General features: G+C 42.2%; 52 protein-coding genes, 4 tRNA genes and 1 riboswitch (1 of these 57 running past the window's edge). Of the genes, 32 read left to right on the top strand and 24 right to left on the bottom strand.

Annotated features, from left to right (window positions below):
* The 9 genes from ACWQ4X_RS13305 to rfbC form a co-directional block, all read left to right on the top strand.
* Positions 1 to 269: the 3' portion of a branched-chain amino acid transaminase gene (locus tag ACWQ4X_RS13305; protein ID WP_457903975.1), read on the top strand. Its footprint begins 658 nt before the window's first position; only the last 269 of its 927 coding nucleotides appear in the window; its start codon lies off the left edge, out of view; the stop codon is at positions 267 to 269.
* A 74-nt stretch (positions 270 to 343) separates the two neighbouring features.
* Entirely contained in the window at positions 344 to 1234 is an 891-nt protein-coding gene (locus ACWQ4X_RS13300) for a mitochondrial fission ELM1 family protein (protein WP_457903974.1), read from the top strand.
* Positions 1235 to 1238: 4 nt separating this feature from the next.
* Complete coding sequence (locus ACWQ4X_RS13295) at positions 1239 to 2057, top strand: polysaccharide deacetylase family protein (RefSeq protein WP_457903973.1); 819 nt, start codon at positions 1239 to 1241, stop codon at positions 2055 to 2057.
* Positions 2058 to 2059: 2 nt separating this feature from the next.
* Positions 2060 to 3043: a glycosyltransferase gene (locus ACWQ4X_RS13290; protein ID WP_457903972.1), complete on the top strand. Its 984-nt coding sequence runs from the start codon at positions 2060 to 2062 to the stop codon at positions 3041 to 3043.
* A gap of 12 nt (positions 3044 to 3055) precedes the next feature.
* Positions 3056 to 4096, top strand: a complete 1041-nt coding sequence (locus ACWQ4X_RS13285; RefSeq protein ID WP_457903971.1) for an ELM1/GtrOC1 family putative glycosyltransferase — start codon at positions 3056 to 3058, stop codon at positions 4094 to 4096.
* Between the two features lie 129 nt (positions 4097 to 4225).
* Positions 4226 to 5293, top strand: a complete 1068-nt coding sequence (gene rfbB / locus ACWQ4X_RS13280; protein WP_457903970.1) for a dTDP-glucose 4,6-dehydratase — start codon at positions 4226 to 4228, stop codon at positions 5291 to 5293.
* A 2-nt stretch (positions 5294 to 5295) separates the two neighbouring features.
* On the top strand, positions 5296 to 6195 hold the full coding sequence (gene rfbD, locus ACWQ4X_RS13275) for a dTDP-4-dehydrorhamnose reductase (protein WP_457903969.1): 900 nt from the start codon (positions 5296 to 5298) through the stop codon (positions 6193 to 6195).
* Positions 6192 to 7082, top strand: a complete 891-nt coding sequence (gene rfbA, locus ACWQ4X_RS13270; RefSeq protein ID WP_457903968.1) for a glucose-1-phosphate thymidylyltransferase RfbA — start codon at positions 6192 to 6194, stop codon at positions 7080 to 7082. The genes rfbD and rfbA overlap by 4 nt, the downstream gene beginning before the upstream one ends.
* Positions 7072 to 7620: a dTDP-4-dehydrorhamnose 3,5-epimerase gene (gene rfbC / locus ACWQ4X_RS13265; RefSeq protein ID WP_457903967.1), complete on the top strand. Its 549-nt coding sequence runs from the start codon at positions 7072 to 7074 to the stop codon at positions 7618 to 7620. The genes rfbA and rfbC overlap by 11 nt, the downstream gene beginning before the upstream one ends.
* Positions 7621 to 7647: 27 nt before the next feature.
* On the opposite strand, the gene ACWQ4X_RS13260 is transcribed toward rfbC, so the two are convergent.
* The 6 genes from ACWQ4X_RS13260 to ACWQ4X_RS13235 all read right to left on the bottom strand — a co-directional run bounded on the left by ACWQ4X_RS13260 (position 7648) and on the right by ACWQ4X_RS13235 (position 13925).
* Positions 7648 to 8667: a glycosyltransferase gene (locus ACWQ4X_RS13260; RefSeq protein WP_457903966.1), complete on the bottom strand. Its 1020-nt coding sequence runs from the start codon at positions 8665 to 8667 to the stop codon at positions 7648 to 7650.
* A gap of 39 nt (positions 8668 to 8706) precedes the next feature.
* Positions 8707 to 9642: a CgeB family protein gene (locus ACWQ4X_RS13255; RefSeq protein ID WP_457903965.1), complete on the bottom strand. Its 936-nt coding sequence runs from the start codon at positions 9640 to 9642 to the stop codon at positions 8707 to 8709.
* A 2-nt stretch (positions 9643 to 9644) separates the two neighbouring features.
* Positions 9645 to 9860 carry a hypothetical protein gene (locus ACWQ4X_RS13250; protein WP_100240612.1) on the bottom strand — a complete coding sequence of 72 codons (216 nt, stop codon included), beginning with the start codon at positions 9858 to 9860 and terminating at the stop codon, positions 9645 to 9647.
* A gap of 154 nt (positions 9861 to 10014) precedes the next feature.
* Positions 10015 to 10899, bottom strand: coding sequence for a lysophospholipid acyltransferase family protein (locus tag ACWQ4X_RS13245; RefSeq protein WP_457903964.1), 885 nt, complete (start codon positions 10897 to 10899; stop codon positions 10015 to 10017).
* 312 nt (positions 10900 to 11211) lie between these two features.
* A complete protein-coding gene (gene aspS / locus ACWQ4X_RS13240) occupies positions 11212 to 12999 on the bottom strand; it encodes an aspartate--tRNA ligase (RefSeq protein ID WP_142769497.1) in 1788 nt (595 codons plus the stop codon).
* Between the two features lie 161 nt (positions 13000 to 13160).
* Positions 13161 to 13925, bottom strand: coding sequence for a DUF4184 family protein (locus tag ACWQ4X_RS13235; protein WP_457903963.1), 765 nt, complete (start codon positions 13923 to 13925; stop codon positions 13161 to 13163).
* Positions 13926 to 14081: 156 nt separating this feature from the next.
* Here ACWQ4X_RS13235 and znuD point away from each other — a divergent pair, with 156 nt between their 5' ends.
* Positions 14082 to 16133, top strand: coding sequence for a zinc piracy TonB-dependent receptor ZnuD (gene znuD, locus ACWQ4X_RS13230; RefSeq protein ID WP_457903962.1), 2052 nt, complete (start codon positions 14082 to 14084; stop codon positions 16131 to 16133).
* Between the two features lie 105 nt (positions 16134 to 16238).
* The gene (locus tag ACWQ4X_RS13225) at positions 16239 to 17702 is read left to right on the top strand and encodes a phospholipase D family protein (RefSeq protein WP_457903961.1); all 1464 of its coding nucleotides are present in this window, start codon (positions 16239 to 16241) and stop codon (positions 17700 to 17702) included.
* 80 nt (positions 17703 to 17782) lie between these two features.
* On the opposite strand, the gene ACWQ4X_RS13220 is transcribed toward ACWQ4X_RS13225, so the two are convergent.
* Positions 17783 to 18235: a hypothetical protein gene (locus ACWQ4X_RS13220; RefSeq protein WP_161933304.1), complete on the bottom strand. Its 453-nt coding sequence runs from the start codon at positions 18233 to 18235 to the stop codon at positions 17783 to 17785.
* A gap of 171 nt (positions 18236 to 18406) precedes the next feature.
* On the opposite strand from ACWQ4X_RS13220, the gene ACWQ4X_RS13215 reads away from it, so the two are divergent.
* The gene (locus tag ACWQ4X_RS13215; RefSeq protein ID WP_457903960.1) at positions 18407 to 18820 is read left to right on the top strand and encodes an RcnB family protein; all 414 of its coding nucleotides are present in this window, start codon (positions 18407 to 18409) and stop codon (positions 18818 to 18820) included.
* A 60-nt stretch (positions 18821 to 18880) separates the two neighbouring features.
* Here ACWQ4X_RS13215 and ACWQ4X_RS13210 read toward each other — a convergent pair whose 3' ends face one another.
* The 4 genes from ACWQ4X_RS13210 to ACWQ4X_RS13195 form a co-directional block, all read right to left on the bottom strand.
* Entirely contained in the window at positions 18881 to 19378 is a 498-nt protein-coding gene (locus ACWQ4X_RS13210) for a phosphate-starvation-inducible protein PsiE (protein WP_457903959.1), read from the bottom strand.
* 114 nt (positions 19379 to 19492) lie between these two features.
* Positions 19493 to 21274: an acyl-CoA dehydrogenase C-terminal domain-containing protein gene (locus ACWQ4X_RS13205; RefSeq protein WP_457903958.1), complete on the bottom strand. Its 1782-nt coding sequence runs from the start codon at positions 21272 to 21274 to the stop codon at positions 19493 to 19495.
* Positions 21275 to 21442: 168 nt separating this feature from the next.
* Complete coding sequence (locus ACWQ4X_RS13200; RefSeq protein WP_161933307.1) at positions 21443 to 23245, bottom strand: acyl-CoA dehydrogenase C-terminal domain-containing protein; 1803 nt, start codon at positions 23243 to 23245, stop codon at positions 21443 to 21445.
* Positions 23246 to 23554: 309 nt separating this feature from the next.
* A complete protein-coding gene (locus tag ACWQ4X_RS13195) occupies positions 23555 to 24175 on the bottom strand; it encodes a hypothetical protein (RefSeq protein WP_457903957.1) in 621 nt (206 codons plus the stop codon).
* A 133-nt stretch (positions 24176 to 24308) separates the two neighbouring features.
* Here ACWQ4X_RS13195 and baeS point away from each other — a divergent pair, with 133 nt between their 5' ends.
* Entirely contained in the window at positions 24309 to 25964 is a 1656-nt protein-coding gene (gene baeS, locus ACWQ4X_RS13190; RefSeq protein WP_457903956.1) for a sensor histidine kinase efflux regulator BaeS, read from the top strand.
* A gap of 11 nt (positions 25965 to 25975) precedes the next feature.
* Positions 25976 to 26662, top strand: coding sequence for a response regulator (locus ACWQ4X_RS13185; RefSeq protein WP_457903955.1), 687 nt, complete (start codon positions 25976 to 25978; stop codon positions 26660 to 26662).
* A gap of 87 nt (positions 26663 to 26749) precedes the next feature.
* Here the strand turns inward: ACWQ4X_RS13185 and ACWQ4X_RS13180 are convergent, their stop codons facing one another.
* From ACWQ4X_RS13180 to ACWQ4X_RS13160, 5 genes are all read right to left on the bottom strand, one after another.
* A complete protein-coding gene (locus ACWQ4X_RS13180; RefSeq protein ID WP_457903954.1) occupies positions 26750 to 28195 on the bottom strand; it encodes a protein adenylyltransferase SelO in 1446 nt (481 codons plus the stop codon).
* 107 nt (positions 28196 to 28302) lie between these two features.
* Positions 28303 to 29469 carry an acyl-CoA desaturase gene (locus ACWQ4X_RS13175; RefSeq protein ID WP_457903953.1) on the bottom strand — a complete coding sequence of 389 codons (1167 nt, stop codon included), beginning with the start codon at positions 29467 to 29469 and terminating at the stop codon, positions 28303 to 28305.
* Between the two features lie 292 nt (positions 29470 to 29761).
* On the bottom strand, positions 29762 to 30481 hold the full coding sequence (locus ACWQ4X_RS13170) for a glycerophosphodiester phosphodiesterase (protein ID WP_457903952.1): 720 nt from the start codon (positions 30479 to 30481) through the stop codon (positions 29762 to 29764).
* A gap of 214 nt (positions 30482 to 30695) precedes the next feature.
* Positions 30696 to 31274, bottom strand: a complete 579-nt coding sequence (locus tag ACWQ4X_RS13165; protein WP_457903951.1) for a cob(I)yrinic acid a,c-diamide adenosyltransferase — start codon at positions 31272 to 31274, stop codon at positions 30696 to 30698.
* A gap of 95 nt (positions 31275 to 31369) precedes the next feature.
* A complete protein-coding gene (locus tag ACWQ4X_RS13160) occupies positions 31370 to 33211 on the bottom strand; it encodes a TonB-dependent receptor plug domain-containing protein (RefSeq protein ID WP_457903950.1) in 1842 nt (613 codons plus the stop codon).
* Between the two features lie 35 nt (positions 33212 to 33246).
* Positions 33247 to 33451: riboswitch (cobalamin riboswitch) on the bottom strand.
* Positions 33452 to 33595: 144 nt separating this feature from the next.
* Between ACWQ4X_RS13160 and ACWQ4X_RS13155 the strand changes: the two genes are divergently transcribed.
* The 5 genes from ACWQ4X_RS13155 (at position 33596) to ACWQ4X_RS13135 (ending at position 38142) form a co-directional block, all read left to right on the top strand.
* Positions 33596 to 34237 (top strand): phosphoribosylanthranilate isomerase, encoded by a 642-nt coding sequence (locus tag ACWQ4X_RS13155; RefSeq protein WP_457903949.1) that lies wholly within the window; start codon positions 33596 to 33598, stop codon positions 34235 to 34237.
* Complete coding sequence (trpB, locus tag ACWQ4X_RS13150; protein ID WP_457903948.1) at positions 34221 to 35450, top strand: tryptophan synthase subunit beta; 1230 nt, start codon at positions 34221 to 34223, stop codon at positions 35448 to 35450. The genes ACWQ4X_RS13155 and trpB overlap by 17 nt, the downstream gene beginning before the upstream one ends.
* Before the next feature lie 83 nt (positions 35451 to 35533).
* On the top strand, positions 35534 to 36457 hold the full coding sequence (locus ACWQ4X_RS13145) for an FRG domain-containing protein (RefSeq protein WP_457903947.1): 924 nt from the start codon (positions 35534 to 35536) through the stop codon (positions 36455 to 36457).
* A gap of 8 nt (positions 36458 to 36465) precedes the next feature.
* Positions 36466 to 36981: a DUF1543 domain-containing protein gene (locus tag ACWQ4X_RS13140; protein ID WP_457903946.1), complete on the top strand. Its 516-nt coding sequence runs from the start codon at positions 36466 to 36468 to the stop codon at positions 36979 to 36981.
* A gap of 168 nt (positions 36982 to 37149) precedes the next feature.
* Positions 37150 to 38142 (top strand): DUF2804 domain-containing protein, encoded by a 993-nt coding sequence (locus ACWQ4X_RS13135; RefSeq protein WP_100240638.1) that lies wholly within the window; start codon positions 37150 to 37152, stop codon positions 38140 to 38142.
* A gap of 73 nt (positions 38143 to 38215) precedes the next feature.
* On the opposite strand, the gene ACWQ4X_RS13130 is transcribed toward ACWQ4X_RS13135, so the two are convergent.
* Positions 38216 to 39100, bottom strand: coding sequence for a metal-dependent hydrolase (locus ACWQ4X_RS13130; protein ID WP_161933317.1), 885 nt, complete (start codon positions 39098 to 39100; stop codon positions 38216 to 38218).
* Positions 39101 to 39236: 136 nt separating this feature from the next.
* Between ACWQ4X_RS13130 and ACWQ4X_RS13125 the strand changes: the two genes are divergently transcribed.
* Positions 39237 to 40271, top strand: coding sequence for an AraC family transcriptional regulator ligand-binding domain-containing protein (locus ACWQ4X_RS13125; RefSeq protein ID WP_457903945.1), 1035 nt, complete (start codon positions 39237 to 39239; stop codon positions 40269 to 40271).
* A 58-nt stretch (positions 40272 to 40329) separates the two neighbouring features.
* Here the strand turns inward: ACWQ4X_RS13125 and ACWQ4X_RS13120 are convergent, their stop codons facing one another.
* Positions 40330 to 41667 carry a Na+/H+ antiporter NhaC family protein gene (locus tag ACWQ4X_RS13120; protein WP_457903944.1) on the bottom strand — a complete coding sequence of 446 codons (1338 nt, stop codon included), beginning with the start codon at positions 41665 to 41667 and terminating at the stop codon, positions 40330 to 40332.
* A gap of 362 nt (positions 41668 to 42029) precedes the next feature.
* Between ACWQ4X_RS13120 and trpA the strand changes: the two genes are divergently transcribed.
* Genes trpA through ACWQ4X_RS13100 form a run of 4 tightly spaced genes read left to right on the top strand, consistent with a single transcriptional unit; the run spans position 42030 to position 46028 of the window.
* Positions 42030 to 42833: a tryptophan synthase subunit alpha gene (gene trpA / locus ACWQ4X_RS13115; protein WP_100240642.1), complete on the top strand. Its 804-nt coding sequence runs from the start codon at positions 42030 to 42032 to the stop codon at positions 42831 to 42833.
* Entirely contained in the window at positions 42830 to 43726 is an 897-nt protein-coding gene (gene accD, locus ACWQ4X_RS13110) for an acetyl-CoA carboxylase, carboxyltransferase subunit beta (protein WP_100240643.1), read from the top strand. Before trpA ends, accD begins: the two co-directional genes overlap by 4 nt.
* Positions 43723 to 45009, top strand: coding sequence for a bifunctional tetrahydrofolate synthase/dihydrofolate synthase (gene folC / locus ACWQ4X_RS13105; RefSeq protein WP_457903943.1), 1287 nt, complete (start codon positions 43723 to 43725; stop codon positions 45007 to 45009). Before accD ends, folC begins: the two co-directional genes overlap by 4 nt.
* Positions 45000 to 46028, top strand: coding sequence for an SPOR domain-containing protein (locus ACWQ4X_RS13100; protein WP_457903942.1), 1029 nt, complete (start codon positions 45000 to 45002; stop codon positions 46026 to 46028). Before folC ends, ACWQ4X_RS13100 begins: the two co-directional genes overlap by 10 nt.
* 17 nt (positions 46029 to 46045) lie before the next feature.
* Here the strand turns inward: ACWQ4X_RS13100 and ACWQ4X_RS13095 are convergent, their stop codons facing one another.
* The 3 genes from ACWQ4X_RS13095 to ACWQ4X_RS13085 all read right to left on the bottom strand — a co-directional run bounded on the left by ACWQ4X_RS13095 (position 46046) and on the right by ACWQ4X_RS13085 (position 48224).
* Complete coding sequence (locus ACWQ4X_RS13095) at positions 46046 to 46636, bottom strand: dual specificity protein phosphatase family protein (protein ID WP_457903941.1); 591 nt, start codon at positions 46634 to 46636, stop codon at positions 46046 to 46048.
* The gene (locus tag ACWQ4X_RS13090; protein ID WP_457903940.1) at positions 46633 to 47445 is read right to left on the bottom strand and encodes an MBL fold metallo-hydrolase; all 813 of its coding nucleotides are present in this window, start codon (positions 47443 to 47445) and stop codon (positions 46633 to 46635) included. The genes ACWQ4X_RS13095 and ACWQ4X_RS13090 overlap by 4 nt, the downstream gene beginning before the upstream one ends.
* A gap of 137 nt (positions 47446 to 47582) precedes the next feature.
* Entirely contained in the window at positions 47583 to 48224 is a 642-nt protein-coding gene (locus tag ACWQ4X_RS13085; protein WP_457903939.1) for a peroxiredoxin, read from the bottom strand.
* A 333-nt stretch (positions 48225 to 48557) separates the two neighbouring features.
* Here ACWQ4X_RS13085 and secA point away from each other — a divergent pair, with 333 nt between their 5' ends.
* The 8 genes from secA (at position 48558) to ACWQ4X_RS13045 (ending at position 55022) form a co-directional block, all read left to right on the top strand.
* A complete protein-coding gene (secA, locus tag ACWQ4X_RS13080) occupies positions 48558 to 51290 on the top strand; it encodes a preprotein translocase subunit SecA (protein WP_457903938.1) in 2733 nt (910 codons plus the stop codon).
* A gap of 176 nt (positions 51291 to 51466) precedes the next feature.
* Positions 51467 to 51823, top strand: a complete 357-nt coding sequence (locus tag ACWQ4X_RS13075; protein WP_457903937.1) for a hypothetical protein — start codon at positions 51467 to 51469, stop codon at positions 51821 to 51823.
* 219 nt (positions 51824 to 52042) lie between these two features.
* Positions 52043 to 53263 carry a bifunctional glutamate N-acetyltransferase/amino-acid acetyltransferase ArgJ gene (gene argJ, locus ACWQ4X_RS13070; RefSeq protein ID WP_457903936.1) on the top strand — a complete coding sequence of 407 codons (1221 nt, stop codon included), beginning with the start codon at positions 52043 to 52045 and terminating at the stop codon, positions 53261 to 53263.
* Positions 53264 to 53410: 147 nt separating this feature from the next.
* On the top strand, positions 53411 to 54478 hold the full coding sequence (gene nadA, locus ACWQ4X_RS13065; RefSeq protein ID WP_457903935.1) for a quinolinate synthase NadA: 1068 nt from the start codon (positions 53411 to 53413) through the stop codon (positions 54476 to 54478).
* Between the two features lie 154 nt (positions 54479 to 54632).
* Positions 54633 to 54709 (top strand) — tRNA-Pro (locus ACWQ4X_RS13060).
* A gap of 46 nt (positions 54710 to 54755) precedes the next feature.
* A tRNA-Arg gene (locus ACWQ4X_RS13055) sits at positions 54756 to 54832 on the top strand.
* A 33-nt stretch (positions 54833 to 54865) separates the two neighbouring features.
* Positions 54866 to 54941, top strand: a tRNA-His gene (locus ACWQ4X_RS13050).
* Between the two features lie 4 nt (positions 54942 to 54945).
* Positions 54946 to 55022, top strand: a tRNA-Pro gene (locus ACWQ4X_RS13045).
* Between the two features lie 271 nt (positions 55023 to 55293).
* Here ACWQ4X_RS13045 and ACWQ4X_RS13040 read toward each other — a convergent pair.
* From ACWQ4X_RS13040 to ACWQ4X_RS13030, 3 genes are read right to left on the bottom strand one after another with little or no spacing between them, the layout of a single operon-like run.
* Positions 55294 to 55779, bottom strand: coding sequence for an OmpA family protein (locus ACWQ4X_RS13040; protein WP_457903934.1), 486 nt, complete (start codon positions 55777 to 55779; stop codon positions 55294 to 55296).
* A 10-nt stretch (positions 55780 to 55789) separates the two neighbouring features.
* Positions 55790 to 57001: a sensor domain-containing diguanylate cyclase gene (locus ACWQ4X_RS13035; protein ID WP_457903933.1), complete on the bottom strand. Its 1212-nt coding sequence runs from the start codon at positions 56999 to 57001 to the stop codon at positions 55790 to 55792.
* Positions 57002 to 57003: 2 nt separating this feature from the next.
* Positions 57004 to 57456 carry a YfiR family protein gene (locus ACWQ4X_RS13030; protein ID WP_161933330.1) on the bottom strand — a complete coding sequence of 151 codons (453 nt, stop codon included), beginning with the start codon at positions 57454 to 57456 and terminating at the stop codon, positions 57004 to 57006.
* Positions 57457 to 57671 lie beyond the last annotated feature (215 nt).

Below are 57671 nucleotides of genomic sequence, written 5' to 3'. Positions count from 1 at the left end.
GTATTACGCGTCAAACTGTGATTACCATTGCCAAAGACTTGGGTTATGAAGTTGTAGAACGTCGTATTACTCGTGATGAGTTCTACATTGCTGATGAAGCATTCTTCACTGGTACTGCTGCTGAAGTTACACCAATTCGTGAATATGATGACCGTCAAATCGGTTGTGGTTCACGTGGTCCAATTACAACTGAAATTCAAAAGACTTATTTTGATGCAGTCCAAGGTCGTAACGATAAATATGCACACTGGTTGACTTACGTAAACTAAGTTGATCAGTTAAGATCAAAAGGCGAGACTTCGGTTTCGCCTTTTTTATTGAAATTTCAAAATGGTTAGAGCTTATGCATATTGTTTATGTGAGTGATGGAAAGGCGGGACACCGTTCACAAGCACTTGGCTTGTTCAAAGCCCTACAAAGACAATCTAAGGAAACTGTGAGCTTTGAAGAAATTTCGATAGAGGATTTAGCTTTATTCTCACTTGTTACTGGGCTGTTTCGTGGATCGATTTCACAGTTGAAAACACCCCTCGATTTGATTATTGGAGTCGGGAGTCACACGCAATTACGTGTACTGCTACTTGGGAAAATTTATGCACAAGCCAAAACAGTCATTTTAATGAAACCGAATTATCCATTGGCTTGGTTTGATTATAGTGTGATTCCAGAACATGATGGCATTCCTGCCTCTGATTGCGTGATTGTAACGCAAGGTGCATTGAATCCGATTGTGGATGAACAACGACATCAGTCAGGGCGGATTTTAATTGCATTGGGTGGTTCATCTAAACGCCATCAATGGAATGCGGATAAAGTCTTTACTTCGATTGAACAGATTGTGAAGCAACATCCGAATAATGAAATTATTATTACCACCTCGCGTCGAACACCTGAGCAGTTTGTTGAGCGTTTGAATGCTCATCCTTTTTTACCGCATGTGCATTTTTTTCCAGTTGAACATACTCCACAAGGCTGGATTTTTGAAGAGATGCAAAAGGCGGAAGCAGTGTGGGTCACTGAAGACAGTGTCTCGATGATTTATGAGGCGCTCACTGCAGGTTGTCGAGTTGGTGTGATTGCTATGGATCGCATGAAACAGGATCGCATTACCGCTTCGGTAGATGCTTTGTTGGCAAAAGGTATTGTGACTGAAACTGCTGACTTGGTTCAGTTACCGCCACCGAATGCTTTTAAAGAAGCGGAGCGTGTGGCAACATATCTTTTAGCTCATTAAGCAGATGTTGCCTGTGATTTACTTATTTCTTGTCGTATTGCTGATAATCGTGGTGTTTAGTTACAAGTTTGCATGGTGGAAACCGGCAGTGGATTGGAAACGACCACGTGTACTGATGTATCACATGGTGCGTGAACATATTGATGGGGCAAAATTTAATAAACTCAGAGTCACACCAGCCCAATTTGAGCAGCAAGTCGCGTGGATGAAGGCGCAAGGTTTTCATTTTGTGACCATGCAAGAATTACAGCAAAATTGGGGAAAACACCCTGAAAAAACCGTTGCGATTACCTTTGATGACGGTTATTTGGATAACTTGGAAAATGCCTATCCGATTCTAGAGAAGTATCGAGCCAAAGCCACAATTTATGTGGTGGTAGACCGCCATGATCGGGACTGGTCGACCTATAAAAAAGCCCATCATAACAGTGGTGAATTGGCACGTGAGCCAAAGCTTAATGATAAGCAAGTGAAGTTCTTGGCGAATAGTGGTTTAGTGGAAATCGGATCGCATACTATGACCCATGCCAATCTAGCGAAACTGGATGATGCACAATGTCTGGCGGAACTAACCGAGTCTAAACAGCAGCTTGAACAGTTGATTCAGCAACCCGTGACCAGTTTTGCCTATCCTTTTGGGATTTATTCAGCGCGTGATGTACAGTTGGCAAAGCAGGCGGGTTATCAGAATGCGGTGACCACCATTGAAGGGATTGATGGGACACAACCTGATTTTATGCAGTTACAGCGAATAAAGATTAGTGGTAAGGATTCACTTTTTGCGGTGAAATTAAGATTAAAATTAGGCAAGCGTGAGGGCTAAACATGAACATTACGCTTGTAATGGCCAGTGATGAAGAAGGTGGTTTAGAAAAGCATGTGCTTGAACTGGCGGAGGGACTTGCTGAGTTTTATCCAGTTTCATTAATTGCGCACCAGAAATACCAGACTCAACTTTCTCATAAAGTAAACTTTATCGCTTTTGATATGAGTGGCAGTCGTTATAATCCGTGGACTAAATATCAATTAAAAAAAGTCATACTGGCAACTCAGCCCGATATTTTACATGCGCATGCTTCTAAAACCGCGAAGCTATTACAAGGGATGCTTCAACAATTCAGTTTTCCCAGTGTAGTGACTGTTCACGGTAAAAAGAAAAGTAATCAGGCGTATTTTGCTTTTGATCATATAATTGCTGTGAGCCGTTCAGTTGCCGAGATTTTAAATCAACCGAATAAAACCACAGTGGTGTATAACGGGACTAAAATTACGGTATCACCGACACCTTTACAGAAGAACCGAGAATTTATTGCGATTGGGCGTTTGAATTCTGTGAAAGGCTTTGATCTGTTATTAGAGGCTTGGAAAGACATTCCGCACTTGCTCTCAATCGTAGGAGATGGTGAGGAAAGAGAAAAGCTTGAACAGCTTATTCTACAATATCAACTCTCAGATCGAGTGAGCTTGCTGGGTTATCGTCATGATATTCATACACTCATTCTTGAACATGAGGCATTAATTGTTTCTTCACTTCGAGAGGGTGGACCATATACCTTGGCAGAGAGTCTATTATTGAATCGACCTGTGTTTGGTACAGATGTTGGAATGATGGCAGAATTTGTACCAGCAGAATTCTTATGTGAAGCAGGGAGCGGTCATGCTTTGAATGCTTTGATTCGACATTATTTGCAAATCCCTGATCCATTTATGGATTTTACCTCTGCGTATAAAATGGCGCAGGAACAGCTTACGTTTCAGAAAATGATTGAACATACCCTACAAACTTATCAATCTTTGCTTGTGTCATAAATGAGATTCAATATGAGCCAATCGCCAATTATTCTTGCCCTTACCGATGGTAAAGCAGGTCATGAAACTCAGACACAGGGCATTGTACAGCTTTTAAATCAACAGCAGCAATATCAGGTTGAATGGCTGAAACTAAAGTTTCCGAGTAAATGGCAATACCGAATACTGAAATGGCTAATGAAATTTAGTGCCAATACTGCATGGTTAAATGCTTTTTTGACTGCTGAACAATTGGATCATTTAAAGCATAAAAATGTGGCCTACATTGTTTCTGCAGGTGGAAATACTTTATTAGCCAATGCATTACTCAAAAAAGAACTTGTGAAATCGAATCCTGTGCAGAATATCGTAGCAAGTTCATTACGTGGGATAAAACCAGATTATTTTGATGTGGTGTTTACCATTCAAGCGGAACAAGCAAATTTAACCCCGTATCTTTATTATCCAATTGCACCAAATAAAATGTGTGCCTTGTCTTTAACTCACATACAAGCTAAAACCAATTTAGGTATACCGCATTTAGATCAAGTCATTACCATTTTAATTGGAGCAGATACTAAAACAGTCAGCATAGGCACTGTGGAGGAGTGGGGAGCTGTTTTACAAAAAGTCCGTAGTGAATATCCGGAGGCACGTCTTATGTTGACGACTTCTCGGAGAACCTCGATTGAGTTTGAACATGCCTTAGCTAATTACTGCACACAACATAATTTAATACGAAGTTTTGATCAGATGACTTGGGTTGCGCAAGGTCAACAGTGTGATATTAAAAATTATATCTTAGCTGCAGATTGGGTGTTGTCGAGTGCTGATTCAACCTCTATGGTGGCTGAAGTGGTCATGTCGGGTCAGCCATTAATCGTGTTTTCAGATGCCAGTAAAATGCATGATGCTGCAATTCAGCAACAGTTCAGTTTTTTAGAAAGACAAAAATGGATCAGTTGTTATGATTTATCCAATACTGTTCAGTTTAAACAAGCTTTACAATTTTTAGAGCCAGACAATCATTCAGAAGCAATGGCGAATGAATTAAAAAAGAGATTGGCGTCGTGATGAGCGAGGTTGTATTTCTTTTTGTAATTTAACAATCAGAATGCGGCATATTTGCAAATCAACCAGTAAATTTAACTTTAAATAAATGATAAAATTTCCCACTAAGAATGTGGAGTCAAATAATTCATTATGAAATTCTTAGTTACCGGCGGTGCTGGTTTTATTGGTTCGGCGGTTATTCGTCATATTATTCAAAATACTGAACATGAAGTATTAAATGTAGATAAACTTACTTATGCTGGAAATTTAGAATCTTTAATTTCCGTAGCAGATAATCCCCGTTATCATTTTTCTCAAACAGACATTTGTGATCGAGCTGCACTAGATCAATTGTTTGCAGACTTCCAACCTGATTTGGTCATGCATTTGGCTGCAGAGTCTCACGTTGACCGCTCAATATCAGGCCCGTTTGCATTTATTGAAACGAATATTATTGGAACTTATCAATTATTAGAAGCGAGCCGTACTTATTGGATGGGGCTTGTAGCAGAAAAAAAATCAGTGTTCCGTTTTCATCATATTTCGACAGATGAAGTTTATGGAGATTTGGAAGGTACAACAGATTTATTCACCGAAACAACTTCTTATTCACCGAGTTCGCCATATTCAGCAAGTAAAGCCAGTTCGGATCACTTGGTTCGTGCTTGGAATCGTACCTATGGCTTACCTGTGGTCGTCACGAACTGCTCAAATAATTATGGACCTTTCCATTTTCCTGAAAAACTCATTCCGTTAATGATCTTAAATGCCTTACAAGGCAAAGCATTGCCTGTTTATGGTAACGGTCAGCAAATTCGTGATTGGCTTTTTGTCGAAGATCATGCACGTGCCTTATATGTTGTAGCCACTCAGGGTAAGGATGGGGAAACGTATAATATTGGTGGACACAATGAAAAAGCCAACATTGAAGTTGTGCATGCAATCTGCCAATTATTGGAAGAGCTAGCGCCAAATAAACCTGAAGGAATTCAGTCTTATCAAGATCTGATTACGTATGTAAAAGATCGCCCTGGTCATGATGTACGTTATGCCATTGATGCTTCAAAAATTAAAGCTGATCTTGGTTGGGTACCTCAAGAATCATTTGAAACTGGACTTAGAAAAACAGTTGAATGGTATTTAAATAATACAGATTGGGTGAGCCATGTTCAAAGTGGTGAATATCAATCATGGTTAAACACACAGTACCAAGGTTAAGTATGAAAATATTATTGCTTGGTAAAAATGGTCAAGTGGGTTGGGAGTTGCAACGAGCACTCGCTCCACTGGCGGAAGTCATTGCATTAGACCGTTTAGGATTGGGTGATTTTTCTGGAGATATGTCTCAGCCACAGGCAATTCGAGAGACCATATTAAAATTAAAGCCCAATGTTGTAGTGAATGCTTCAGCCTATACCGCTGTAGATTTAGCAGAATCAGAATCTGAATCTGAATTGGCTGACTTAATTAATCATCAAGCCGTGAAAGTGATCGCTGATGTGTGTCATCAGGAACAGATTTTATTTGTTCACTATTCCACAGATTATGTTTTTTCAGGGCTTGGCACACAGCCTTTTACAGAAACGGATGTGGTTGCTCCGTTAAATATTTATGGCAAAACCAAGGCCTTGGGTGAACAAGCAATTATTGAGAGTGGCTGTGATCATCTTATCTTTAGAACATCATGGGTCTATGCTGCAAAAGGTAAGAATTTCTTGAAAACGATGCTGAATCTAGCGCAACAAAGACAAGAACTTTCTATTATTAATGATCAGGTGGGGGCACCAACTTCTGCCGAATTAATTGCAGATATTACCGCACATGCTATCCCTCAGGTCTTGGCAAATCAGCAAAAGGCAGGCATCTATCATTTGGTCGCAAGTGGTGAAACCACTTGGTTTGATTATGCGAATTTTATTTTCAAACAAGCACGTATTTTAGGGCAAACTTTACAAGTTGAAAAAGTCAATGCGATTGCTACATCAGCATATCCGACTCCAGCTGTTCGCCCTCATAATTCTCTACTGCATAATGCAAAATTACAAAACACTTTCGAACTTATCCTCCCACAGTGGCAAAAAGGTGTAGAACGAACACTAGCGGAGCTAATCAATCAATGAGCTTAAAACGTAAAGGTATTATTTTGGCGGGTGGTTCAGGTACCCGTTTGCATCCAATTACTAAAGGGGTGTCTAAACAACTCCTCCCAATTTATGATAAACCGATGGTCTATTATCCACTTTCGGTTTTAATGCTGGCAGGCATCCGTGAAATTCTAGTGATTTCGACACCAGAAGATCTGCCTCAATATCAGAAGCTGTTAGGCGATGGTTCTCAATTTGGTATTGAGTTGAGCTATAAAGTCCAACCATCTCCAGATGGTCTTGCTCAGGCATTTTTGATTGGTGAAGAATTTATTGGTCAAGACAATGTTTGCTTAATCTTGGGTGACAATATTTATTATGGACAAAGTTTCGGTAAACAATTAGAAGCTGCGAGTGCGAGAGAGCAGGGTGCCACTGTCTTTGGCTATCATGTGACTGATCCTGAAAGATTTGGTGTGGTTGAATTTGATGCTACAGGCAAGGTTCTGAGTATTGAAGAAAAGCCTTCGAAACCAAAGTCACCATATGCGGTAACGGGATTATATTTCTATGACAACAGAGTGATTGAGTTTGCCAAGCAAGTAAAACCTTCGGCACGTGGTGAGCTAGAAATTACGGATATTAATAATGCTTACCTGAAAGATGGTTCATTGAATGTTGAACTTTTAGGTCGTGGTTTCGCTTGGTTAGATACAGGTACACACGAGTCTTTACTCGAAGCAGGTCACTTTATTTATACCATTGAAAAGCGCCAATCACTGAAGGTTGCATGCTTGGAAGAAATTGGGTTTCATCAAGGCTGGATTAGTGCTGAACAACTTTTAGAGAGTGCGACAGCATTACAAAAAACTGAATATGGTCAGTATTTGAAAAAGATTTGGGAAGAAGCAAATGCAGGTTGAAACCACGAAAATTGAAGGTTTACTTATTCTTCAGCCGAATGTCTTTGGTGATGACCGTGGCTGGTTTATGGAAAGTTTTAATCAGCAAAGATTTGCACAAGCACTAGAGCAGTTGAATCAGCCTGTCCCGACATTTGTACAAGATAACCATTCTTTGTCTCAAAAAGGGGTATTACGTGGCTTGCATTATCAAAAGGCACCTTATGGTCAGGGAAAACTGGTTCGTGTAGTACAAGGACGGGCTTGGGATGTTGCTGTCGATATTCGCTCTGAATCGGCAACCTATGGTCAGTGGGTTGGAGTGGAGTTGAGTGCCGAAAATAAAACCATGTTTTGGATTCCTGAAGGCTTTGCACATGGCTTTTTAGCTTTGGAAGACAACACTCAATTTCTATATAAGACCACCAATTATTATCATAAAGAGAGTGAAGGGGCGATTATTTGGAATGACCCGACGCTTGCAATCGCATGGCCTTTACATGAAATTGAAGAAGTGCTGGTGAGTGATAAAGATAATTTAGCCAGTTCATTCAAATAAAAAAGAGGAGCAATCGCTCCTCTTTTTTTATTTTGGTTGATTCAACATGATTTTATAAGGTGCGACGAAAGCAACCGAAAGAATAAACTGGATGCTCAACTTTAGAATATAAAAAGGAACAACATAAAAAGGGATTGTGCGTAAAGCAAGCATACTGGTAGGGATAATCCGGTCATAATAGCGACGTCGTATCGCTAATGAAGCATTCTTACGTAACTCTTTAGATAATGCCTTTTTATTCTTAAAATAAACTGTATTGGCTAAGGGTTGGGTCTTCCGATAATCATTAAGGAAAGTGTTCATACTTTCTCGGAATAGAATGACTTGTCGACGTACTTCAAAATGATCTTTCTTTTTCTTGGCTTGAGCAATGACACTGGTATCGTGATAACGGAAATAATTTAAACATTCAGCCGTATAAAAAAGATCACCTTGGGAGATGATTTTTGCCCAAATTTCCCAGTCTCCGATAAATCTTAGACTTGGATTTGCACCACCAACGTCAAGATAGGTTTGTTTTTTAAAGAGCATACCGCTTGCATTAGGGACTGTATTCTGACGATTCAAAAAGCGATTGATGTATTCAAGTCCTGACATTGCAAAGTCGTTTGCAAACAAGATTGGATCAACAGCATCGGTAAAATCCTTCCATGAACCAGTCACTTCACCTTGGGCATTCATACGATGTGATTGACTATAAGCCAAAACCAAATTCGGATTTTGGATAAAATGAGTAACCAGCTTCTCTAGAAAAGTAGCATCAGCAACATCATCTGATTCAGCAATCCAAATTAATTCACCTTTGGCAAGGCTCATCCCTTTATTCCATTGATAAAAGGTTGAGCCCGAGTTTTTATCATTGATAATACAGTGCGACACCTTTGGGTGATTTTTGTATTTATTTAAAATCTCGGCACTATGATCAGGTGATAAATCATCTAAAAGAATCAGTTCAAACTCTGTATAAGTTTGCTGCAAAATACTTTCAATTCTTTCTTCAAGATATTGTGCATGGTTATAACTCGGGACAATGACGCTCACAAACACGGAGAGAAAAACCTTATAATCAAATGGGAGAATAAATAGCTAGAGTAAGGTATCAATAATCGTTTCTAACCTATTTTTATAAGTATGATGTTGTTGAACCTTATTCATTGCTTCTAAAGGATTAATGATGGTCTCATTAAGTTTCCTCTGCAGTTCGGATGGATCCATAAAGCAGATAATTTCTTTTTGAACATCAAAGGCAAATTCCAAATCTTTGACATATTCGCTGACCAGAATACACCCACAAGCAGGTGCTTCAAAGCATCGCATATTCATGCCTTGACGAATGTTACTTTTGTTGATGACATTTAAGACATAACGATGCTGACGATAAAGTTCGGCAACTTTTTCTAAGCTAATATTTTGTGGGTAAATGCTACTATTGGGTTTGTTCAGCTTATCCCAACCTTTGCCATAGATGGACATAGGTAAAGGAATTTGTTCCAACAGTTGTTGGCGATCTGGCGACCAAGCACCTACAAATAGCAAACGATCATTTTTTTCTGTTGTCTCGTTAAAGAATATATCCGGATTATATGCAAGGGGCAGATAGGTTGTTTGGGTAAGTCCTAAATTTGCTGCATCATCAAGGAAACTAGAATCGGTAAAGCAGTACAGATCAATAATATCTTTGGATTTGAGGAGACGGTGATCAAAAAAATCACCGATCCAGTGTGCGATTTTTCCTGAATATTCAGAGAAAACCTGCAATAAATAGTCATTAAAATAGAATAAATCAGCAATCAGAATTAAATCAGGCTGAAATTGTTGAATCTTTTTTTTGAGTAAATTGGCGGTATAGCGATCTTTATTTGGAAGGAATTTTTTTAAGAAACGTTCCTGACTATTATTATGATTAAGCGCAAATCCTTGAATTTGATAAGGTGAGTGTGGCTTTTGAATTGCAAGAAGATTTTCATACCATTGTAGAATGCCACCACGTTTTCCAATCACAAGGATTTTATGCTTAGACATGATTAACGATCCGGATTGCCTTTCAGCACCATATAAATCAAACCGACAAAGATGGCAAAGGCACCACCTAAGCTACTCACACAGAAATACAGAATACGGTCAGAGGTATCGAGGTTAAACAGTCCATTGGCAAGAATATAGCGCATGAACAACCACTGGACGATTGCAAAAACAATTACCACTAGACCACGACGGCGGACTTCAGGACGCATAGCCATACGCTTGCTCATCTATCAACATAAAAACTGCGGGCTATTATGCCACTACTGAGAATTGATCTCAAATGAATAAAAATAATCTACTGTAAGCTGATATAAAATCACGCAAATATTTAATTTTGTATGTCCCATCACTGGATGTACTTGCTGAAAATTAGATTGTTGGTTGCTTGCGATAAACATTTACATTGCCATAACAATTTCTAAACCGCTTATATGACCAGATGTACTGTTCTGGTTTGAGTTGAATCATTTCTTGCATTGCGAGATTCAAACCGTCGACAGACTCCTGTAAATCTTTGGAAAGAATGGTTGGAGATAATTCGGTGCAATGTACATCGAAACTCGATAATTCAGGATTACGGATACAGCTTAATCCAATCACATTACATTGAGTTTTGGCTGCCATTTTAGAGACTAGTGTTGCAGATAAGGTGTTTTGTTGAAAAAAATGAGAGTAAATGCCGCCTGATGCTTTGGGTAAGTGGTCAGGCAAAACCACGGTAAGTCCACCTTGCTTATGATGTTTAAAAATTTGGCGAATCCCTGTTTCATTTGTAGGGACCAAGCTGGCATTACCCTTTTGGCGTGCATCCAGAATATAGCGATTTACGCCTTTGATTTTGTCAGGTTTGTACATGATCATCGGTTGCGAATAAAGATTTAGCCATGCATTTAATAGTTCCCAACAGCCGAAATGAGGAACGACTACAATGACGCCTTTTTGATTGGCCAAAGCTTTTTCTAACAATTCTGCACCGTGAATATTTTTGAGTAAGTCGAGGCTATATTGGGGAGGCATTCCCCAGCATTTCACAAATTCGATATAGGTCATACATTGGCTTTGAATGCTTCGGCGAATGAGCTTTTGTAACTCTTGTTCATTTAATTCTGGATAGGCCAATTTAAGATTAATGGTTGTAATTCGTTTGATGGAGGAATTTGTATGAAAGAAGAAATGGGCAATCCAAAGCGCAATTCTTTGTAAAAATGACAATGGAAAAATTGCGATAAATTTAAGTAATAAATAAATAGCCATATTTTGACTCAAGAATCTTTCTGAAAAGATATGGTGAGAGAAAATTTTGCAAAGAGACTTAAAAATCTAAGATAGATAAAATCAAAAAAAGATGAGCATCTTAAGAACAAAATGGATGATTGAATAGAATAATTAGGGCAAGAACTGCTGCAACAGAATATAGGCTATCGATGCGTACTCTAAGCGCGATGACGTAAAAATTCAAAAGGAAATTTTAAAAAATGCTTGGTAAAAGTGTAATTTTCAAACATGGAATTCATTTGAAAATAAAAAAACCCTGCACTAATGCAGGGTTTTTAGTGAAGTCAAAGCTTATGCTTCTTTCGCTTCAGCTTTTTGCTTTTCACGTAAACGAATACCCAAGTCACGCAATTGGTTGGCTTCAACTGGCGCTGGCGCTTGAGTCAATGGACATTCAGCAGTTTTGGTTTTCGGGAACGCAATCACATCACGAATAGAAGATGCACCCGTCATCAACATGATTAAACGGTCAAGACCGAATGCCAAACCACCGTGTGGAGGCGCGCCATAACGTAGAGCATTCAATAAGAAGCTGAATTTCTCTTCTGCTTCTTCTTCACCAATACCTAAAGCTTCAAAAATGGCTTTTTGCATTTCTAAAGTATAAATACGCAGTGAACCGCCACCAATTTCAGTACCGTTTAACACCATGTCGTAAGCAACTGAAAGCGCAGCACCTGGGTTGTTCTTCACGTCTTCAACACTTGATTTTGGTAGTGTGAAAGGGTGATGCACAGAGGTCCATTTGCCATCATCAGTTTCTTCGAACATTGGGAAGTCAACCACCCAAAGCGGTGCCCACTCGCAAGTTGCAAGGTTCATGTCATGACCAATCTTCACACGAAGCGCGCCCATGGCATCATTTACAACTTTGGCTTTGTCTGCACCGAAGAATACGATGTCGCCATTTTCAGCACCAACACGTTTCAATAGATCCAGTACGATTGGCTCAATGAATTTCACGATTGGTGATTGCAGACCTTCAATGCCTTTTTCAAGTTCGTTGACTTTGATGTAAGCCAAACCTTTCGCACCGTAGATGCCTACGAATTTCGTGTATTCGTCGATTGCACTACGTGGAAGAGAACCTGCACCTGGTACGCGAAGCGCAACGATACGGCCTTTAGGATCTTTTGCAGGACCAGCAAAGACTTTGAACTCAACGTCTTGCATCAAGTCTGCAACGTCAACCAATTTCAACGGAATACGCATATCTGGTTTGTCAGAGGCATAATCACGCATCGCATCGGCATAAGTCATACGTTCAAATTTATCGAATTTAACATTCAATAATTCGTTGAACATTTTAACCGTTAAGCCTTCCATTAAATCCATGATGTCATCGTCACTCATGAACGATGTTTCAACGTCGATTTGGGTAAATTCAGGCTGACGATCCGCACGTAAATCTTCGTCACGGAAACATTTTGCAATTTGGTAATAACGATCGATACCACCCACCATTAACAACTGTTTGAACAATTGTGGTGATTGCGGTAATGCATAGAAGCTACCATTTGAAACACGGCTTGGGACTAAATAGTCACGCGCACCTTCTGGGGTTGCACGAGTCAAGATTGGTGTTTCAACGTCCAAGAAACCATGATCTTCAAAATAGTTACGGATCAAGTTGGTTACTTTAGAACGGAAGCGTAAACGATCTAACATTTCTGGACGACGGATGTCCAAGAAACGATATTTCAAACGAATTTCTTCAGAAATATTGGTGTTTTCGTCATTGAGTGGGAATGGAGGTGTTTCAGAAGCGGCAAGAACTTCGATTTCTTTACCTAAAACTTCAATTTGACCACTCACCATATTGGCATTTTCAGTACCCGCATAACGACGACGGACACGACCAGTAATTTTTAATACGAATTCAGAACGTGCTTTGTCGGCTGTTTCAAACGCTTCTGGAGTATCTGGGTCAATGACCACTTGTACAAGACCATCACGGTCACGCATATCAAGGAAGATCACACCACCGTGGTCACGACGACGGTGTACCCAGCCACAGAGAGTGACTGTTTCATCAATTTGAGCTTCGGTTAAAGAACCGCAGTAATGAGTTCGCATCATAGCGTATAAAATCCAACTATATGGGTTAAGGAAGCGCATACGTAAACAGCGTACCGCCTGTAAAGGGAGGATTATGCCTCGTTGAGGATTTTGTCACAAGGACTAGATCCAAATTCCTCAGGAATTCAGCACTTTTCGATGCAACATTCAGGTATCAAAACTTATTTGAAATGCCGTTGGTGATCTAAAAACATAAACAGCACACAACCGAAACTAAAGGTGATGAGGGCAGCTTGGCTGAATTCATTGATACTTCGCGCTGTAAAATAATACAGGTTGGACATCCACAGCTCTGGGGTGAAATAGCGCGCATAATCCCAAACGGAATAACAACCCAAAAGTAAGGTTAACGTAAGCAAGCTCCATGCATAAATTTTAATGCTCGGAGCGACAGTTTGGCTTTGTCTAAATTTTTGATAATAGTGTGCGCACATCCAAAATAAGAAGGGCAAAGCCGCGGCTGAAGTTCCGATTTGTAGAACTAAATGCACGGGGAAACTGTGCCCGAAGAGCATGATGTTTCGACTCAGGAAGTCATGAAAAGCGAAGGTACGAAAGTCGACATGCGTCAGTCCATCCCAAATCAGATGAGTGCTCACACCCAACAGAATGGCGAGCACAACACCGACAGCAAAGCCCAATATGCTACGCAGTCGATTGAGCCTTAATGGATCTTTTAGCCCGAAGAAACGGTACAACACAGGGCGATACAGCGCATACCAGAACAGGCAGAAAATCAGCCCAATCCATAAATTCGGTTCAATCAAGGCGCGCCAAAGGTGAGTTTTTCCGCCATCATGTTGCGTAAACAAACGGATCAAATCAGGTGTCATACAGCCAATCGCAAGTGCGGCAATCGGTAAACGACCTTGAGTCAGTTTGGAGAGTGGCGGGGCAAGAACCGCATGGGATAGGGTAAATGGCATGGCATCTGGTATTTAATAAATTTTTATGAAGTATTGGGTATAGTTCATCTTTTTTCAGTGTAAAGCAGCCAATGGGTAATTTCTGTTTTTTATTGCAAATTTGTTGTAATGTTATATTATAGCAATTAATAAATTCCACCAGACCTTATCTGACTCATGCTATTTCATAAGAATTTACTTTCAGTTGCAATTCTCGCCGTGATTGCACCTTCTGTTTTTGCTCAAGATGATGAATCTGCACACACCTTATCGACCATTCAGTTACAGGCACATCCCCTCGTACAAAGTGCCGCCGATTTTGCGGTAGCAGATCATGTGGTGGATCACAAACAATTGGCTGAACGTGGTGCAACCATTGGTGATGCACTGGCAGATGAGTTAGGGGTGCATTCAAGTCAGTTTGGATCAGGTTCAAGCCGTCCTGTGATTCGTGGGCAAGAAGGCGCGCGCGTGAAAGTGCTGGAACAGGCTTCTGAAACAGCCGATGTCTCGACTTTATCACCAGACCATGCGGTCACGGTTGATCCGATTTTAGCCAAGCAAGTGGAACTGATTCGTGGACCGTCGACCTTGCTCTACAGTGCCGGTACGGTCGGTGGCTTGGTCAATGTCACAGATAACAAGATCCCTACCCAAATGCCTGCAAAGGGTTATGAGGGGCAAGTCGGTTTACGCTACAACTCGGGTAATGACGAAAAGCTTGCGAGTGCAGGAGCAACCGTGGCATTGGGTGATCAGGTGGCGTTACGTGTGGAAGGTTTAAAGCGTAAAGCCAATAGTTATATTGCCCCAGATTATGTACATGAACATGAGGGCGAACTTGAAAAAGAACGCCGTGTTGACAATACCTTTGCCGATGGGCAAACCGTGAATGTTGGATTATCGTGGATTCATGATCGAGGCTTTACGGGAGTTTCTTATAGTAACCGTCAAGACCAGTATGGCTTGCCGGGGCATAGCCATGAATATGAAAGCTGCCATCCACATGATGACGAGTTGCACTGCGGTTCACATGATGGACATGACCATGACGAGGAAGAAGATGAGCATGGCGGACCATGGGTCGATTTAAAATCTGAACGTTATGATTTCCGTACTGAACTCAATCAGCCTTTCCAAGGGTTTGAGAAACTGCGTGCGCATGCCAGTTATACGGACTACAAGCATGATGAGATTGAAGAAGGCGTAGCGGCGACCACATTTAAAAGTCAGGGTTACGATGCCCGTTTAGAATTACTGCATAACCCACTGGGCGCGTGGGAAGGGGTGATTGGTACTCAGGTTGCGCGTCAAAAGCTGGATATCATAGGTGAAGAGGCGCTCTTTTCAGGTCCGAGTACTACCGATAAATGGAGTCTGTTTGCTTTAGAACATACACAGTGGAAAGATGTGCATTTTGAGCTGGCAGCTCGTTTTGACCAGCAAAACATTGATATTGATTCACCGCAAAAAGATTATGATGATCATGCCATTTCATATTCAGGCGCAGCAAATTGGGCATTTGCACCTGACTATAAATTGTCATTGGTGGCATCGCATCAAGAACGCTTACCTTTGGCGCAAGAGCTATATGCCGACGGCAAACATTTGGCGACCAATACCTATGAACGCGGCAATGAAAATCTAGACGTCGAAAAATCCAATAACCTTGAGTTGGGCTTGCACTACGAAACCGATCGTTTTGATTATCATGTGCATGTTTATCATAACTGGTTCGACTCTTATATTTATGCACAAACCACAGACCAGTATGAAAACTTCCGTTTAGTGGATTATACCCAAGACAAAGCCAAGTTTTACGGCACTGAAGCACAAGCGTCTTATCAACTGAATGACCTGTATAAGCTCAGTGTATTTGGGGATTATGTTCGCGGAAAAATTGACAATGAAAATGCGCCACGTGTACCTGCAGGACGTTTGGGCAGTAAAGTGGATGTTGATTTTGCCGATGGCTGGTCGGGTTTAGCCGAATATTATCATGTGTTTAAGCAAGACAAGATCACGGCGTATGAGCAAGAAACCGCAGGCTATAATATGGTTAATCTTGGGATTGCCTATGCAGCGCCAGCCATTGCAGACACCAATTATCGCGTGTATTTCAAAGCCAATAACTTGCTAGATGAACAGGTGTATCAGCATGCATCATTCTTGGCCAATATTCCGCAAATGGGACGTAACTTCACGGTGGGCTTAGAGTTTGGTTTCTAAATTTTGCTAGGCTTTTGGAATTGAATCAAGACCTTGTCACAGAAAGCCACTTGAAAATCATGCGCAGAAAACCTAGCCTGAGACGATTGGGTTAGGTTTTTTGTTATGCGTATTCTCCGAAAAGTTCAACATAAATTAAATTGGTCACCGCGACGCTATGTGGCGGTGTTTGTGGGTTTATTGGCTCTAGGCTATTTGGCTTCAGGCATTTATCACACTGTAAAACCCTTACCCGAAGGTTTGAATTACACGGGTAAACTACGCCATGCCCAAGTCAAATTCCTCGCTGATCTGACCTATTTAACGCCTGAGGGCAAACAGCAGCAACAGCATGTGATTTTCAATGAAATGCTGAAAATGATTGATGAGGCGAAAACCACCATTGTGCTGGATATGTTTCTGTTTAACAAAGAAGTGGGGGAGTCTAAAGTTCAGCAACAGGCTTTAACACAGCAGTTAACCGATGCGCTGATTTCTAAACGCCGTCAATATCCAGAGATGGACATCAAATTCATTACTGATCCGATCAATTCAGTGTATGGCGGATTGGCACCTGAACACTATCGTCAATTGCGTCAGGCTGGAATCGATGTGATTGAAACGGATTTACGTCCACTACGTGCTTCAAATCCGACTTGGTCGGGTTTCTGGTATTTGTGCTGTCAAGATGCAGGCAATAACCCAGAAAAAGGCTGGCTACCAAACCCATTTGGCAAAGACCCAATTACCTTACGCAGTTATTTTAATTTATTTAATTTTAAAGCCAATCATCGTAAAACCTTGGTGGTGGATACCGCTGAAGGCTGGAAGACGTTAGTGACGTCCATGAATCCGCATGATGGCAGTTCGCGTCATTCCAATGTGGCTTTGGTGGTCACAGGCAATACTGCCGTGGACGTCTTAAAGACAGAGCAAACAGTTGCGAAAATGTCGGGTACTGAACTCCCAACAGTGATTTTGGGGGAATACGAAGCAGCAAAAACCGAGCCGCAGGTACAAGTTTTGACCGAGCAAGCGATTCTGGATGCCACCTTAAAGTTAATAGAATCTGCGAAAAAACAGGATCAGATTGATTTGGCCATGTTCTATTTGTCTGAACGACAGACGATTCAAGCCCTCATTGCAGCACAAGAGCGTGGTGTAAAACTGCGGGTTTTACTTGATCCGAATAAGGATGCGTTTGGACGCCAGAAGAATGGGATTCCTAACCGTCAGGTCGCTTCTGAACTACATCAGGCAGGTATCCCTGTACGCTGGTGTAATACGCAAGGTGAGCAATGCCACAGTAAGATGATCATTAAACGCAGTGGAAATGCGAGCGAGCTGATTTTAGGCTCAGCCAATTTCACTGCGCGCAATATCAAAAATTATAATTTGGAAACAGATTTACGCGTGGTCGGTTCGACTCAAGCGCAGGTGTTCCAAGATGCAGATCAGTATTTTAATACTGCATGGTCGAATTTAGAGGGCAAGCAGATGAGTGTCGACTATGCGCAATATGCAGATGAGTCTAAATTGAAATATGCCTTATATCGCTTTATGGAATGGAGTGGCTTGTCGACGTTTTAATTGTTAGTCCCTCCTGACCTCCCTTTGCGAAAGGGAGGAAATTCCTTTTGGAGATAGGAAATAGGAGGGGAAAATATAGTTTATACCTGAGGATTTGGCGGAATGATTTGATCCAAATCTTTATCGCTCATGTTATCCAGTTCGTGCAGATCAGTTTTGATTTTCCATTTTTCAGCGTCTTCCACAGGGCTCGGGAGGCGCGCTTCAAGCCAATCACAGACCACATCGGGTGGAAAGTCTGCGTGATTACATTGAATGACCCAAGAGAGAAACTGTTTTGCTTCACCATTCATATATGGAGGAGGCGAAACGGGGAGAAATTGCGTCGGTAAACGTTCATTGGTCGAAATATAATTTAAGACATGTCCCAGTTCTTGTACCGTTTGCCACGCTAGTGGGTGGTCGATATTAATCTGGAATTTAAACCACCACGCATGTTGACCATCCGTTCCATAAGAATCGATAAATTTTGCTTGTACACTTGGAACTTTAGAGAAAAATTGATGCAGTCGTTCAAAACTTAATTCCGCCACAATGTTCAGCCTAATCCATGAAAAAGCTTATATTAGCATAAAGCGTGACAAGCAAAATTGAGAATAGCTGGATGTCTGGTGGCTACAAATCTTTGCGTAGCCTGCTGGTTTTATCCATGCTTGAATCCAAAAAACGGTTAAAATATACATAAAGACAGTTGGGAGAAGCAGATGACGGCCAAATACTATGTTGCATGCGCTATCGCGATCCTCATGTTGAGTTCAAGCTATGCTTCGGCGGATGCCAATCAATGGTCAAACTATCAAGATAGTAGTACCAAACGCCCGAATTATCGACCTTATCCACCACAACCGCCTTATCCAAACCGACCATATCCACCGCATGATCATCGTCCTCCCCATTGGGACCGACCACAAGCCAATGTCAGCATCAATATGCAGGCACCCACATATACCCAATATAACCATCAAAGTACCAGCTATGTTTTTGGGGATGCAAATTCCCGCATAGAAAGTTCGAATTATCGGATTATCAATGATTGGCAACGTTTAGGACTGCCTGAACCACCGCAAAACATGTACTGGATTTTTGAAAATGGTCGCTATGTGTTAGTCCCAAGATAAGATTCCCTTCTCCGATGCTTGGATGAGAGATCGCTAGGTGCATCAAAGAAGGAAGCATACTTAAGCCAGTTCATCATCTTCTGGGCGTGGGGTTTTACCTAGCGGTAAGGGTTTATCATGATGTTTATCGCGGATGACGGAAGGAAACGTCCATGATGCATAGCGCACAATTAAAATGGCTAGCGCAAGAATCAGAATTGAACCCGTAATAATCATCAGATCCATATCGGCTTTATGGTCGTGTTGAATATCCGAAATGAGCAGACGGGTAAGGGCGGTGATTGCCACATAAATCAAGAAGCGCACGGGCATGTGGTTGGTTTTAAAATAAATGCCCACCATGGCACCCAATTCCAAATAGATAAATAACAACAGAATATCGTCAATGGTAGCGTATTGTTTGACTGTGAGGATTTCAATCACGGTATGTACCGCAGACCATGCCACCATACAGCCAATAATGAACAGGGCAATGTAATGGAAGCTTTCTACCGCTAGATTGCCTAGACGGTCGAGGAGGGTTTCAAGTTTGGCAACTTTAGGTTTATGTTCTGACATTTTGACCTCCTATGCTTTAAATAATATGGTATTCAAGCATAAGCAAATTTCATGCACATGAACGTTATGAAAAAAAAACGCCTGACAATGCAGGCGTTTTTTTATTTTTAAGGCTTATGCTTGGCTAGTGAAGTAGTCTTCGCTGAAGTTCATAATCAAGTCAGAACCTGCTTTGACTTTAGCAATACGCATGTCTAATTCTGGAAGAATGCGTTGTGCGAAGTATTGAGCAAGCGCCAATTTGTTTTGGAAGAATTCACCATCTTTGTCTTTTGCAGCATTGGCAATGCGCGCAAACATGTAAGCGAAGCTTAACAAACCAACTGCGTGTAAGTAATCCACCGCTGCTGCATTCGGGAATTCAACATTTTCAGCCGCTTGCGCAAGAACGAATTGAGTCAGGTCTGCAACTTCTGTAGCAGCATCTAATGTTGCATCTTTAATGAAGTTTAAGTCAGCATCTAAACCGTTGGCGAAATCACGAATTTCTTCGATGTATTCAGCTACGTAGGCACCGTTACACTTAATGGTTTTACGACCGATCAAGTCTTGAGACTGAACACCGTTGGTGCCTTCGTAAATCTGTGCAATACGTAGGTCACGTACACATTGCTCCATGCCCCATTCACGAATATAACCATGACCACCGAAGCACATTTGTGCATCAAGCGTTGCTTGGAATGCAGTATCAGTTAAGTAAGCTTTTGCAATTGGTGTCAAAAGTGCAACGCGATTGTTGGCTTTTTTCACTGCTTCAGCATCAGTCGAGAATTTGGTGATGTCTAACTGTTGACCCACATACACTGCAAATGCACGCGATGCTTCATTGTTCGCACGTACGTTTAACAACATACGACGTACATCACCATGCACTAAAATGCTGTCTGCTGGCTTGTTTGGAGATTTCACACCAGACGCGCTACGACCTTGTAAACGATCCGTCGCATATTGTGCCGCATTTTGATAAGCAAATTCAGACGCACCGAGACCTTGAATACCCATAGACAAACGTTCGTAGTTCATCATGACGAACATAGCTGCAAGACCTTCGTTTTCTTTGCCCACGAGGTAGCCTTTTGCACCGTCAAAGTTCATGACGCAAGTTGCAGAAGCTTTGATCCCCATTTTGTGTTCGATTGAACCAGGACCTGCGGCATTACGCTCGCCCACTGAACCATCTTCGTTTACAAGGAATTTCGGTACGATGAATAAAGAAATACCACGTGAACCTGCAGGCGCATCTGGAGTTTTCGCTAAGACCAAGTGAATGATGTTTTCAGCTAAGTCGTGGTCACCGCCTGTAATGAAGATTTTCGTACCCGTAATGTTGTAAGTACCATCTTGGTTAGGTTCAGCTTTGGTTTTGATAATCCCTAAATCTGTTCCTGAGTGTGGTTCAGTTAAGCACATGGTGCCTGACCATTCACCAGAGTAGATTTTAGGTAAATACGTTTCTTTTTGCTCTTGAGATGCATAGCTGTTTAATGCCATACCTGCACCCACTGAAAGTAATGGGTAAAGCATGAAAGACGGGTTGGTTGCGAACAGCATTTCGTCAGAAAGTACAGTCAGCATTTTAGGCATGCCTTGGCCGCCCCATTCTTCTTCTGCACCTAAACCAATCCAGCCACCTTGAGCATATTGTTGGAAAGCTTCTTTGAAACCAGCAGGTGTCGTCACTGCGCCATTGTTATAAGTTGCACCTTCTTCATCACCTGTACGGTTCAGCGGAAGCGTTACATTTTGCGCAAATTTCGCCATCTCTTCCAAAATAGCTTCTGCAGTCGCTGCATCTAAATGTGCTAGATTTTCGTTAGACTGCCAGAATTGTTCTGCGTTAAAAACATCATTTAAGATGAATTTCATATCTGCAAGCGGTGCATTATAAATTGGCATAGTTAGTTCACCTTTGTTGTATACATCATGTGCCGAGTGTGGAATAACACGCGATCACACGTATTATTGATAGAATTAAATTTAGCATTGATTACATAAAAAAAGGACCGTCAAAACCGACCAGTCCTTTTTTCTTAAATTAACATTGCAAGCAACATTAAAGTGTGATTAGAACGCGAAGTGTTCCGCATCTAATGACATTAATGGCTCTACACCACCAGAAATTACTTCAACGTGTGAACGAACACGCGGCAAGATTTTCTTGAAGTAGAAGCGAGCAGTGGTCACTTTGGCATTGTAGAAGTCTACATCGGTAGTGCCCGCAGCAAGCGTTTGCTGTGCAACCAATGCCATTTGAGCCCATAGGTAAGCCAGCGTGACATAACCAGAGAAGTACAGGTAATCTACCGCAGCAGCACCAACTTCATCTGGGTTTTGCATTGCGCGCATACCAATTTGCATGGTGAGGTCGCCCCATTCTTTGTTGAGTGCAGCCAATGGCTCAACAAACTCTTTCATTGCCGCATCGTCTTTGTTGGCTTCGCAGAATTTGTGAATCATCTTGGTGAAGTCTTTCAACATTGCACCTTGAGTACCCAACACTTTACGACCTAATAAGTCCAACGCTTGAATTTCTGTTGTACCTTCATATAAGCACGAGATACGGGTATCACGAACAATTTGTTCCATACCATGTTCAGAAATAAAGCCGTGACCACCAAACACTTGTACGCCGTGTTTTGCAGATTCAGAACCTGTTTCAGTCAAGAAGGCTTTTGCAATCGGGGTAAGCAACGACAAAATGTTGTCAGAGTTTTTACGCTCTTCTTCAGTTGCACCTTGTTCTACAATATCTGCATGGAAAGATAACAAGTAAACCAATGCACGACCAGCTTCAGCAAAAGATTTTTGCGTTAACAGCATGTTACGTACAGCTGGGTGCACAATAATTGGATCTGCTTCTTTTTCAGGTGCTTTAGGACCAGAAAGTGAACGCATCGCCAAACGGTCTTTCGCGTATGCAAGCGCACCTTGGAAAGAACCTTCCGATGCAGCAAGACCTTGAACTGCTGTACCGATACGTGCCGTGTTCATGAAGGTAAACATACAGTTTAGACCACGGTTTTCAGGTCCAATTAAGTAACCTTTTGCATTGTCAAAGTTGATCACACAGGTCGCGTTACCATGAATACCCATTTTGTGTTCAATTGAACCACAACGCACCGCATTACGCTCACCCACAGTACCATCAGCATTTAAGTTAAATTTTGGTACGATGAATAATGAAATACCTTTAGTGCCTTTTGGTGCACCTGGCAGGCGTGCAAGAACGATGTGAATAATGTTCTCTGCCATGTCGTGCTCACCAGCAGAGATAAAGATTTTCTCGCCAGTAATTGCATAGCTACCATCCGCATTTGGTTCAGCTTTGGTACGGATAATACCAAGGTCAGAACCTGCATGAGATTCTGTTAAGCACATGGTACCTGTCCAAACACCTGATACAAGGTTTGGCAAGTAAGCATCTTTTTGTTCTGGTGAACCGTGGTGTTCTAAAGTACGCACTGCACCATGAGATAGACCAGGGTACATACCCCAAGCCCAGTTCGCAGTACCAACCATTTCAGAAATCACGTTACCTAAAGAAACTGGTAAACCTTGACCGCCATATTGCTCTTCAGCAGAAAGAGAAGGGAAGCCGAGTTCGATATATTTTTGATACGCTTCTTTAAAGCCAGTCGGTGTTGTCACCACACCATCATTCCAAGTACAACCTTCTTGGTCGCCGCTTTGGTTGATTGGAGACAACTCATTTTCACAGAAATCTGCAGCAGCTTCTAAATATTGGTCAACCAATTCACGGCTTACGGTTTCTTGGAAAGCAGGCAGTTTTGCATAATGTTGTTCAGCATTTAGTAATTCATGCAAAACGAACTGCATATCACGTAAGGGCGCTTTGTATTGTGGCATGTCGGTTTTCCTCAATACTGGTTTCAACCAGCGTTATAATCCTAATAAACATGGTGACGTGCCTTCAATGACACGTTTTTAAGTACAAGTTAATCGTGCAACATCTTGTTATAAGGTACAAGCTCTTGCCCCCCATTTCTTAGTGACTGTAAAGTCAAAAAAAGGTGGCTTGAATTTTCTAAGTACATTGAGTGTAAACGTTTTTATGTTTTTTTAGATGATACAAATAGTCAAAAAACGTAAAAAGTTATGTCCCTCATTTAGGCATAAAAAAAGACGCTTGCGGCGTCTTTTTTGTTGTAAATCTGCTTATGCTGCTGGAGGCGGAGCCATATTTGCTGTTGGTGCAGCATTCGGCTGTGGTTGATTTGGGAAGAAACGTACTGAACATTTGCCTGAAAGTGTTTGTTCACCAGCTTTAATCTGAACAACTTTACCATCGGCTTGACCTTTACATGCAGTTTCAACCGCTTGTTGGAAGGCTTGCTTTTCTTTTAAACGTTGATCGAACTGTTGCACCATTTGTTGACGCTGAGCATCTGTCAGTTTTTCGCCGCGTTGTGGGCGCATCATGCCTTCATCACCTTGCATTGGCGGTTGACCCATATGCATGCCATGACCGCGTTTCTGATCGGGTTGGAACACGATATTACATTGACCATCAATCGTTTGCGTGCCTGCTTTTACTTGAACAGTTTGTCCCGCAGTTTTGCCGTCACAGGCTTGTTTCATCTGTTTGAACATTTCTTTGTGTTCAGCGCGCATTTGTTCACGTTCAGCACGCTGTTCAGGAGAGAGGCGCTCACCATGGCGACCATCCATCATACGATGTGGTTGATCTTGTGGCTCAGGTGTTGATTGGCAAGCGGTTAAAGCACCGACACTTAAAACACCGCAAGTGGCTAATACAATTTTTTTCGTCAAGTTCATTACAAGTTACCCCAGCACGCTATTTTTCATTTGTGCTTAAAGATTAAATAATAAAGATGAAGAAACAATGGAGGGTTTTTTGAAAATAGGTTGGTTACAATAGCCTTAACAAAATAACAATTGAGCACCGCTGTTGAATATCCGACGTGTCCCGATTGCACTACGCCTCTTCTTGACTGTATTGCTTACCACCTTGGTGATTATTACGCTAAGTCTGGGGGTATTGCATTGGACCATGCAAAAAAACTTCACCCGCTATGTGGCTGATGTTGAAATGCAAAAGCTGGATCATCTGATCAGTAATTTGGCAAGCGTGTACTCGGTTTATCATGACTGGGGCAATGCCATTCAGGCACAAATTCTACAGATTGAAGGGCAGGCAGACCCTGATGATTATGACCGTTTGTCGCATTGGTGGTTACGCCGACAGTATGATATTGCCTTGCAGCAGCGTTATTTTGAAGAACATACCTTTGTCAATTTGCCGCCCACTTTGGCACGTGCAGATCAGGGTAAGCCCTTATTAGATCAAGAGGAATTACGCTGGTTAGAGTTGAACCTGCCTTCGGAATATCAGCCTTTTGAGGGGCTGAAATTTCCATTGAAATCCAATGAAAATGCCTTCCGTCCGCCCGATCGTAAAGAGGGGCAAAATAAATTAAAAGAGACGAATCAGAAGAAACAATTTATCTCAATGCCTGACCGACTCGGACTCAGTTCACGTTTATCTTTATATGATGCCAAACGCCAATTTGTGGTGGGAGAGCCTGCTTCAGATCAGATTTCGTATCGCCCGATTATCGTTGATGACAAAGTGGTGGGTTATTTGGGCTTAAAACCTGTGCTAGATCAGGATGATGCCTTAAGTATCAACTTCTTTAGTAATCAAAAGCGTTATTTGTTCTTGGTGTATGGCTTGACCATTTTGGCGAGTTTGATTGCTGCATTATTGTTGGCGACCTATTTCAAGAAACCAATTCAGCGCTTGTTGAATGGTACGCGTGAACTGACCCAAGGCAATTACCAACATCAGGTGAAAATTAACCGTAATGATGAGTTGGGTGATTTATCCAATGAGTTAAATCGACTGGCAGAAATTCTGGATCAACACGAAACTTCGCGTCGTCAGTGGGTCGCAGATACCTCACACGAATTAAAAACCCCATTGGCTGTTCTGCAAGCGCAGATTGAAGCCATGCAGGATGGGATTCGTAAAGCTACCCCAGAGCATTTGGATGCCATGATGCGTCAAGTCAGCAGCCTGAAAAAATTAACTCAGGATTTGGCGGATCTGGCGCAGGCAGATGCACAACAGTTGAAGTGTTATTTTAATGCCATCAATCCTTGGGACGTGGTGGTGCAAGAAATTGAAAACTTCAAGCCAAAGTTTGAACAGGCTAATCTGAAAGTTAGCGTGCAGGGCGATGCGCCTGTCTTACAATTAGATACAGACCGATTCAAACAAATTGTGGTCAACTTACTCAGCAACAGTATTCGCTATACCGAGCAAGGCGGAGAAATCCAGATTCATACTGAACAAACGGCTACAGAGTGGAGTTTGTATGTGGATGACAGTCCTTACGGTTTAAGCGACGAACAATTACGGCATTTGGGTGAACGTTTTTATCGTGTCGATGATTCGCGTACCCGAAGCACAGGTGGTACAGGACTGGGACTGGCTCTTTCCTGTAAGATTGCGCAGGCACTCGGTGGACGTTTGAGTTTTGAACATTCGCCTTTGGGTGGGTTGCGTTGCAAACTCACTTTTCCCAAACAAATGAAAGCATAAAGGAACTATTCATGAAGCATATTATGCTGGTTGAAGATGAAGTTGAACTGGCTCAATTGGTCCGTGATTATCTAGAAGCAGCAGGCTTTGAAGTCAGTCTATTCCATGATGGGCAAGAAGCTTATGACAGCTTTATGCAGCGTAAACCGAGTCTAATGATTTTGGACTTGATGGTACCGCGTATGGATGGTCTGACCATCTGCCGTAAAGTGCGGGAACAGTCGGATTTGCCGATTATTATGGTGACTGCACGTACCGAAGAAATTGATCGTGTATTGGGGTTGAACATGGGTGCAGATGATTATGTCTGTAAACCGTTTAGCCCGAAAGAATTGGTGGCTCGTGTGCAGGCCGTGTTACGTCGTTTAGACCGTAAAGCCGAGCCTGAAGAAAATAGCTTGTTCCGTATAGATAAAGCACAACAACGCATCTTGTATCAACAAAAGACCCTCAACTTAACCCCAACCGAGTTTCGCTTGCTGGAGTTGTTCTTGGAGCATGTTGGTCAGGTCTATTCGCGCGTGCAACTACTGGATCATATTAACCCAGACAGTTTTGATGTCGCTGACCGTGTTATTGATAGTCATATCAAAAACTTACGCCGTAAGATTTCGGATGCCGCAGAGACTGGAAATCGCCATGAATGGATTCAAGCCGTGTATGGTGTGGGCTACCGTTTTGAGTATCCAGAAGATTAACACTTCTAGATAAAACAAGTTTTCCTGTGGATAACCACAATGTTATCCACAGAAAATGTGGATAAACGCGTTGAGGAAATCGACAATTTAAGAAGAACAACTGACCATCACTTCGGGCACATCGTTTGGTAATGGGCCTAAATCTTCAGCGCGCTCAACATCAGGCTGTTTTGTAAATGGCTGGCTGAGCAAGCTGAACAAGCGGTCTACCTCTGAAAAATCATTGCACTCTGCCAACTCAATTGCCCGCTGTGCCATATGATTACGCAAAATATAGTGCGGGTTGGCATGCTGCATGGCTTGATCTAATGCAGCTTGATCTTGATGTTCTCGAATCGATTGATATTGCTGCAAGAACTGCTCGAACTGACGCCGATCAAGACAGTCATCCAAGAGCAGTTGAAATTCTTTATTTTGCAGACGAATAAAGCTTTGGGTGTAGTCCAGTTGTTCAGATTGCAAAATTCTTAAGAAGAGCATGCCACAATCAAAGCTCTCTTGATGAAAATCAGGCAAGCCCATTTTTTGACAAAGCCCTAAACGGTAATGTTCGAGAAAGGTCGGTTCATAATGGCTTAAGCAGGCGGTCAAATCTTCTTTCCATTGCTCTTTTTCATAACCTTCAGGGATCAAAGGCATTAAATTGTTGAGCCAGATCCATAAGTTCCAATGCCCGACACTCGGTTGCTGCTGATAGGTATAGCGACCCTGATAATCGGAATGGTTGTTGATCCAATTCGGGCGGAAACGCTCCATAAAGCCGTATGGACCGAAATCCAGAGTAGAACCTGTGATATTCAAGTTATCAGTGTTCATAACGCCATGTGCAAAACCGACCAACTGCCATTTGGCAATCATGATTGCAGTCCGTTGCACGACTTGTGTTGCAAAAGCCAAGATCGGCTGTTCAGCATGTAGACATTCAGGATAGTGCCATTCAATACATTTTTGGGTAAAGTCAGCCAACAGGTCAGATTGGTACTGATTAATCCACTCAAAATGCCCCAAACGGATATGGCAGTCGGATGTCCTGAGTAGCATCGCACCGAGTTCTAATTTTTCACGTTGGACACCTTGGGTTGATGAGGTGAATCCAACAGCATTACTGGAAGGGATGCCGAGTGCATTTAAGGCATGTCCTGCCAAATACTCTCGAATGACTGAGCGTAGAACTGCACGTCCATCTCCCATGCGTGAATACGGGGTTTGACCTGCACCTTTTAAGTGTAAATCAATGGTTTGTTGCTTTTTATCTAAGATTTGTGCAATCAGTAAGCCACGACCATCGCCAAGTTGTCCTGCCCATTGTCCAAATTGATGCCCAGCATAGACCATGGCAAGTGGCGGAAATTCAGAAAAAGTTCGTTGTCCACTACAGATTTCCACCCAAGCGGCTTGTTCTTCAGCACTCCATTGCAGTTCTTCAGCCAATGCTTGATTGAAATGCCCAGCTTTCGCGCCAACAAGAGGAAGTGGCATTTGCTGATGGTAAAGTTTCGGACTGAGGGTGGGGTAGCGTGAATTGAACAACATAAGATGGGATCTGGCGATTGGACTCAGCCCACTATAACAAAACCATCAGCTAAAAATGAATAAAGCTTCCATTTGGAAGCTTTATTCATGACATACAGTGCTGAGGGTTATTCAGAAACTGCATTCTTTTTGATGTTGCGCATCAAGGTTTTTAAAGTTTCACGATGCTGACCTAAACGTTGTTCCACCAAGTGGAAGTCCGCTTTTAATTTATGGTCCATCTGATGAATTTTTTCAGCCACTGATGCTTTTTTAGCTTGAATTTCCTGTTCTTTCAATTTTGCCCAGTCATTCAATGTATGGGTAAATGCTTCATATTCTTGCGCAATACGCTGTTTTGCATGGGCAATATCTTCATTGACATTTAGACCATATACAGCCAAATCTTGCTCAGCATATTTGAACTTCATCGCAAGTTCAGCTTTCTTAATATTAAAGCTTGGAATACGACGTAAGTTCTTCGCTAAACCGAGTTTTGAACATGACCAAATTAACCATTTGGTTGGGTCATATTGCCACCATTTCACGCCGTTACGGTAGTCGTATTGGAAAATATGGTGATAGTTGTGATAACCCTCGCCCCAAGTCGCAATTGCAAGCAAGAAGTTGTCACGCGCGGTATTTTCGTCAGTATAAGGACGTTTACCCCACATATGGCACAGCGAGTTAATAAAGAAAGTCACGTGATGGCTAAGGATTAAACGAACCAATCCACCCAATAACACCACGCCCCACATATCACCGACAGCCCAGCCAATCGGTAACAAAATACCGGTATGCACCAAAATCACCAATGGTATATAGTACTTGTGCTGGAACATGACCAGTTTGTCATTTAACAAGTCTGGTGCATTTTTATAATTTGGTTCTGCTGCTGGATAATCACGTAACATCCACCCGATGTGGGCAAACCAAAAGCCTTTATTAATTGAATATGGGTCTTTTTCTACATCATCCACATGGCGGTGATGGGTGCGGTGACCAGAAGACCAGAATAAAATACTGTTCTGAACAGCAAAAGTACCCATAATCATTAAAATGATTTTTAAAGGTAAAGTCGCTTCATAGGCACGGTGCGCCCATAAACGATGATAACCCGCAGTAATACCTAAACTACTTACACCCAATAACACAATCATGCTGACCCAAGCGCTAGCGCTAAAATCATGATTCATGGCATACAGGGGAAGAGCGATAACCGCAACAATAGGTAAAAAAACTAGGGCAAAAACTGCAACCCAGTTAATTGGGGCTTGAGGTAGGGGAGGATTCATCTCCAACAGCACTCCTAGAAACCTTGGACAGGTTAAAATTGAGAACTTAAATCAATACAAATTGTAAGGATTAAGATTCTGGCATATTAGCATGAGCAACATTTGTACTCTAGCATTATTATACAGATGTATTGTACTAAACAGTAACAGAATAAGACTATGCCAAGATTGAATTTATCGTAATCAATCGGCTATTTTTATTGGTTGCTCGGTATATTTCTATTGTACTTTAGGTCAACCGCCATACTCGTCTCAAGTTTATACAAACTGTATTCTATGCAAGAGTGTATTTTTAGCCCAGATCAAGCTGTTGCAGCATCATGGTCGGGAAATCGGTAATCAAACCGTCAATCCCACAGGCTTGTAAATGTTTGGCACGTTCGAAATCATTTACGGTCCAGACACTGACTTTTAATCCTGCTGCTTGCGTGGCTTGTATCATGGCATCCGTTGCCAATTGATTCATCCATCCGATACGGCTACAGCCCAATGATAAAGCTTGTTCAATGGCGTGTTCTTGAATATCGTCCTCAATTAAAAGTCCACGTTTAAATTGGGAATTGGATTGCTGTAAGGCTTGGTGAATTTTCAAATCGAAACTGGTGATGACCGCATTGTGTTCAAATCCTGTTAAAGCGTGCTGTAAACTTTGAATCAGTCTTTCTGCCGCTGCCAGATCCTTTACCGCTTTAACTTCAACTTCAAGATGCGAAAACTCACGGAGAAGGTTAAGACTTTGTTCTAAGGTGGGCGTGACTTGAGGTTGCCAATCCATCCAGATTGCCGCTTGGTTATAGTGAGCTAAATCATCAACTGTACAGCTATACAGTTCAAGGTCAATCGATGTTGTACGCAAAAAGTTATCGTCATGCATGACCACCAAGGTATCATCGTCGAGTTGGCGGACATCAAATTCGATGGCACGAATGCCTAAGTCATGAAGATATTGGAAGCCTCCTAAAGTATTTTCAGGAGCTTCACCACGTGCGCCACGATGTCCGATAATCTGCATGTTTATCTGCCTTTATTTTTCAGTTTTGATGATGGAGTTGTGGATCTTTTCACAATCTTTGATCTTAAGATTCAAGGATGATTTTAATCATTTCATCTGAAAATAGTTTTAAAAAAAAGAAAAGCAGAGTAATAAAAATGCGTGCAAAGTTTTGGGTGCTTGGTTTCATCGAGGCTCAATCACTAAAATTCAGCCTCGATCATCTATACGCGTCTTAAATAGTATCGTTGATATTCTTTTGCCAAAGCACTTCGCTTCCGCCTTCAGCATGTTGCAATGTACGTGAAGCCACAAATAGCCAGTCAGAAAGTCGGTTTAATAATTGCAACGAGCTTGGCTGAATATTTTGGTCACGGTGATGAACAGACATTAAGCTGCGTTCAGCGCGACGGCAAACAGCACGTGCTTGATGGGCAAAACTGCAGGCTAATGTGCCTGAAGGCAAAATAAAGTCTTTGAGCATGGGTAAAGCTTCATTCATGCGATCAATTTCTTGTTCGAGGTATTCAACAGAAATGGGTTGTACCAAGTGATAGTTGGGAATACACACTTCACCGCCTAAGTCGAATAACCAGTGTTGAATCAGACTTAAGCTTTTATCCCATGTGGATTGTTCAGCAATATCACTTTGACTAATCTGCGCACGTAGAATACCAATGCATGCATTCAGTTCATCAACATCGCCTAATGCGATAATGCGTAAATCATCTTTAGCGACACGTGAACCATCGCCAAGACCAGTCGTGCCTGAATCGCCTGTACGGGTATAAATTTTACTTAAACGGTGGCCCATAACTTTTCCTTAGGTTGAAATGAAAAAAAGGATAATGCCGGTCAAAACATTATCCATAAACTGCGCTGTTTTATATATTTTTTTAAAGCTGAGAATTAATAACGGAAAGTTACCCCAGCTGAAGCAAGGCGACCGCCATTGATATAGTAACTACCACTGCCATAAGCTGTACGATAGTTGCTATCGCCTACATTCTGGATATTGGCAAATACTTTGATAGCGTTACTAAGATTATAATAGCCATTCATATCAACTCTTAAGTGTCCAGGAACAGTAATATCATCATAGGCACTATTATCGTATGAACTACTCGCCATCAAGGTGGTTGAGAAGCCAAATTTACTGTCTTGCCATCCTGTGGTCAGGGTCGCATTTTGACGTGGGCGACGACTTAAATCTTCATCAGTTTTATCATTTTTGGCACGGACATAGTTATAACCTACATTCACATACAGATTCTCACCTTGCCATTTTAGATAAATTTCGCTGCCTTCAAATGTCGCTTGGTCAATATTTTGGAAGATATACCCTGTAACGCTAGTTGCATCAATTAAGTTTTCAACTTCGGTACGATACAAAGAAATACCTGTGCTAAAACCATGGTTGAGGTTCTGATCTAAACCAATTTCATAAGATGTGCTTTCCTCGGGTTTTAAATCAGGATTTCCGTAAGCACTATATAGTTCGTTCAATGTTGGTGAGCGGAAAGCTGTGCCAATATTGGTGTAAATGCTGGTTAAAGGAAATAGCTGATAACGAGCAGCAATTTGTCCAATGGTGTGCGTGCCATATTTCTCATTATCTTCTACACGAATGCCAGCTTGAGTATTTAAACCATTAGCATTGTATTGATGTTGTAGATAATAACCTTGCGAATCTACATCTGCAGCATATGGACTACCCCAAGAAATCACATCGCCATCAATATTTTGATAAGTAGTACCTAATAAAATATTTTGTGAAGGTGTGAACTGCCATTTACCATAGAGTTCAGCTTCTTGTGTAGTGCTATGGACGAAGTCATATGTCCCGAGATAATTTAGATCATTTTGATCAATATCATCTTTAAATTGTGATACGCGGGCATTCACTTCAACACTAGGAGCAAGATTGACACGCCCTTTGATGTTTACAATTTCATTTTTGAAATCTTGATTAGCAACTGCACCATAATTGTCGTATTGGGAATTCCCTTCGTTCTCACTGTAGTCGAGTGAGAGCGCATATTTTTCTTTTTCTACACCAAATTTTGCCGAATAACCAGTTTGATCAAAAGCTGCATCAGGTGCATTTTTACTGTCTTTTACAGGCGTACCATCGGTTTCCAAATGTTGACCACGGATTTGTGCGTAGAAACCATTTTCAGCGAGATCAGCACCAACAAGTGTTTTATAAGTTGAATTTTCACCAATCTCACCTGTCACGAATGCGCTATTCTTTTCTGGCGTTTTTGAGACAAGTTGGACTACGCCACCAATTGCATCAGTGCCATAAAGCACAGATGCTGGACCTTTGAGGACTTCAATTTGTTGAATATCGGTAGTGTCGATAAATGGTAGTGAAGCCGTGCCTGTAGTGGCAGAATTTAGTCTTACACCATCACGTAGAATCAATGTTTGATTTGAGTTAGTACCACGTAGAAAAATTGATGCAGTTTGACCATAACCACCGCTTTGTACCATATTAATGGCTGCATCAGTCATTAATAGATCGGGTAAAGCGGCAATCGGAGATTGTTCAATAATTTGCGGTTCAATAATGGATATACGTGCAGGAATATCTTTAATTTTTTCTTCAGAACGTGTTGCTGTCACCACCAAAGTGTCTAAAGATGCATTAACAACATTGGAACTATCTTGTGCAGATACAGACGTAGAGAAACCCATCGCAATCGCGATTGCGCCCACTAAAGCAGTAGGCTGAAATAAATTTGACATGTTTGCTCCATACATTCACCCCCCGTGAATGATTGAGTTAAACGGCACAATAAGCAGGTCTCCGGACTCAAATATAAATATTGCGAACAATATTGGTATACCCATCTTCCCACACGAGTGCAGTGATGTAAGTGCAAACTTATAAAGGTATACGTTTCGTTTTACCGTTGCGGGGGCAGTGTTGGATTCGCACCAACTTCCCTAAAGCATATCGCTATGACTTATTGCATTTGGGCGCAGTATAAGGTTTGTACGCGAATTAAACAATCTATGTAAAGAATATTCGGGATGAACTTTACTCAAGAGAAAAGAATTGCATTACAATGATTCGCCCCGATATTCATAGACAGGCTATGAATTTGGTCAAGTAAGAGCTGAAATTGTATGCGAACCCGTGCCAAAATTTGTGGAATTACCCGTGTTGAAGATGTCCAGTCTGTAGTACAGTCAGGGGCGGATGCAATTGGCTTGGTTTTTTATCCTCCAAGTCCACGCCATGTCAGCATTGAGCAAGCACAAATTTTGGTAAAAAACATTCCTGCTTATGTACAGGTGGTCGGTTTATTTGTAAATGCGACAGCGGATGAGATAGCAGAGGTGTTAAAGCTGGTGCCTTTGGATATGCTGCAATTTCATGGTGATGAAACGCCTGAACAATGTCAGGCCATTGCTCAGCATACGGCACGTCGCTGGTATAAAGCGATTCAGGTCAAACCTGATTTGGATGTAATCGCCTGCATCAAAAAATATCAAGACGCAGGTGCAAGCGCAGTATTATTGGATGCTTGGCATCCTGAACTGAAAGGTGGGACGGGTCACAGTTTTGACTGGACACAGTTTCCACAACTCGATATTCCTTTAATTTTGGCGGGTGGTTTAAAACCTGACAATATTGAAGAAGCAATACAAACAGCACAGCCTTTTGCTGTAGATGTTAGTGGCGGTGTAGAGTCCGCAAAAGGTATTAAAGACCAACAACTCATACAACGATTTATGCAAGGAGTCCAACGTGGATCAGCAAAATAATGTGATTGACTATACCCAATTCCCTGATGCAAAAGGGCATTTCGGTATCCATGGCGGACGTTTTGTGTCAGAAACTCTAATGGCTGCATTAGAGGATTTAGAAAAGCTCTATTTCCGTATGAAAAACGATGAGCAATTTCTGGCAGAATTCGACCGTGATCTCGCCTACTATGTAGGTCGTCCTAGTCCTTTATATTATGCTGAGCGATGGTCGAAAGAGTTGGGTGGTGCGCAAATTTATTTAAAACGTGAAGATCTGAATCATACAGGTTCACATAAAGTAAATAACACCATTGGTCAGGCGTTGCTGGCTAAGCTTTCAGGTAAAAAACGTATTATTGCCGAAACGGGTGCGGGTCAGCATGGTGTTGCAACAGCAACCATCGCGGCACGTTTAGGTCTTGAGTGCGTGGTGTTTATGGGTGCAGAAGACGTGAAACGTCAAGCCATGAACGTGTATCGTATGCGTTTATTGGGTGCAACTGTTGTCCCTGTAGAAAGCGGCTCAAAAACCCTGAAAGATGCTATGAACGAAGCGATGCGTGACTGGGTGACGAACGTCGATTCAACTTACTACGTGATTGGTACAGTGGCAGGTCCACATCCATATCCACAATTGGTCCGCGACTTCCAATCGATTATTGGTCGTGAAGCACGCCGTCAAATTCAAGAGCAAGCGGGACGCTTACCAGATGCCTTGGTTGCGTGTGTCGGTGGTGGTTCCAATGCAATGGGCTTGTTCTACCCATTCTTGAACGATGCTGAAGTGAAAATGTATGGTGTAGAAGCCGCGGGTTATGGCATTGAAACTGGCAAGCACTCTGCACCTTTAAATGCAGGTCATGTCGGTGTGCTACATGGTAACCGTACCTACTTGATGTCGGATGAACAAGGTCAGATTATTGAAACGCATTCAATTTCTGCGGGTCTGGATTATCCAGGTGTGGGTCCTGAGCATAGCTTCTTGAAAGATATGCACCGTGTCAATTATGTGCCAATCAATGACCAAGAGGCGTTGCAAGGCTTCCGTGATTTGACCAAAATTGAAGGGATTATTCCTGCGCTGGAAAGCTCACATGCGATGGCGTATGTCACGAAATTGGCGCCAACCATGGACAAAGATCAAATCATTATTGCGACCGTTTCTGGTCGTGGTGATAAAGATTTGATGACAGTTGCGCGTATTGATGGTGTGGAAATGGTCGAGATGTAAGCTCAATCATCTAATAAAGCTCCTGATTTAGGAGCTTTATTTTTATATATAGTTTGAGAAAAATGGAGAATGGAAGAATACTGATGGAGATACAAGAAGGTTTGGGGTTTAAAGAATTAATAGTTGATACAGCAGAAGAGTTTATTGAATTAATTCGACCAGATAAAAAGAATGTTAAAGAATATTTGGGCAGTGCAAATGATCAATATATTTATAGAGGGCAAGCAGATTCAAGTTGGGAGTTGACTCCAAGTTTATATAGAAATATATCAAGAAAGGAAATCCTCTCAGATACGTATGATGGTATCTGTTTTATGCATTGGGTTCACTTGAAAAATTTTGTGTATGGATGTGATCTAAACTCATCAATTGTGCCTTTTGATTCATTTGAATTTCGTTCTGAATGGTTAGAAGATTTCGATGATAGAGTTGTTAAAGATAGTACAAAATGGCCTGATGCTAAATTATATGAATTAATTGCTTATGCTCAGCATTATGGAGTTTATACAGAATTTTTAGATTGGACTAAAAATCCTTTAATTGCTTGCTATTTTGCGGCATCTCAAGTTGTAAAAATGAGAAAGTTAGATGGGTTCATGTCGATATGGGTTTTTGATACAGAGAAGAAGAACTTACTAAATAAATATAATGACAAAGTATTTGAAATCATTGAAGTTCCTAAAAGTATAAATCAGAATATTTCTTCCCAGCAAGGGTGCTTTACTTTAGTCCGTCAAAAAATAATGAGAGGGGTTAGATTAACTTTTAATGAGAGTTTAAGTAAATATGAACAAATTCAAAACTTAAATGAATTGATAGCTGAGAAAAAGATTAACTCTCTGATTAAAATTTCTGTTCCATGTAAATGGGCTATTGATATCTTAAAATATTGTGATGCCTATACTGTTAATGCTGCTACTGTTTTTAGAGGAATTAGTGGAGGGGCAATGTATGTACAGGAAGGTTTAGAAATTATTGAATATAAAAAGTTAATAGATGCTAAGTAGGTAAATTAATGTCCCATTTATTTTTGGTGATGCTCGGTGGTCGCCATGCACGTGCCAATACCGAAGTACATGATGTCGTGGCGGTATGTGGTGATTGCTTAGAAGATACATATCCACAATTAAGACAGGCATGGTTTGCTGAGCAAAAGGGCTTACATATTGATGCTTGGATGAAAATTAATAGTGTTGAATCCGAAGGGCAGTTTTATCAAGTCAGTTTTAGTTCGACTGCTCCAGAAGTGGATGCTCCCAAGTTGTTTTTGATTAATTTAGGGGGCTATGACGCCCGCGAATTTGGCGAATTGCATCGTTATTTATTGGTTGTCGCTCATGATGCCACACAAGCTAAACAACGCGGTAAACAGTACTTTGATCACAACTGGCAAAAACCACATACGGACCGTGTGCTTGAAGTGGATGATTGTATTGCCTTAGAACAAGTCGAAAATCGTTATATTCATCTGACATTAACCACGCGTCAAGAGAATGAGTGGAAAAACACCTATCTGTTATTAAATGATTAATAATTAACATTTTGCGTTGGCTATGCGATGCTGCCACATTTTTATGCTAACATGGCATGCATAAGAAATGATCGACAAATGCTGCCGAGAACATTGAGGGAAAGTCTGGGCGAAATGCGCTTTGTTGATTGCAACAGATCTTGCGATATCTGAAATGGAATTGAATAAATGGATTTAATTCAGTCGAATGGTCAGCCCCATTATGGTCGGTTTGATGCATTGCCGCGAAATATTGACGTTCAAAAATACCAATATAAAACGCCTTATGGTGACGTGCTGGATGGTTGGCGTAAACGCTTAAAATATAAAAAGTTTAAATTCTGTTCCATTCAACATGAGCATTACACCATAGGCGTAGCAATTGCCGATATTGCATGGGCGGGGCATGGCTTTGTCTATTTGTATAATCATCTGACACAGGAAGTACAAGAATGGAATGCAATTAACTTTCTGGCACGCAACACTTTGCTGGATGAACAGCCCTTATATAACCAAAGTTTTTTTCATAAATCGCCTTTTCAAATTGAAATGCAGCATGCCAATGGGGTGCGCTATATTCGCGTTACCAAGTATGGTGAAATTAAACTGAATGCCCGTATTTTCTGTGCGGGGACCCAACCACTCAGCATGTGCAGTCCGACAGGCATTAATGGCTGGACCTATACCCAAAAGCTGACCACCCTTGGTTGCGAAGGCTATTTTGTCAATAAGCAGGGTGAAGTGGTGCAATTTCACGAGAAAACCTTTGCTTCTTTAGACGATACTTGCGGATTTTTACGCCCTGAAACAGCGTGGTTCTGGTTATCCTGCAATTTTTGGGATGCGCATAATCAACGCATCGGACTGAATTTGGCTTCTGGCGTCAATGAAAGCTTTGGCAATGAGAACTGCTTGTGGGTGAATGGACAGCTGTTTCCATTGAGTGACATTTTATTTGAACATCTGGAAGATGAGCGTTGGAGTATTCGTTCTCTAGATCAGCGCTTAAATTTAACCGTCACCACGGGTTGGCGTCGTTATGAAAATCTGAATTTAAGATTGGTGGGTAGTCAGTTTAGCCAGTGGCAGGCGCGTATTAGCGGAAGCATTCAATTGGATGATCAAGAAATTGTACTGCTTGATGAGTATGGCTTGTTAGAACAGCACTATGCGAAATGGTAATGAGATCGTCTCTTAGTCATGTCTAGGTTTGAGTTGAATACTCAACCTAGACATCAAACGCAGTATAGTACTTTTATTTTTGACGTTGTGCTGCCTGCCAAAAAGCTTCACCAGCTTGAATCGGGTCATTGGTCTCGGCAAGCGTATTTACCCAGACATCATATTGACGAATAATCGGTTGCTGCGTGGGGTGGAAGTCTTTTTTAAACCAATCCATATATTGTTTGCGAATGCTGGTTAAGGTGCCTTTCCGACCAAAGAACCATGGCAGCCCTTTTAAAATCATCTTCATGCGTTGCCAGCGACCAAAGCCATCATGAATTAGCATCACATTGGCACGGTACAGGGTAAAGCCGATCATCATCAGTGTGGTGAGAATAAGCGCCCAACGTCGCATCAGTTCTGAAACTTCGCCAACTTGCTGCATCACATCATAAGCAACATCACGATGCTCCATTTCTTCAATGGCGTGCCAAGCCAGGAGTGCACGGACATAAGGATGGGCATGTTCTAGAGTTTCTTTTTTGCCATAAAATGTTTCTGCCATCAGCGCCGTCAAATGCTCTGCCGCCGCAGTCATGGCAATATTGTATTGCGGTGAACGTTCTTCCAGCTCAAATTTAAAGACACGATTAATTCGTTGAATAAACTGATCTACAGGCATGCCTTGTTTACGCATAACTTGGTTCATTTTTTCATGGGCAATACCATGTTGCGCTTCTTGACGAATGAAGGCGGCAACACGTTGTTCTAAGTCAGGATCTGTAATTTTGTCTCGAAATAAGCGTACCGATTGAATAAAGTAACGCTCGCCATCAGGAAAAGTCAGGCTGAGGGCGTCAAAGACTCGGGTTAAAAACGGATCATTGTTCATCCAGAAGCGTGGCACCTGATCCAATTTAAAATCGAACTCGGTACGAACGACGGGTTGAACCTGATTTCGGACGATTGTATTCATCTTTATTTGACTAATAGAACCTTTAATAAGTGCAAGTATGTCGGTGTTTGTCGGATAAGTTTTGACAGTACTTGCCATTTTTTATACATTTTATGCCATATCGAAAATAAAAAATGTCAAATAGACAGGTAGAGCCATGTATACCCTACAAATCCCCAATGGCTTTTTTCACTTATGGCATAGCTATCTTAAATCACGTGATATAGATGGTTTTGCATTCCCATTCTCAGCTGTGCAAAAACAACAGCTTAATTATATTTTAGCACAACCGATTGATGCGCAATCATCTTACGTTTTATTTATAGATTTAATACAACAAACCGAACAACAACTCAACTGTCCACATCTGATTTTCGATATGGTGCAGCATGTTCAGCCTGAACATTTCGGAATCTTGGGCTATATCGCATCGAAAAGTACCAGTGTTGCGGAAGCCTTGCATTTTGTTCTGCGCTTTAACCGTCTGGTGATTGATGGACAGGAAAGTGTGCCGATGCATCTGTCGCAAAAAGATCAAGTGATTCATCTGCATTGGGGATTTTCCCACAGTGGACATGTCTTGATTAATGAGATGACGGTGGCTGCAATGGTGCAACTGGCCCGGCAAATTTTTTCTTTCGAGCAGTTTTCATTAAAGAGTTTGTCTCTTGCCCATGAACCACGTTGTGCGCTGTATCATTATCAGCGCTTTTATGGATGTCAGGTGTATTTTCATCAACCACGCTACGCCTTAGAGTTGAACCGCGAAAGTCTGTTATTGAAGTCGCAGCAGCCAGATCCATCTCTGAATCATCTGTTGTTGAAACATGCCGAAGAAGTCATTGCCACGAAATCGGAACATATGACTTTAATGACGCATTTACATACGCTGGTGGCAGAATATTTGCTCTTTCATCAGGAGGTGCCCAAGCTGGAGTGGGTGGCACAGGAATTACATTTATCAGTAAGGACTTTGCAACGGCAGTTGAGTGAATTTGACAGCTCGTTCAAAAAAGTGATTGAGACTGAGCGGATCAAGCGCTGCAATATTTTGCTGCAACAAAAAATTACGCTCAGCGAGATTGCCTTGGCACTCGGATATTCGGATCAATCTGCTTTGGCACGTGCCTATAAGGCTGCGACAGGGCAGACTTTGTTGGCACGTCACCAACAATACAAATTAAAAGCATAGCGCAGGAATCTACAATAAAAAAAGCGGCTGATTCAGCCGCTATAAAAATGACATGAATTTAGGATAGCTTTTGATTCAAGCGTGGATAGCGCAATGTGATGGCTAAAAGGGCAAAAATCGCCAAGACCCAACAATAATAAATATGACCAATCAATTCGACAGGAGAGAGTTTGGCAATAGAGCACGCCAATAACAGTTGAGCGCCGTAAGGGATGAGCCCTTGCACCACACAAGAGAAGATATCCATGAGTGCGGCTACACGCTTCGGATCTAAGCCGTATTCTTGAGCCACTTCACGTGCCATATCGCCAGATAAAATAATCGCTACGGTATTATTGGCAACAAACAGGTTGGAGAAGACGACTAAGAAACTGACGCCAATTTCGCCTGCGCGCTGTTGTCCGACTTTGAGCAGGCGAGTTAGGCTATAAATCCGCTGAATCAGCCACTCTAAACCACCTTCACGCTGCATGATGGCAGATAAGCCACCGAGTAGCATGGAGAGTAATGCCACCTCAAACATGCCGACAAATCCATCATAAATAGAGGTGTTCAGCTTCAGTAAAGTGAAGTCAGCATGTTGAAGGAGTCCAATCACGCCAGAAATCACAATGCCTATAGTTAAAACTGAAAGTACATGCAGACGACTAAAGGCCAAGCAAAATACCGTCACATAAGGCAGAATCAGCCACAAGTCATAGTCATGATATTGAATGGCTTGTGAGTCTTTGCTCATCAAAATATAGACCAAAATGGTGATGATGGATGCAGGTCCCGCAATCCAGATATTGACCCGAAACTTATCTCTTAACTGGACTTTCTGACTGCTGGTTGCGGCAATGGTGGTATCCGAAATCATGGAGAGATTATCACCAAACATCGCGCCACTGACCACAGCACCAATCGCCATCACGGTTTCAATATCCGTCACCTGCGCAAAGCCAAAGGCAATTGGGGCACAAGCGGCAATGGTACCCATCGAGGTGCCCATAGCGGTGGCAATAAAGGCTGAAATCACAAACAGCATTGGTAAAACAAAAGTAGGCGGAATCAGCGATAGCCCAAGTTGCACCGTTGCATCGACACTGCCAATGGCACTGCTGGTACTGGCAAATGCCCCTGCCAACATAAACACCATAAACATTAAGATGAGATTGGGATGGCTTGCCCCTTTGAGGAAGGTCTCAATCGCTTGGTTTAAGTGCCCTTTAAAGATCAGTACAGCAAGAATAACCGCAGGCAGAGCAGCCACAGGGGCTTTAATTTGATAAAAGGCAAACTCGGTGCCAATCAGGGAGTGATAAATTCCGCTACCCAGAAAGATAGCCAAAAAAACAATAAGAGGAAGTAGCGCAAGCGCTCGGGCTTGCACTTTGCCCTGTGGGTCGGAGGTCATAAAGTAAAGAAAACAGCGAATAAGTGAGCATAGTATAATGTAGCTTTTGCAAATTCTTAAAATTTAAAATGTAAAACCCGACCGAGGCATTGTCGTTCTAAAGAGGGAAGAAGCTTTATTTTTCTGAATAGAAGTAGATCTGCATAAAAGCCAAAATTAGGCATCTTTGATCATTGAGAAAACTCGCCAAATATTAGTAAATGTAGCTTTCGGGTTGTTCTGAATCATGTGATGTCGTATGAAATTCAAAGGAAGTGCATGAACTCTATTCAATGTGTAAAAAATAGCGTTACAATGCGTTGTCTTGTATTTCTACAAAACCAACTCCTCAGTTTTAAATAATTCAAGGAATGTACAACCCTATGTCACGTTTAGCCACTCGTTTTGGACAACTTAAATCTCAACAGCGTAAAGCGCTGGTTTCCTATGTGATGGCTGGAGATCCTCATCCACAAGTAACAGTACCTTTGTTGCATCAAATGGTTGAGGCGGGCGTAGATGTTATTGAGCTTGGACTACCATTTTCAGACCCTATGGCGGATGGTCCTGTCATCGCTTTAGCCGCAGAGCGTGCTTTAGCGGGTGGAACCAATACCCTAGATGCGTTGAACATGGTGAAAGAGTTCCGTCAAAAAGATCAGGAAACACCAGTGGTATTAATGGGATATTTAAATCCTGTTGAAGTGATTGGCTATGAAAAATTTGTAGCCTATGCCAATGAATGTGGTGTGGATGGCATCTTACTGGTCGATTTACCTCCAGAAGAAGCTCAAGCTCTAGATGATGTCCTGAAAAAGTACGAAATGGATCAAATTTTCTTACTTGCACCAACCTCTACCGACGAACGTATTCGTCACGTGGTGAAGCAAGCCAGCGGATTTATCTATTATGTATCTTTGAAAGGGGTAACTGGTGCAGCAACCTTAGATACGTCTGAAGCTGCAGCACGTATCCAAAAAATTAAAGCAGAGACGGATATCCCTGTTGGTGTCGGTTTTGGTATTAGCGATGCTGCTTCCGCGAAAGCGATGGGCGGTGTGGCAGATGCTGTGATTGTCGGCAGTGCATTTGTAAAACAATTTGCCAGCTTGGCACCAGAACAAGCCGTTGTTGAAACGGTTAATAAAGTCAAGGAGCTTCGAGCAGCGCTCGATGAGTTAGTATGAATCAAGAAGTGAAATCAGGGAAAATTCTTAGCCCATCGACACCGTGGACTGAACGTGGCGTTCCGGGTATTGAAGTTCCAGATGTGCAACAAGCACTTAAAGCAACACTGACCGAACCAACGGTTGAGTGCCCTGAATGTCATGCATTGGTGACACGCACAGCAATGACCTTTAATGCTTATGTTTGTCCACAGTGCGATGAACATTTACGCATGAAAGCGCGTGAACGTTTAACTTGGTTCTTTGACCAAGTAAAAACTGAATTGGGTCAAGAATTTGCAGCGAAAGATCCTTTGAAATTTGTGGATAGCAAACCTTACCCAGAGCGTATGGCTGAAGCACAAAAGAAAACGGGTGAAACCGAAGCCTTAGTCGTAATGCAAGGTACTTTAAAAGACGTTGCCATGACAGCATGTGCATTTGAATTCGACTTTATGGGCGGTTCAATGGGTACAGTTGTGGGCGACCGTTTTGTACAAGCGGCTGAACGCGCAATTGCATTAAAACAGCCATTCATTTGCTTTGCAGCTTCTGGTGGTGCACGTATGCAAGAAGGCATGTTGTCTTTAATGCAAATGGCACGTACTTCTGCGGCAATTCAACGCGTAAAAGAAGCAGGCTTACCGTACATCGTGGTATTAACGCATCCTGTTTACGGTGGTGTTACTGCATCATTGGCAATGTTGGGTGATGTACATATTGCAGAGCCGAAAGCCATGATTGGTTTCGCGGGTAAACGTGTAATTGAGCAAACTGTACGTGAAAAATTGGAAGAACCGTTCCAACGTGCCGAATATCTGCTTGATCATGGCGTAGTCGATCAAATCGTTCATCGTCATGCATTACGTGATACTGTATATCGTATTGTGACTAAATTGATGAATTTACCTTGAACGATACCGCACCACTTGCACAAGATAATTTAGACACATGGCTCTCGTATTGGGGCCATGTTCACGTTACAGGGATTGATTTAGGCCTAGAGCGCGTCATTCCCGTGGCGGAAATGCTGGGCGTGACGCAACCCGACGCGAAAGTGATGACGGTTGCTGGCACCAATGGCAAAGGTTCAACCACGACGACCTTGGCGGCTATTTTGAATGCGCAAGGTTATAAGGTTGGATTGTATCAGTCACCGCATATTTATCGTTTTAATGAGCGGGTTAAACTGGCAGGTCAGGAAGTTGATGACCAAAGTTTAATTGATGCTTTTGTGCAGGTGGATCAGGCGCGTCGTGCATGTGGTTTAAGTTTATCTTTCTTTGAAGCGACTACTTTGGCCGCTTTTTTGATTTTTAAACAGCAAGCTTGTGATGTCTGGGTACTGGAAGTCGGTTTAGGCGGTCGTCTGGATGTGGTCAATGTGATTGATCCTGATGTCGCAGTCATCACCAATATTGGTTTAGACCATACCGATTGGTTGGGTGATACCATTGAAAAAATTGCTTATGAAAAAGCAGGGATTATTCGCCCCAATATTCCTGTGATTTTTGGTGGCTTACAAAGCATGCCAGAAGCCATTGCGAAAAAAGCACAAGAATGCAATGCACCGTTATTTGCCGTAGAACGTGATTATTTTTATCAAGCCAGTGACGATGGTCAGCACTGGATGTTTGCTTCTTCAGGGACAACTCTCACCTTACCCTTAGGTCGTTTAGCGCTGGAAAATATTTCGACTGCTGTTGCAGCCGTATTGGTCAGTGGTCTTGAAATTCGACAAGAAGCGATTGCGGAAGGGATTCAGCAAGCCCAGCTACAAGGTCGTTTTGAAGTTCGCCAGATTGCCGATAAAACCGTAATTTTCGATGCGGGACACAATCCACATGGCGTTGAATTTTTGTTAAAGCAATTGCGTAATTTCTTAAAATACAATAAACAATACACAGAAGTTGTCGCTGTCTTTTCAATGCTGGCTGATAAAGATATTAAATCTGTGGTTGAGTCATTGAAAAATAATGTTTTAATGTGGAAAATTGCACCATTAAGCGTGCCGCGTGCGGCTGAAATGGCGCAGCTCGATGACGCATTACAGCATCAGGCTGTACAACATTTCACTAATGTTCAATTAGCTTTTCAATCAGCTCTTGATGAATCTAAAAATAATCAGCTGATTTTGGTATGTGGATCATTCCATACCTTGGAAGCGGTCTGGGAGTATTTGGAAGAATGTCAATGAATAACAGACAACGCTGGATGGGTGGCGTTGTTTTACTGGGTGGTGGCGTTTTATTGGCAGCCTTACTTCTGAAAGGTAAAGAAGAAATACATCAAAATAATATTAAGCAAACCGAACTGGTTGAACACGTTCAGCAACAAAATGCAAAACCTGATAGTGGCATGGTGCAACTGCAAGGTTTAACCGTCGATGTTGAAACTGAAAAGCGGTTACTGGAAGAGCAACGCCGTGCCCGTGAAAAAGCGGTTGCGGAACAAGAAGCACGCGCAGCTGAATTTTTAGCCCAACAACAGCAGGCAGAAGCTGATGCTGCACGCAAAGCGGCTGAAGAATATGCAGCCTTAAATGCAGCACGTGCAGGTGCGCAGCAAAGTTCCGACAATATTCCGCCAGAATTGGTTGAAGATGAAAAAGCCAAACAAATGCGCTTGGCGGAGGAAAAGCTGGCTGCACAAAAGAAGCTAGATCAGCAGAAGTCGCAACAACAGGCTGAAGCTGATAAAAAATTGAGTGAAGAGCGCCGTAAGGCAGAAGCACAACGCAAAGCTGAGGATGAACGTAAAGCCCAAGCTCAAGCTGCTGAAGAGAAAAAGCAACGTGAAATAGAAGCGCAACGTAAACTTGAAGCACAGCGTAAAGCGGATCAAGAACGTCAAGCTGCTGCCAAGGCTGCTGAAGAAAAGAAATTGCGTGAAGCAGAAGCCAAACGTAAAGAAGATGCCAAAAAGAAAGCTGAAGCGGATAAAGCCCGAGATTTGCTTGAAAATGGCGATAAGCAGTGGATGGTACAGGTGGCACTGGCTGCCAATGCTGCCAATGCGGACAGTGTCATTTCCAAGCTAAAGGCAAAAGGCTATAAAGTCGTGCAAAGCCCAACCTCTAAAGGCATTCGTATTATGGTTGGACCTGCGAAAAGCCGTGATTTGGCAGATGTGACTCGTAAAAAGATTACTGCCGATGCTAGTTTAGGAATGAAGTCGGCATGGGTGATTGACTGGGTACCTTTAGACCGTCGTTAATGGCTTGTTGTAATCATCTAAGATGGATTCGAGAGCTGCTCTTGAATCCATTTTACATTTTCAGGGCTAAATAAATTTTCGATGTTTTGCCAAATGGGGTGGAAACCGTAGCCGCCATATTTCATCTCTTGCAGTGCCTGTTCAATACTCCATTGCTCAAAGATAATGCGATACATGGCAATGCTGGCACCTGTGCGATCAGAGCCGTGATAGCAATGAATCAAGACTTTTTGCTGTTGTGTTTTTGCCTGTTGAATTTGACGCATCACCGCCAGTAAATCTTCCCGATCAATTGCCCAAGTGTGAATCGGGATATGCACTAAATTAAAATTTTGTGCATCGAGATATTGTGGATCATGATGCCGCGATCTTAAATTAATCACGACATCTATATCGTGGGCTTTGAGTGCCGCTGCCATTTCTGCACTGGGCTGTTCGCTGCGAAATACATCGGCACTGATTTGATAGAAATTGTCAGCCTGATTAAGCAAGGTGCCCCATTGTGCGGGTCGAGTTTCCGTCGGCAGTGCTGGCGTGGTCATGCAACCTGTCAAGCTGAGCGTACTGAGACAAAGGCTGCTATAGAACAAAGTCAGTTTAATCTTCATGCGTATCGAGCCAATTCTACAGGGTCATGAGCACAGATGAGTTGTACTTCGGGATGGGTTTGCGAAAGGGTTTGCAGGCGCTTCAAGTTTTCTATACGTGCTTGGTTGTCTTCTGCAAAAAACTGTTCCAGTTGGTTCAAGGCTCTAAGCGGATGCTGACCATCGAGTTGTAAATGCGAGTAATAGGCATCACCGCAAAAGAGTAGCCAGTTATCCTGATTGCGCACAGCAATACCACTATGTCCTGCGGTATGTCCCAACAGCGGCAGCATCAACAGTTCATTTTCAAATAAATCAAAGTTTTGAATATGCTTTAGGTTAAACCATTTTTCTTCGGCAATAGGTTCAATAAAGTTCCAATAGCGATGCTGTTGAAATTGTTTCACTTTATAGCGGGCTTTACGTTTGTAATGATTCAGGTTTTGCGTGGCATTGTATTCCGAAGACAGCACATTCACCGTAGCGTGCGGAAAGTCTGAAATGCCGCCTGCATGATCAAAATCTAAATGTGAGATAAAAATATGTTGCACATCTTTCGGGCTAAATCCCAATTTCTGAATTTGTGCGATAGCCGTCAGTTCGAGATTATTTTCTATTTTACCCAAACGCGTGATCATGCTACCTAAACGGGCTTTGGTCTGTAGATGATCTTGAATTCCCAAGCCTGTATCAATCAGGACTAAACCGCGGTCAGTTTCCAACAGTAAGCAATGACATATCACTTGAGCATGCAAGCCTTTTTGCCCAAACAGTGGGCCGCAAACAGGGCACATGGTGCCACAATGTAAATGATGAATGTTATGAATCACAGTCGTTGTTCTTAAAATGGTCTGTTGTATTTATAACTGACTGTCGCTCAAATACCAAATACAACTTGGTAGAGATGTGGTAAGTATAAAAACCTGTCCGAAGACAGGTTTAACGTGGAGAATTTAATTCAGCTGTTTTATTTTAAATTGGGTTGTGGCGTGAGGCGCAAATAAGGTTTGACCGCCGTATAACCTTGAGGGAAACGTTGTTTTAGTTCGGCTTCATCTTGCAAGGAAGGCACAATCACGACATCGTCACCCTGCGTCCAGTTGGCAGGCGTTGCGACTTTATAATTATCCGTCAGTTGTAAAGAATCAATCACGCGTAAAATTTCATGAAAATTCCGCCCTGTGGATGCGGGGTAGGTAATAATTAAACGTACTTTCTTATTTGGATCGATAATCACCAGAGAACGTACCGTCAAGGTTTCGCTGGCATTGAGGTGAATAAAGTCGTATAGGGTAGAGACCTTACGATCTTGATCGGCAATGATGGGGAAGTTGACGGTGGTATTTTGGGTTTCGTTAATATCTTGTATCCAGCCATGATGCGACTCAACATTATCGACAGAAAGAGCAATCGCTTTAACTCCGCGCTGTACAAATTCATCTTGCAGTTTTGCGGTATAGCCCAGTTCAGTGGTACATACAGGAGTGTAGTCCGCAGGATGTGAAAATAAGACGCCCCAACTTTCACCGAGAAAATCGTAAAAGTTGATCGGACCGACACTAGAGTCTTGTTCAAAATTGGGGACGATATCGCCTAAACGCAAAGCCATTTTATTTACCTCAATATGTTGTGTATTTGATTTAAGTCAGACTATCGCGCAATTCTTTTGCTATGAAAAATAGCTTTTTTGCATTTGTTTATGCGGAAATGGAATAAGTAAAGTGGCTGGCGGTGAGAAAATATACGTTGAATCAGGATCAACGCTCTATATCGCCTGATTGAAATTTGCTACATTATTTCGCCTTAGGTCAGGGGCTAGAACCAGTGATCAGAATTTTTTTATTGGTTTTGTGCAAAAACCTTGTACTTCAAATTTCTAGCACCATAATAACGTCTGAGAAAAAATTTATTCATTGACAAGCAAGATTTAGAGAGTCTATTCATGTTGGCAAGTCTGATCGGAGGAATCTTCGGTACCAAAAATGAGCGCGAACTCAAACGCATGCGTAAAATCGTAGACAAGATTAATGCGCTCGAGCCGACGATATCTGCCCTAAGCGATGCAGACTTATCTGCAAAAACCGAAGAATTCAAACAACGTTATAACAAGGGTGAAAGCCTCGATAAATTATTGCCTGAAGCGTTTGCTGTCTGTCGTGAAGCCGCGAAACGTGTCATGGGTATGCGTCATTATGATGTGCAGTTGATTGGTGGTATTACCCTGCATGAAGGTAAAATCGCTGAAATGCGTACTGGTGAAGGTAAAACCCTGATGGGTACACTGGCGTGTTATCTGAATGCACTGAGCGGTCAGGGTGTACATGTCATCACTGTCAATGATTACTTGGCGCAACGTGATGCCGAGTTAAACCGTCCGTTGTTCGAGTTCTTGGGTTTAAGCATTGGCATTATTTATTCCATGCAAAATCCAATGGAAAAAGCCGATGCTTACCGTGCCGACATTACTTACGGGACCAACAACGAATTTGGTTTTGACTACCTGCGCGATAACATGGTGTTTGCGCTGGCTGAGAAAAAGCAACGTGGTTTGGTCTATGCCATTATCGATGAAGTCGACTCTATTTTAATTGATGAAGCACGTACCCCTTTGATTATCTCGGGTCAAAGCGATGACTCTTCTCAGTTGTATGCCGCAATTAACACTATTCCACCCAAATTGCATGCGCAAAAAGAAGAAAAAGTGGCAGATGGTGGTCATTTCTGGATTGATGAAAAACAACGTTCAGTAGAAATGACTGAAGTGGGTTTCGAAACCGTTGAAAATGAATTGATCGAGATGGGCTTGTTGGCTGAAGGCGAGAGCCTGTATTCAGCATCAAACCTGAACTTGGTGCATCACGTAACTGCTGCGATTCGTGCGCACTTCCTGTATCAACGTAATGTGCATTACATCATTCACGAAGGTGAAGTGATTATTGTCGATGAGAACACAGGTCGTACCATGCCTGGTCGTCGTTGGTCAGAAGGTTTGCATCAAGCTGTAGAAGCCAAAGAAGGCTTGGAAATTCAGCCAGAGAACCAAACTTTGGCAACCACGACCTTCCAGAACTATTTCCGTTTATACAAAAAACTGTCAGGTATGACGGGTACCGCAGATACTGAAGCGGCGGAAATGAAAGAAATTTATGGTTTGGATGTGGTGATCATTCCAACGCACCGACCAATGATTCGTCAGGATCAAAACGATTTAATCTATTTAAATCGTAATGGTAAATACAACGCCATTATTCAAGAAATTCAACGTGTGCATGAAGCTGGCGTTGCTCCAATTCTGATTGGTACGGCAACTATTGAAGCGTCTGAAATTCTGTCGGAAAAACTCAAAGAAGCGGGTATTCAGCATGAAGTGTTGAATGCGAAGCAGCATGAGCGCGAAGCTGACATTATTGCTCAAGCAGGTTCGCCACGTGCAGTGACCATTGCAACTAACATGGCAGGTCGTGGTACGGATATTATTTTGGGTGGTAACTGGAAAGCCAAACTCGCTAAAATTGAAAATCCAACCTCAGAAGATGAAGCGCGTTTAAAACAAGAGTGGGAACAAAACCACGAAATGGTCCTCGATTCAGGCGGTTTACATATTATTGGTTCTGAACGCCATGAATCACGCCGTATCGATAACCAGTTGCGTGGTCGTGCGGGACGTCAGGGTGACCCTGGTGTTTCACGTTTTTATCTATCTTTAGAAGATGATTTGATGCGTATCTTCGCAGGTGATCGTGTGGTTGCCATGATGCGCGCCATGGGCTTGCAAGAAGATGAAGCGATTGAACACAAAATGGTGTCACGCTCGATTGAAAATGCACAGCGTAAGGTAGAAGCACGTAACTTCGATATTCGTAAGAATCTCTTGAAGTACGATGATGTCAACAACGAACAACGTAAGATTATTTACTCGCAACGTGATGATGTGCTTGCAGAAAACTCGCTGCAAGACTACATCGAAGAAATGCATCACGAAGTGATGAAAGCCGTGATTGCCAACTATATCCCACCTGAATCGATTCATGACCAATGGGATATTGAAGGCCTTGAACGTGCTTTACGTGAAGAGTTCGCAGTAGATTTACCGATAGCGCATTGGTTGGAAACCGAACGTCGTTTAGATGAAGAAGCACTGGTTGACCGTATTACTGATGAGATCGTGACCCGTTACCGTTCACGTCGTGAACAAATGGGGACTGAATCGGCTGCGATGCTTGAGCGCCATTTTGTCTTGAGTTCATTAGACCGCCATTGGAAAGATCATTTGGCCGCGATGGATTATCTGCGTCAAGGGATTCACTTACGTGGTTATGCGCAGAAGAATCCTGAGCAGGAATACAAAAAAGAAGCATTCAATTTATTCGTGAATATGTTGGCAGTGATCAAGACTGATGTCGTGACCGATTTGTCGCGTGTCCATGTGCCGACGCCAGAGGAGTTAGCGGCAATGGAAGCACAGAAACAAGCACAAGCGGAAGCCATGCAGTTAAATCTTTCGCATGATGAAGTGGATGGTCTAACAGGCGAAGTTACTTCACAAGCACCAGCAGAACACTACACCGGCTTTAGCCCAGCAGGAGAGCAAAATGTAGTGCCTCCTGCAAGCCGTAATTCACCTTGCCCATGTGGTTCAGGTCTGAAATACAAGCAGTGTCACGGTAAAATTTAATTTTATCGAATGATGTCTTCAACCCTTACAGAACTTCACATTTCAGCTGGAGTTCTGCAAGGGTTTTGTTTTTTGAGCGAACTGTAGTTAAATATTTTCAAGATGTGAATAAGGTTTGCAGTGCAGATTATTAAGTGTTATTAAGTTGCACATTAGTAACTGAAAAGCGAAAGACAATGAAAAAATTATTACAACCTTTGGTAATTGCTGCTTTGGCAATCCCGACTTTGGCGATGGCGAATACTCCTGCAACAACGACTGCAGCAAAAGTAGCCGCTGCGCAAGGTGCAACGACAGCACCAGCAACGGTACAAGACACCAATGTGACGGTAATGAGTCCGCGTACTGGCATTAAGTACACATTCCCGAATCCGAATCAACGCCCGATTATTTTGAAAACAGCTGCCGTTGCCCCAGCAACATCAGAAACGGCAAGTCGTATTGTCGCAACCAATCCAGCACTTTCAGCTGAAAGTCAGGAGCAGGCAAAACAGACTCTTGCGGGCAGTCCAACTCAGTTAGCCGCAAACTAAGCGTATTGATCTAAAGCAGCCTACGGGCTGCTTTTTTTATGCATCATTTTTATTCCAAGCTGGAGTTTTTCGTGGTGCATTTGACTTCCTGTTGAGTCGAGAATCACTTTTCCTCGAGAAAAGGATATCTATTATGAAATTGCCTGAAACACCTCGATTTTTAGTTGTATTTCTACTAAGCTGTGACACTTACTTGAACAACAAAGTGGATATTTAAAAATGGCAGTGGGTGACGTTACTATGCCACAGATGCATGTGGTCAAAGGAGTAAAAATCGGTTCGGCTGAAGCTTATATTCGCTATCAGAACCGACGTGATCTGGTCATTTTTGAATTCGCTGAAGGTTCAAATGTTGCAGGTGTATTTACTCAAAATGCATTCTGTGCAGCACCAGTTCATGTGTCTAAGGCACATTTGGCGGTTGGCAATCCACGTTATTTAATTATCAATACGGGCAATGCCAATGCGGGTACGGGGCCGTTGGGAATGCAAAATGCCCAAGAAACCTGTGCACAGTTGGCACAGTTGGCAGGCGTAAATGCAGAACAGATTTTACCGTTCTCAACAGGGGTGATTGGTGAGCAATTGCCAATGCCGCGTTTGGTTGCAGGCTTACAACCAGCTTTAGACAGCCTACAAGAAGATGCTTGGACAGAGGCGGCTTTTGGCATCATGACCACAGATACTACACCCAAAGGGGCTTCTGAACAGTTTGAATTAGATGGTGTGGTCTACACCATGACAGGTATCTCTAAAGGTGCAGGCATGATTCGTCCAAATATGGCGACTATGCTTAGCTACGTGGCAACGGATGCTCCAATTTCTCGTGCATTGGTACAACAACTGTTACACATTAGTGTGAACCAATCCTTTAACCGTATTACCATCGATGGGGATACCTCAACCAACGACTCGTGTATCTTTGTGGCCACAGGTCAAGCGGGTGGCGTGGAAATTTCATCTGCCGAAGATGCTCGTTATGCCGCGGTATTGGATGTGTTAAACCGAGTGATGAAACGTTTGGCACAGCTGATTGTACGGGATGGTGAGGGCGCAACCAAATTTATGACCGTGGCGGTAGAAGGTGGTGCCGATACCCAAGAATGTTGCGATATTGCGTATAGTATTGCTCATTCGCCATTGGTCAAAACAGCATTTTTTGCGTCAGATCCAAACTGGGGGCGTATTTTAGCTGCCATTGGTTATGCAGGCGTGAAAAATTTAGAGGTTGAAAAAATTCAGGTTTGGTTAGATGATGTACAAATCTGTAAGGATGGTGGCGCAGCAGCTGATTATACGGAAGCAGAAGGCGCGCGCGTAATGGCACAAGCAGAGATTACCATTCGGGTGGACTTGGGTCGCGGACAAGCGAAGGACACGGTCTATACCTGTGATTTATCTTATGACTATGTCAAAATTAACGCAGATTACCGTTCTTAATGGAATTTGAGTGAAGAAAAGCCTCCGTCGTGAGGCTTTTTTATCAATCATGGTTTTTTGAATGACTGGTCAATTTTAAAGATGAAATAGACCGTGTTATGGATGCACCGCTTGTGAACAAGCAGCTGGGATAGAGAAGACGTTTTTATGAATGATGCGACCAATTTAATTGCCAATGACGCAAAATCGATTGTGCAGGCGCATTTAGACCGTTTAGGCGAGCCAAAAGACAATCATTTGACTGAGCAAGCCAAACTGGAAAAATTTGAACAAATCAAAGCGGAATTGAAAAAACGTGATGCTGTTCTGGTCGCGCATTATTACTGCGATCCTGAAGTGCAGGAATTGGCAGAATTAACAGGCGGCTGTGTATCGGATTCCTTGGAAATGGCACGTTTTGGTCGTGACCATGCAGCCTCAACATTGGTTGTGGCAGGGGTGAAATTCATGGGGGAAACAGCAAAAATCCTGTCTCCTGAAAAAACCGTGCTTATGCCAACCCTAGAAGCAACCTGTTCGCTCGATTTGGGCTGTCCTGTGGATGAGTTCACGGCATTCTGTGATCAGCATCCTGATCATACCGTTGTGGTCTATGCCAATACTTCTGCGGCTGTTAAAGCGCGTGCAGATTGGGTCGTGACCTCTAGCTGTGCGGTTGAAATCATCGAGCATTTAGACAGCTTGGGTGAGAAGATCATTTGGGCACCCGATCAGCACTTAGGTCGTTATATCCAGAAGAAAACAGGCGCAGATATGCTGCTTTGGGATGGCGCGTGTATCGTACATGAGGAATTCCGTGCACGCGGGATTGCCAATATGAAAGCCCTCTATCCAGATGCAGCAGTTTTGGTACATCCTGAGTCGCCAGAATCAGTGGTGGATATTGCAGATGCAGTGGGAAGTACTTCACAGTTAATTAAAGCTGCGCAGACTTTACCGCACGAGCGTTTAATCGTGGCAACCGATCGCGGCATCTTCTACAAGATGCAGCAAGCGGTACCGAACAAAATTCTGGTCGAAGCACCAACAGCGGGTGAGGGGGCGACGTGTCGTTCTTGCGCGCATTGCCCATGGATGGCAATGAATGAGCTGGATGGTATTTTGCAAGTTTTACAGCAAGGTGATCAGGAAATTCATGTCGATCTGGCCTTGGCAGAGCGTGCAAAATTACCTTTGGATCGTATGTTAAGTTTCAGTGCGAGCTTAAAGCGTTAAAATTTGTATAAAAAATATCAGAAATGCTTGATATTTATACGTTTGACGCATTTTTTTAACTTTTTTTAAATATAGGTGTTGACGTTCTTGGGCGTCACGCCTAGAATGCACACCGTACCGCACGATGTGCGATACGACAAAAGCTGAGATGAATCGGAGCATAGCACAGCCTGGTAGTGCACCTGGTTTGGGACCAGGGGGTCGTAGGTTCGAATCCTACTGCTCCGACCAATTCTTCAAGGCAGAGTATCGCATGATACCAAGTATCATCGGTCATGCGCCTGTAGCTCAGTTGGATAGAGCATCCGCCTTCTAAGCGGATGGTCACAGGTTCGAATCCTGTCAGGCGCGCCATTTGGTAGCTTGGTACTGTAGAACTTTATAGTGGTGGATGTAGCTCAGTTGGTAGAGCCCTGGATTGTGATTCCAGTTGTCGCGGGTTCGAATCCCGTCATTCACCCCAATTTCGGAGCATAGCACAGCCTGGTAGTGCACCTGGTTTGGGACCAGGGGGTCGTAGGTTCGAATCCTACTGCTCCGACCATCATCTTAAAGATGAAATAAATAATCCGCTTTATTTCGGTTTTTTTATGTCTGAAATTTGATACATTTCTACATTTCTACATTTCTACATTTCTACATTTCATTCATGTTCAAGAATGCTATTGAGCCATTCAATTGTATTTTTGCAGATTGAAATCCATAAAAAAGGTTGTCTAAGCTCAAGACTCGACAACCTGACCTGTCATTTAGATGACCTTTAAATATCACACAAATTTTTTAGTCTAATTCTCAATCATTCTAGTACGCTGGAATCAAGGGATAATAATAATATTCACGCGGCGGTTGGTTGCGCGATTTTCTTCAGAAGTGTTTGTAACTAAAGGCTGTGTAGCACCTCGTCCAATTGTTTGTAGATTATTGCTTTGAAAGCCAGTATTGAGAAAAATACTGGAAACGCTAGTTGCACGTTTTTCAGAGAGAGTTTGGTTGTAAGCGGCATCACCAATATCGTCGGTATGCCCAACAATCTTAATTTTATTGAGTTTGTATTTCTGCAATTGCGTAGAAAGGCGGGTGAGTTCATCGGTTTGTTCGGGCTTAATCTCATAGCTGTCAAAGCCAAATAAAAGGCGCTCAGGTAAACGAAGACTCCAGCCTTCTTCCGTCAGCACGAAACCTTCCTTTTTGAGCATACGCGCTTGTTTGTAGTTGAGATGTCCCCAACTTGCACAAGCACTTAAAAGGCTGCTGAGCAGAAGTACAAGTGCAAGTTTTATGGGGCGAGAAAAAGTTATCATTGTAAAGTTCCTAGCGGAGAGAGAAGTACCAGCCTTGTTGCAATGTTTTGGCTTTATACATTGCGCTGTCGGCGGCAGTGATGAGATCTTCAGGGCTATGTGCTTGTTCGGTAGAGGCGATGCCGATCGAAAAGCTAAAGCGAATTTCGTACTGTTCAAACTGCAAAGGTTGTTCACAGCATTGCAGCAGGTTTACGCTAATTTTGGCCAGATGCTCGGTCTTGTTAATATTGCGAATCAGAATGGCAAATTCATCACCACCTAGCCGAGCAATAAAATCATCTTGTCGTAAACGATCTTTGAGGCGTCGCGCCATTTCTTGCAGTACGGCATCTCCCGCCAAATGACCATATTGATCATTAATTTCTTTAAAATTGTTATTATCTATAAAGAATAATGCGGTTGAATGGGGTGCGGGTTGCTCAAAGATCGACAATAAGGTTTGATAGAAATAATGTCGATTTGGCAGTTGAGTCAGTTGATCGTGCAATGCCTGATGCGCAAGAACATCATTTTCTGCGCGTAATTTTTGCGTGGAAGCCTGAATTTTATCGAGTAATTCATTAAAAACATCATTCAGTTGTTGCAACTCTTTGATGTTGGAGCGAGGTAGACGTAATTGATAGGCTTTGTATTCGCTAATTTCACGTGCAGTTGACACTAAAGGGTGAATGGACTGCATTAAATATTGATAGGTCGAGCGTACCGACCAAAGCAGTGCAAACAAAATTAAAATAATGGCCAAACATAAGCCAATTAAAATTTTAAAGAAAAAATCTAATAAGCTTTGCGAGCTTCCATAGACCACAATGGAGCCGTAATATTGTTGATTATGCTGAATTGAAATTTGAATCGGCTGTTGGAAAAACAGATGATCTAAAATTCCTTGTGTGCTTTGGAAGGATTGAACAACCTGTTTACTGTTGGCAATTTCTTGATTAGATGGATCAAGCACCTGAATCGAGCGAATAGAATATTGTGTGGTGTAGTCACTCAAAATTTGCTGCATGGTCATTCGGTCATTGAAGACCATCGCAGGTTGTATTCGCTCACTTAATGCTTCAGCCAGAATATTTAAGCTCTGTTTGGCATAGGTATTCATGGTGTAGGTCGAAACAACCACGAAAATAATAGTACAAATCGAAAATGTTAAAGCAAAGATGGCGAGTTGCGAGCGTTTAAACAAAGATTGTAATGAGGTCATGCGAGAGTATATCGCCATGGTTATTGCTCCGTAGACTTCGCAAGCAGCAACACACGCGGGTCAACTCTTACTTTAGATTGGCTTAAGCTATCGAGGTTTACCTTGAATGAGGTCTTGTTATTTTGGGTATAGAGACAGAAAGCACTACCCATTTCACAATCTTGATTAGTCGAACTAAAAGACAATGGTGGATCAGGTCTTTGGCTATAAATAATTTTTTGTTCTTCTTGTGGTGAAAAGGTAGATAGAAAAATTGCATTGCATGACGATTTTTCTAATTCATTTAAACGAATGGATGAAATTTTGTAGTGATAGCCATGTAAACGCAGGGCTTGATTAAATTGCACGGCATAGTTTGGATTATCAATTACACAGAGTGCAGGGGTTGGAGTATTCCATTTGGCATAGCTTAAGATGGAAAGCGTAATAATAAACATATTATGTGCAGAAACGGCATATACGGGTATTGCCATCAAGGTTGTGATGGAAAAAAGTATAAAAACCCGCAAATAAGTGATAACCATTTCAAATAATATTGTAAATAAGTGAATTTAGTTGGTGATTGTAGCGAATCTGTATCAATAAAAATAGACATGAGTTTTCTTTAAAAGAGTCCTTAATTAATTATATTTGATTAAAAAAACAACGCTTGATAAATTAATTTAGCAAAGGGTGTTGCAAGTGATTA

It is taken from the genome of Acinetobacter sp. NigerLNRRAM0016 (genome assembly GCF_054112845.1).
The sequence above is the reverse complement of the archived record's forward strand: the minus strand, read 5'-3'. Positions and strand labels throughout refer to the sequence as shown.

Bases quoted from the DNA above. Each gene is read 5' to 3' on its own strand.
- ACWQ4X_RS13200 (WP_161933307.1), bottom strand. From the start codon at position 23,245: ATGCCACAATACAAAGCGCCCTTACGTGATATGCAGTTCGTTTTGCAT.
- ACWQ4X_RS13030 (WP_161933330.1), bottom strand. From the start codon at position 57,456: ATGGCAATACCCGTATATGCCGTTTCTGCACATAATATGTTTATTATT.
- ACWQ4X_RS13120 (WP_457903944.1), bottom strand. From the start codon at position 41,667: ATGACCTCCGACCCACAGGGCAAAGTGCAAGCCCGAGCGCTTGCGCTA.
- ACWQ4X_RS13255 (WP_457903965.1), bottom strand. From the start codon at position 9,642: ATGTCTAAGCATAAAATCCTTGTGATTGGAAAACGTGGTGGCATTCTA.
- ACWQ4X_RS13100 (WP_457903942.1), top strand. From the start codon at position 45,000: ATGTCAATGAATAACAGACAACGCTGGATGGGTGGCGTTGTTTTACTG.
- nadA (WP_457903935.1), top strand. From the start codon at position 53,411: ATGAATGATGCGACCAATTTAATTGCCAATGACGCAAAATCGATTGTG.
- ACWQ4X_RS13245 (WP_457903964.1), bottom strand. From the start codon at position 10,899: ATGGCTATTTATTTATTACTTAAATTTATCGCAATTTTTCCATTGTCA.
- ACWQ4X_RS13035 (WP_457903933.1), bottom strand. From the start codon at position 57,001: ATGGCGATATACTCTCGCATGACCTCATTACAATCTTTGTTTAAACGC.
- ACWQ4X_RS13215 (WP_457903960.1), top strand. From the start codon at position 18,407: ATGACGGCCAAATACTATGTTGCATGCGCTATCGCGATCCTCATGTTG.
- ACWQ4X_RS13185 (WP_457903955.1), top strand. From the start codon at position 25,976: ATGAAGCATATTATGCTGGTTGAAGATGAAGTTGAACTGGCTCAATTG.
- accD (WP_100240643.1), top strand. From the start codon at position 42,830: ATGAATCAAGAAGTGAAATCAGGGAAAATTCTTAGCCCATCGACACCG.
- ACWQ4X_RS13135 (WP_100240638.1), top strand. From the start codon at position 37,150: ATGGATTTAATTCAGTCGAATGGTCAGCCCCATTATGGTCGGTTTGAT.
- ACWQ4X_RS13295 (WP_457903973.1), top strand. From the start codon at position 1,239: ATGTTGCCTGTGATTTACTTATTTCTTGTCGTATTGCTGATAATCGTG.
- rfbD (WP_457903969.1), top strand. From the start codon at position 5,296: ATGAAAATATTATTGCTTGGTAAAAATGGTCAAGTGGGTTGGGAGTTG.
- ACWQ4X_RS13205 (WP_457903958.1), bottom strand. From the start codon at position 21,274: ATGCCAATTTATAATGCACCGCTTGCAGATATGAAATTCATCTTAAAT.
- rfbC (WP_457903967.1), top strand. From the start codon at position 7,072: ATGCAGGTTGAAACCACGAAAATTGAAGGTTTACTTATTCTTCAGCCG.
- ACWQ4X_RS13235 (WP_457903963.1), bottom strand. From the start codon at position 13,925: ATGCCATTTACCCTATCCCATGCGGTTCTTGCCCCGCCACTCTCCAAA.
- aspS (WP_142769497.1), bottom strand. From the start codon at position 12,999: ATGATGCGAACTCATTACTGCGGTTCTTTAACCGAAGCTCAAATTGAT.
- ACWQ4X_RS13160 (WP_457903950.1), bottom strand. From the start codon at position 33,211: ATGTCAAATTTATTTCAGCCTACTGCTTTAGTGGGCGCAATCGCGATT.
- ACWQ4X_RS13290 (WP_457903972.1), top strand. From the start codon at position 2,060: ATGAACATTACGCTTGTAATGGCCAGTGATGAAGAAGGTGGTTTAGAA.
- znuD (WP_457903962.1), top strand. From the start codon at position 14,082: ATGCTATTTCATAAGAATTTACTTTCAGTTGCAATTCTCGCCGTGATT.
- ACWQ4X_RS13300 (WP_457903974.1), top strand. From the start codon at position 344: ATGCATATTGTTTATGTGAGTGATGGAAAGGCGGGACACCGTTCACAA.
- ACWQ4X_RS13210 (WP_457903959.1), bottom strand. From the start codon at position 19,378: ATGTCAGAACATAAACCTAAAGTTGCCAAACTTGAAACCCTCCTCGAC.
- ACWQ4X_RS13285 (WP_457903971.1), top strand. From the start codon at position 3,056: ATGAGCCAATCGCCAATTATTCTTGCCCTTACCGATGGTAAAGCAGGT.
- ACWQ4X_RS13175 (WP_457903953.1), bottom strand. From the start codon at position 29,469: ATGAATCCTCCCCTACCTCAAGCCCCAATTAACTGGGTTGCAGTTTTT.
- secA (WP_457903938.1), top strand. From the start codon at position 48,558: ATGTTGGCAAGTCTGATCGGAGGAATCTTCGGTACCAAAAATGAGCGC.
- ACWQ4X_RS13165 (WP_457903951.1), bottom strand. From the start codon at position 31,274: ATGGGCCACCGTTTAAGTAAAATTTATACCCGTACAGGCGATTCAGGC.
- ACWQ4X_RS13250 (WP_100240612.1), bottom strand. From the start codon at position 9,860: ATGGCTATGCGTCCTGAAGTCCGCCGTCGTGGTCTAGTGGTAATTGTT.
- ACWQ4X_RS13040 (WP_457903934.1), bottom strand. From the start codon at position 55,779: ATGATAACTTTTTCTCGCCCCATAAAACTTGCACTTGTACTTCTGCTC.
- ACWQ4X_RS13125 (WP_457903945.1), top strand. From the start codon at position 39,237: ATGTATACCCTACAAATCCCCAATGGCTTTTTTCACTTATGGCATAGC.
- ACWQ4X_RS13180 (WP_457903954.1), bottom strand. From the start codon at position 28,195: ATGTTGTTCAATTCACGCTACCCCACCCTCAGTCCGAAACTTTACCAT.
- argJ (WP_457903936.1), top strand. From the start codon at position 52,043: ATGGCAGTGGGTGACGTTACTATGCCACAGATGCATGTGGTCAAAGGA.
- ACWQ4X_RS13225 (WP_457903961.1), top strand. From the start codon at position 16,239: ATGCGTATTCTCCGAAAAGTTCAACATAAATTAAATTGGTCACCGCGA.
- ACWQ4X_RS13075 (WP_457903937.1), top strand. From the start codon at position 51,467: ATGAAAAAATTATTACAACCTTTGGTAATTGCTGCTTTGGCAATCCCG.
- rfbB (WP_457903970.1), top strand. From the start codon at position 4,226: ATGAAATTCTTAGTTACCGGCGGTGCTGGTTTTATTGGTTCGGCGGTT.
- ACWQ4X_RS13140 (WP_457903946.1), top strand. From the start codon at position 36,466: ATGTCCCATTTATTTTTGGTGATGCTCGGTGGTCGCCATGCACGTGCC.
- ACWQ4X_RS13170 (WP_457903952.1), bottom strand. From the start codon at position 30,481: ATGCAGATTATCGGACATCGTGGCGCACGTGGTGAAGCTCCTGAAAAT.
- ACWQ4X_RS13085 (WP_457903939.1), bottom strand. From the start codon at position 48,224: ATGGCTTTGCGTTTAGGCGATATCGTCCCCAATTTTGAACAAGACTCT.
- ACWQ4X_RS13155 (WP_457903949.1), top strand. From the start codon at position 33,596: ATGCGAACCCGTGCCAAAATTTGTGGAATTACCCGTGTTGAAGATGTC.
- ACWQ4X_RS13130 (WP_161933317.1), bottom strand. From the start codon at position 39,100: ATGAATACAATCGTCCGAAATCAGGTTCAACCCGTCGTTCGTACCGAG.
- ACWQ4X_RS13145 (WP_457903947.1), top strand. From the start codon at position 35,534: ATGGAGATACAAGAAGGTTTGGGGTTTAAAGAATTAATAGTTGATACA.
- rfbA (WP_457903968.1), top strand. From the start codon at position 6,192: ATGAGCTTAAAACGTAAAGGTATTATTTTGGCGGGTGGTTCAGGTACC.
- ACWQ4X_RS13095 (WP_457903941.1), bottom strand. From the start codon at position 46,636: ATGAAGATTAAACTGACTTTGTTCTATAGCAGCCTTTGTCTCAGTACG.
- ACWQ4X_RS13195 (WP_457903957.1), bottom strand. From the start codon at position 24,175: ATGAACTTGACGAAAAAAATTGTATTAGCCACTTGCGGTGTTTTAAGT.
- trpA (WP_100240642.1), top strand. From the start codon at position 42,030: ATGTCACGTTTAGCCACTCGTTTTGGACAACTTAAATCTCAACAGCGT.